Origin of the sequence: Campylobacter sp. IFREMER_LSEM_CL2194 (assembly GCF_025771685.1) — a bacterium.
Classification (GTDB): domain Bacteria; phylum Campylobacterota; class Campylobacteria; order Campylobacterales; family Campylobacteraceae; genus Campylobacter_D.
This window is the reverse complement of the sequence record NZ_JAKMQS010000004.1, coordinates 57,672-111,827: the sequence shown is the minus strand read 5'-3', so window position 1 is coordinate 111,827 and position 54,156 is coordinate 57,672. Positions and strand designations below refer to the sequence as shown.

Here is a 54,156-nt window from a genome sequence, read left to right as displayed (position 1 = left end):
TTTGATATGATAATAACTTGGATTTTCTACTCCATAAGTAAAAGCACCTTTGACATTAAAATTTATAGCTTTTGCATCTTTATTGATAAATTTCATACACTCATCGGTAAAAAAACTTTCTTTTGCCGCTTGATAGTTTTGAAAGCTTCCATGAAAATCTAAATGATCTTGAGTGATATTCGTAAAAATTTTAGCCTTAAACTCAAGCCCTTCAATGCGGTTTTGTACCAAAGCATGTGAGCTTACTTCCATAATTAAAAATTCACATTTTTCCTTACTTGCTAAAGATAAAAGCTCTAAAGTTTGCAAAATAGGAGCAGTGGTTAAGCCTTTTGGAGAGATATTTTTATCATTTATAAAACTACCCCTAGTTCCCATCAAGGCACATTTATAACCTAAATCAAGCAAGATAGAGTAAATAGCCCCTGCAGTAGTTGTCTTGCCATTTGTGCCTGTTATGCCTATGATTTTTATATTTTCATCTATATTTAAAAGTTTCTTGCACTCAGCTATATTTATAACTTTTGCTTGTTTTTCTAAAGCTTGATGAAGAAATTTTTCATTTTGAGCAGTTTTTAAGAAAAAACAATCTTTTTCGCATTCATTAGAATTATCACAAATGAAAGTATTTTCAATCTTTACTATCATAATTTAATTCCTTGATTTTCTCACTAAGCTTGATAAATCTATAATTAGAATAAAAATGCACCGAAACATCTTCCATATAGGCTACAAGCATATCTTTATAACCATGCTCTAAAAGTTTTTCTAAAAAATCCACAAAATCTTCTTTATCATTAATGATAAGTTTATTCGATATTATAACATTTTCCAAAGCTTGTTTAAACCCAACTTTTGCTTCACTAAGTAAAAAATCTTGATAACTCAACCCCTCAAAGTCTTCACTTTCTTCTTCATACTGCACACTTTGACTAAGACTAATGAGTTTTTCAATATCTTTATCTACTTTAGTATTTTTATAATTTTGCATAAAAAACTCAAAAAACACAAAAGCTTCTTCAGGGCTTTTTAAAGCTAAATCGCAAATATTAATAAAAGTTAAAAGTCTTTTATTTTTACGCTTTTCATAAGCGAGAGAAAAATACATCTTAGCGTTTTTAAAATCTTTTTTATAAAAGCATTCTATGGCTATTTTTTTATAATTTTGCAAATTCGCTTTCCCCGCCTGCTAAATTTACTATAGTTATATCTGGGTGTATGTCGATTTTAAGCTGTTTTTCTAAGCCATATTTCAAAGTCGTTCCACTTGAAGGACAACCATGACAAGCTCCGGTTAGCTTCACATAAACCACACCATTTTTAACCCCTAAAAAATCAAGTCCACCACCATCATTTTCTAAAATATGCATAGTTTTAGCTAGACTTGCTTTTACAGGTTCGATTAATTCCTCATCACTAAAAGGCATATTCATAACTTTTCCTTGATTATTTTTTAGTTTAATTTTATCTTATTTGCCTTTAAAAAATGTAAATTATTGTTTATTTTAGACTTTTTGCTATACAATGGTAAAAATATTTTAGGATTTTGTATGCAAAAACGCACTCAAATAAAAGGTTTTGAAAAACTCAAACTCATTTTCATACTAGGCTTTTTATCTGCCATAGCACCACTTTCAACTGATATGTATTTACCTGCTTTAAATGAAGTAGAAAAAAGCTTCCAAACAAATTCTTTTTACACTCAACTTTCTCTTGCAAGTTTTTTCATCGCCTTTTCTTTAGGTCAGCTTTTATATGGACCATTAAGTGATGTATATGGCAGAAAAAAACCTTTATACATAGGACTTTTTATTTTTATTTCTTCAAGTATTGCTTGTGTTTTAGTTGATTCCATTCATGCTTTTATAGCTTTGCGTTTTTTTGAAGCTTTAGGAGGTTGCGTGGGTGTAGTCGTAGCAAGAGCTATAGTAAATGATGTTTTTGAGCTTAAAGAAGCAGCAGGAGTTTATGCTTTAATGATGGTTTTTACTTCTTTAGCCCCTATGCTTTCTCCTACTTTTGGTGGAATTTTACTTGAATTTTTTTCTTGGCGTAGTATATTTTTAACATTGTTTATCTTAGGCTTTATTTTATTTTTGCTTGTTATTTTTGTTCTAAAAGAAAGCAATCACAACACCAAAGGAAAAAAATTCAATCACAAAGAGGTTACAAAAAGTTACAAAAAAGTTTTAAAAGATCGCCGTTTTGTAGTATATTTGCTTTGTGGAAATTTAATATTTGCAGGTTTTTTTGCTTATTTAACCGGCTCATCTTTTGTTTTTACACGCGTTTTTGGATTAAGCGAGCAACAATACGCAGCCCTTTTTGGAGCTCATGCTCTAAGCTTTGTTATATGTGCAAATATCAATGCAAGATTAGTCCTTAGGTTTTCTCCTTATTATATACTCCCTAGAGCGCTTATGGTAATTACTTTTTTAACTTTTTTACTCATCTTGGGTGCAACTTTTGAGCTAGGTTTTTGGGCTTTTGAAATTCCTTTGTGTTTTATCATAGCAAGTTTGGGTTTTATCCTGCCAAATACCACAACCTTAGCTATGGCAAGATCAAAACAAAATGCAGGCAGTGCTTCAGCACTCTTAGGTGCAGCGCAATTTGCTATGGCGGGAGTAATGGCATTTTTAGTAAGTCTTTTAAATGCTAATACACCTATATTTTTATCACTTATTTTAGGAACTTGTACATTTTTATCTTTGGTTTCTTATCTAAGTTTAATCAATAAAAGAAAGTTAAATAAAATCAAAAAGAAGTTAAGCGTGATTTCTCACGCTTAATTAAGCAATATTTTTGAAAAGATTCACTGACTATATCGAACCTTTTTCAAAAAACTTTATATCAATAAACAATATTTATATTTTTCTTGATAATTTTAGTGTTTTTGATCATGATAGCAAAACAAAATATTTTAAATTTACAATGATTAAAACTATTAATAGATGATTAGCTTTATAAATTTTTATTTTAACTTGTCGATATGCAAATCATGCTACTCACTCCTTAAGGCAAGAAAGAAGTGAGTTAGCAATAGATTGAAGGCTTCAAGGCTATCAAGTATTACAAGGCTACCTCGATAACCTTGTAAAGCTTGATCCCAAGGTTTTAAAAACCTTGGGTTAAGATTATTGTTTTAATTGAAGCAAAGTATTTAAAAGCTGATCGCTTGTGGTAATCGTTTTTGAGTTTGCTTGATAACCTCTTTGGATTACGATAAGCTCAGTTAATGCACGACTTAAATCCACGTTTGACATTTCTATGGCTGAGCCTTTTAAGCCCCCTCTACCACCTTCGCCAGCATGGCCTATAGTAGCTGTTCCTGAGTTTGCTGTTGCTTTATAAAGGTTATTACCCATTTCTTCAAGACCCATATTATTTGGGAAAGTAGCTAGAGCAACCTTAGCTAAAGCTAGAGTTTTACCATTTGTAAATTCTCCATAGATATAACCATTCTCATCAGTTCTTAATGCATCTGGCTTTAAGTTACCCCCTGTGTAACCATCAGTTTCTTGTTTAGTTGTAGCTGAGTCTTTATCATAGCTTGTTAAACCATCAAAACCACCTGTTGTTCCAAAGTCAAGTTTGATCACTTGATCAGGTTTTGAGCCGTTATTTCCGGTGAAATTTAATACATTTGGCGTATAGCTTTGTAAAGAGCCATCATTGCCAAATCTTAAATTTCCTACTACTATGTTTCCTGGAGCACCATCGCCACTAAAATTTATCTCTGCAGGCTCAGGCACTGAGATGATGATAGACCATTCAGCTCCACCATCTGCTGTTTTACTTTGCTTAGTAAATTGCACAGTTAGCTCATGTCTAGTTCCTAATGAGTCAAAAATTTCTATACTAGCAGTATGCGCTGATAAATACATGTCTTGAGAGTATTTTTCATTATTACCTGCATTGAAATTTCCATCTAAAGCACTAAACATCGCTGTAAATTTATCATTTGTAGCGATTTTATTTGCCTCATTAGAATAACCTGTAACCTTAAAAGTCATGTCTTTAGATTGATCATTTAATTTAGGATTTGTAATTTTATATCTTCCATCACTTTCAACTACTACTTCAACACCAACATTCGCATCATTAGCATCTCTTGTGCCACTACCATCATAATCAACGGCAAATCTAGCATCTCTTTGCATAAGCTCTCTTAAGTCTTCAGTAGTATGGAATGTTCTTCTGCTTGTCATGTCTGGCCAAGTTCCAATTTCATCTGCTTTTGGATTTGCACCTATATCCACATTATTTGAACTATAAATATACTCATGAGCTGTTATAACCTGCGCATTAGTTTTAGCATTCCCAGTTGTTGTTCCATTATCTGTACCTAACCATATTCTTGTGCTTGCATCATTATCGTGAGCAGCTAAAACATCTGCAATATTACCTGTTGTAGGTGTTCCATTTGTAGTAACTTGCGCCCCAGCCGTATTTCCAGCATTTACAGTAATATTTAAATTTTTAGATTTTGCAGTAGTTCCTGTGCTATTATCATTAGTAAATGTCATTTTGCCATCTACTATAGAAGCTACCACCCCAGTTTCAGCTGTCTTAGCATTGATAGCATTTAAAAAAGTTTCCTGTCCTACACCTTCTGCTGTAATATTTACACCATTAATAGTAATATCTAATTTTGCAGGGTGTTGTGTATCACCATCTTTTGCACCCCAAAATGTATAATTAGTATTTGGCTTCCATTCTGCCCTATCTAAAGGTAAAGTATCGTTCATTTTGATATTACTTTGATGTTTAGCCTCTTTATAACTTATCCATATGCCTTGTCCATCTCTTAAATTTAAACCCTCACCTTGAGCATTAAACACCACACCCATATCTATACCTTTTTCCGTTACTTGGGCTCCACTTTTTGAAGTAGTGTAAAACTCAGTATGGCCAGTATCATTTTCATCTATAACTGTTCCTGTATCTTTTCTTTTACCATGTTCAGAATCTAGTGCATAAATAGGTCTTTTAGCAGAAGCATTCATACCCAAAGTATTACCACTATCTAAATTTGCTGTAAGTTTTACTGAAGTACTTGGTCTAGCAGGCATACTCATGCCAGGTGGGATTACGATATCGCCTACTGAGGTTGAAGAGTCAATTTGTCCTGTTTCTTGATTATAATTCCAACCTTGAACAGTATAGCCGTTGTTATCTACGAAATTTCCTACCGCGTCTGTTTTAAAGTCCCCTGCACGAGTAAAAAACTGTGTTGTGCCACCATCATTTGAAACGATGAAAAACCCATCTCCATTGATAGCCATATCAGTGTTTTTATCTGTAGTTTGGATATTACCTTGAGAGTGAATTCTAGTCGTAGAATTTACACCCGCACCAAGTCCAACTTGCATAGGGTTTTTACCACCTAGGTTGCCATCTGGAGCTGTAGCTATCTTAGAAGTTTGGCTCATAAGCGTTGAGAAATCCGCACGAGAATACTTAAAACCAAATGTATTAACATTTGCTATGTTGTTACCTTCTACATCCATTGCGTATTGGTGTGCTTGGAGTCCTGAAACCCCAGCCCAAAGAGATCTCATCATAATTAAATCCTTTAAAAAATATTGCTTTGTGAATATCTCACAATCTTCTATTGCTTAGCCAAGATAAAGCAATAAGTGTTCCAAAAATACAAATAAAATGTTATTAAATTGAATACATATATTGCAAAAGTATTTTAGTAAAATAATGGAGAAATCAAGCTTTTAGTCAAAAATTAATGTCTAAATTTTCATAACAAATTGTTATAAAAATGCATATTATGTCTTTAATGTGTAAAGTTTTTTTAAAATTACTCGATATAGTCAGTGAATCTTTTCAAAAATATTGCTTAATTAAGCGTGAGAAATCACGCTTAACTTTTATTTCTTTCTTTTAATTTAGCAATCACATCATTTAAACTCAAATCCGCATCAGCTAATAACACTTCTAAATGATAAAGTAAATCAGCTGCTTCATTTATAAGCTCATCTTTGTCTTTAATAGTAGCAGCTAAAGCCGTTTCAACGCCTTCTTCGCCTACTTTTTGCGCTATGCGTTTAGTGCCTTTTGAAAAAAGCTCAGCCGTGTAAGAAGAACTTGCGCAAGTGTTTTTACGTGAATTAATCAGTCTTTCAAGACGCGATAAAAATACAAAGTCAGCTTTTTTAGAAAGCGTTTCAAAACAAGAAGTGTCACCCGTGTGACAAGTAGCCCCGCTAGGTTTAACTAAAATCAAAATACAATCTCTATCACAATCAAGCCCCATATCTATGATATGTAAAAAATTCCCACTTTGCTCGCCTTTCATCCACAAACGCTCTTTAGTGCGTGAGTAAAACACAACCTTTTGGTGCTTAAAACTCTCTCTTAATGCCTCTTCATTCATAAAACCTTGCATTAAAACTTCACAAGAATGATAATCTTGAATGATCACAGGAACAAGGTTATTAACCTTTTGCCAGTTAATGCTTTTTATGAATTCTTCTTCATTTATCTTCATAGCTTTTCCTTTTAAATACGAATTTGTATGCCTTGATCTTTTAAAAATAGTTTTAATTCTTTAATATCTATAAGTTTTTTATGAAAAATAGAAGCTGCCAAAGCTCCATCAACACCAAGTTTAAAAGCGTCTAAAAAATGCTCTTTAGCTCCTGCACCACCACTTGCTACTAAAGGCACAGGGCAAATTTGTCTAACTTTAGCAAGTTGATCAAGATCATAACCCTTTCTCATACCATCTTGATTCATCATATTTAGCACGATTTCACCGGCTCCTAGCTCACATACTTGCTTTACCCACTCTAGTGTTTTTTTACCACTATGATGAGATTTGCTCTCATCTCCGGTGTATTTATAGACTAAAAGCTCGTTGTTTTCATCTTTAAAAGTATCTATGCCTACGACTACACATTGCACTCCAAAGCTTTTTGCAAGGCGTGAGATTAAATCAGGATCATTTAAAGCAGGGGAATTAATAGAAATTTTATCAGCACCATTTGCTAAAAGTTCTTTTGCGTCATCTTCGCTTTTTATACCTCCTGCAACGCAAAATGGTATAGAGATATTTTGTGCTACTTTGCTTACCCAAGTTCTATCAATGCGCTCATTTTTAGCTGAAGCTGTAATATCATAAAATACAAGCTCATCAATGCCATTTTGTGAGTAAAATTTAGCAAGCTCGATGATATCGCCCATATCTTCATGGTTTTTAAACTGCACCCCTTTAACTACTCTACCATCTTTTACATCTAAACATGCGATTATGCGTTTTGCAAGCATTCTTGAGCCTCCTTTATGCTAAATTCTTTATCAAGCAAGGCTTTGCCTACGATGATACCACTTACTATGCCATTTAGCTTTTTAAAATCTTCCAAGCTTGCCACGCCTCCACTTGCTTGGGTTTGTAAATGTGGGAATTTCTCATGCAAAGTTTTATATAAAGTGATATTTGCTCCACTCATCGTGCCATCTTTAGAAATATCTGTGCATAAAATATGCTTTACATTTTTGTAAAAATTTAAAAGCTCAAATAATTTTTCATCGCTTGTTTTACTCCACGCATCAACAGCCACAAAAAACTCATCTTTAACACAAATACTATCAAGCGCTAAGACTATATTTTCTACACCAAATTCATTTAAAAGCTCTTGTGTAAAGGCTTTGTTTTTAACCGCTAAAGAACCTATAACTACGCGTTTAACACCACTATCAAACAAAGCTTTAATCTCATCTTTAGTGCGAATTCCCCCACCTACTTGAAGATTTACTCTAATTTTAGAAGCTAGGTTTTCTATGAGTTTTAGTTGTCTTTTACTAGGATCTTTTGCACCGCTTAAATCCACCAAATGAAGCCAAGCAATGCCTTGAGCCTCATACTCTTGAAATTTAGCCAAAGGATCAAAGCTATATTCTTGCTTTTTAGTATAATCGCCTTTATAAAGCCTTACCACTTTGCCATCTATTAAGTCTAATGCTGGAATGATTTGAGTTTGCATTTTTACCTACATATTTATGAAATTTTTTAATAATACTTCGCCCGCTTCGCCACTTCTTTCAGGGTGAAACTGCACGCCATAAAAATTGTCTTTATTTAAACTTGCACTAAATTTGGTAGAATACTCACACTCTGCGATGGTGTATTCATTTAGCCCCACACAATAACTATGCACAAAATAAAAATAAGCTCCATCTAAGCCTTTAAAAAGCTCATGAGAGCTAAAGACTTGATTCCACCCCATATGTGGGAAAGTAAAATTTGCTTTTTCTTGGAATTTTTGTGTTTCAAAAGGCATAATACCAAGTGTTTTTTGGTGTAATTCTTCTGAAAATTTACCCAAAATTTGCATACCAAGACAAATGCCTAAAAGTGGTTTTGTGGTAGTTTGGATAAAATTTTCTAAATTAAGTGCTTGTAGATTAGCCATTGCTTTAGCTGCTGTGCCAACCCCAGGAAGTAAAAGCTTATCTGCTTGTGAGAGTTCTTTTAAATCATGCGTGATAATACTTTTTTGCCCTAAACGCTCGAGTGCAAAAGCAAGTGAAGCTAAGTTCGCACAACCTGTATCTATAATAGCTAGTTTCATATCACTCCTTTTGAGCTTGCTAGATTTTCATTTTCTATTTTTATAGCCATTTTTAAAGCTCTTGCAAAGGCTTTAAAAAGCCCTTCGGCTTTGTGATGATCGTTTTTGCCTTTAACTTTTAAATGCAAACTCGCACCCATAGCATAGCTTAGTGAGTAGAAAAAATGCTCTATCATTTCTGTGCTTAATTCTCCAAGCTTTTCTTTTTTAAATTTAGCCTTATAAACTAAATGCGGTCTATTACAAAAGTCAATCGCGCAACTTGCCAAGCACTCATCCATAGGTAAAACAAAGCCATATCTTGCAATACCTATTTTTTGATCAAGTGCATTTTTAATAGCCTCGCCCAAAGCAAGCGCGACATCTTCTACGCTGTGATGTTCATCAACCTCTAAATCCCCTTTGCATTTTATCTCTAAAGATATATTTGCATGCGTAGCAATTTGCTCTAACATATGATCAAAAAATGCGATATTTGTTTTTATATTAGCTTTTGCTTTTTCATTAAAAGCTATTTTAACTTGAATTTGAGTTTCTTTGGTATTACGCTCTATGCAGGCACTGCGGTAATTTTGCAAGATAAAATCAGCAATTTGCTCCCAGTTAAAATCGTTTTTATCATATTTTAAACCTTGAATTTCAAGATTTTGCGCCAAAAGCATATCGCTGTCTCTATCGCCTATGACAAAACTTTTATTTTTGTCATAAAGTTTATTTTTGATATAGTTTTCAAGCATGGCAGTTTTTGGCTTCCTACAGGCGCAATTTTCATGCTCAAAATGTGGACATATAAAAATATCTTCAAATTCTATACCACAACTTTGAAAAACACTTAGCATTTTTTCATGAGCCTTGTCAAAATTTTCCTTAGGAAAAGAATTTGTGCCTAGGCCATCTTGATTACTCACCATAACAAATTTAAAACCAAAATTTTTTAACTTTAAAAGTGCATTGATAGCACCTTTTTCAAACTCAAGTTTTTCCAAAGAATCGATTTGAAAATCATCTTTTGGCTCATCAATGAGCGTGCCATCTCTATCGATAAATAAAATTTTTGCACTCATTTTAGACTTTCTAATCTTAAACTCACGGCATTTTTATGCCCATCAAGCCCTTCAGCTGCTGCTAAAATTTCCACCACAGGCCCAAGCTTTTTAAAGCCTTCTTTACTAAGTTCTTGTACAGTCATTCTTTTCATAAAATCAGCAAGCCCTAATGAAGAATAAGACTTAGTAAAACCATAAGTTGGCAATACATGATTTGTTCCACTTGCATAATCTCCCATAGATTCTGGAGAATACTCACCTAAAAATACTGAACCTGCATGCATAATATCATCAAGCAAGCTAGATGGATTTTGTGTATGAATAATCAAATGTTCGGGTGCATAGTCATTTGAAATGCTTATGGCATGTTTTATATCTTTTGCAAGAATGATTTTAGAGTGTGCTAAAGATTTGGAAGCAATTTCTTTACGCGCGAGTTTTTCAAGCTGTAAAGCAACTTCACTATCTACTTCTTTGGCTAATTTTTCACTTGTGCAAACTAAAATCGCTTGAGAATCTGCTCCATGCTCAGCTTGTGAGAGTAAATCTGAAGCTATAAATTTAGCATTAGCAAACTCATCTGCTAAAACTAACACTTCAGAAGGGCCTGCTTGCATATCAATAGCCACTCCATGATTATTAACTTGTTTTTTGGCTTCAGTTACAAAGGCATTTCCTGGGCCAAAAATTTTATCTACTTTTTGCACACTTTGCGTTCCATAAGCAAGCGCTGCTATGGCTCCTGCTCCACCTATTTGATACACCGCATCAACTTCGCAAAGTTTTGCTACAAAAGCAATGGCAGGGTGTAGTGGTGCTGGGGAAGCTAAGGCTATAAATTTACAATTTGCAATTTTAGCTGGAATAGCTAACATGAGTGCAGTTGAAAAAAGTGGTGCTAAGCCTCCTGGTATATAAAGTCCTACTTTTTCAATAGCTCTTGTTAGCACCTTACAAGTTACCCCTTCAAAGGTTTGAACTTCTATGGTTTGGCCTTCTTGAGCTTTGTGGAATTTATAGATATTTTCATAAGCTATTTTAATAGCTTGTTTTAACTCATCATCAATTTGCTCTGCTAAATTACTAAGCTCTTCATCGCTTAGTTTAATGGAATTTAACTCTACTTTATCAAATTTTACAGCCATTTGTTTTAAAGCTTCATCGCCATTTATTTTGACATCTTCAATGATTTGTTCTACTATGGTTTTAACCTGTGCATTAGCGCTTATAGCAGGACGCTTAAGTGCTAATTCTTGTTCGCTTTGGTTTAATTTTTCAAAATCAAGTATTTGCATTTTTATCCTTTAAGAGAGCATTTTTTCAATAGGTAAAACTAAAATCGCACTTGCGCCTTCTTTTTTCAAAGCTTCCATAGTTTCCCAAAATAAATTTTCTTGACTTACCATATGTAGCGCCACTCTAGCTTTATCATTTTCTAAAGGTAAAATCGTAGGTTTTTCAACACCTGGTAACAAGGCTGTGATTTTTTCCAGCTTTTCAATAGGAGCATGCAACATGATGTATTTTGACTCTCTTGCTTGCATAACTCCATTAATCCTAATGAGTAGTTTATCGATTAATTCTTGTTTATGTGAAGCTAAACTTTCTTTTCTTTGGATAATGCAAGCTTTTGATTTATAAATCACCATAACTTCTTTAAGCCCATTTGCTTTCAAAGTAGCACCACTTGAAACTAAATCACAAATTCCATCAGCTAAATTTGCACTTGGCGCTACTTCAACTGAGCCTGTTAGCATACAAGTTTTATAAGGAATGTTATTTTCTTCCATAAAACGCTTTAAAAGCTGTGGATAAGAAGTTGCTATGCGTAAATTTTTAAAACTTTCTATACCTTTATACTCACTATTTTCTGGCAATGCTAAAGACAAACGGCACCCACCAAAATCAAGCTTTTTAAGCATTATAAAATCTGCATTTTCGTTTTTTGATTTTCTTTCTAGTTCATTTTCTTCTAAAACATTTTCTCCAACTATACCAAGATCTACCACTCCATCAAAAATTAACCCTGGTATATCATCATCTCTTACTCTAAGTAAATCAATAGGTAAATTTGTAGAAAAAGCAATCAAGCTTTGATCGTGTATGCGAAGTTTTACGCCTATAGATTCAAGTAAGGCGATAGAGTCTTTACTTAAACGACCTGATTTTTGTATAGCTATGCGTAATCTTGAATTTTCTTGCATTTTTTTCCTTTTTTGTAGTTAAAAAGATTAATAGTAGCAAAAAATGGATAAAAATACAAAAAATAGTAAGTAAATAAATAAAAATTAAGAAGTTTTTAGCCTTTAAAAAGGCTAAAAATTAAGCTACAAATTCGATGAAAGCCATTTCTGCAGCATCGCCACGGCGGATTCTTGTTTTGATAATTCTTGTATAACCACCGTTTCTATCTGCAAATTTAGGTGCAATTTCTGTTACAAGTTTATTTGTAGCTTCTTTATCTTGCAAGCTAGCAAAAACTGCTCTGTGAGCATTGAAATCACCTTTTCTTGCACGAGTGATCAATCTTTCAACATAACCTCTTAATTCTTTTGCTTTAGGTAATGTTGTTTCTATTTTACCTGCTTTAATAATAGCAATGGTAAGGTTTTTTAATAAGGCTGCACGATGAGTAGAAGTGCGACCTAACTTTCTATATCCATGTCTATGTCTCATTGATTATCCTTCATTTTGTGCTTTTAATTCTGTAATTTTTTTCTTTAGCGTTTCTTTTGCACTATCACTGAGTTTTGAATTTCCTATAGGGAAACCTATAGATTCCATTACACTTTTAATCTCATCTAAAGATTTTTTACCAAGATTTTTTAAATCTGCAAGTTCGCTAACACTCATTAAAGCAAGTTCACCAATATAAACTACATTTGCTTTTTCTAAGCAGTTAAAACTTCTTGCACTTAAATTTAACTCAGTTATATTTTGAAGTAATTTTACATGTTCTACTTCATTATTTGGTGTTTGACTTCTTACAACGCTTTGTGCATTAGTGATTTTATCAAACACTGATAATTGTTTATACATTGCTTCTAAAGCATTTTTAAAAGCGTCACTTGGTGAAATTTGACCATCAGTTGTGATTGTAAAAACAACTTTTTCATAATCTGGATTATCTTCAAAAAGCACTTTTTCTATATCATAAACCGCATGTTTTACCGGAGTAAAGAACGCATCAAGTGCTATAAATTCAGGATCTAAGAAATTTTGAATTTCTTCAGAAGGCACATAACCTATACCTTTTTCAATGATTAAAGTAAATTCTAAATCTGCATCTTCATTAATCGTTGCAAGATAGCTATCTGCATTCACAACTTCAACAACTTCATTGTCTAAGTCTTTTCCGCAAATTTCTTTTGGTCCTTTAAAACTAAAAGTTACGATTTCTTTTTCAGAATCTGTTTTTAGTTTAAATCTTAATTTTTTTAGATTGATAATAAACAATGCTACATCTTCAAGCATACCACGCATACTATCAAATTCATGTGCTACGCCTTTGATTTTAACTCCTGTTGGAGCAAAACCTACTGTGCTTGAATAAAGCAAACGACGCAAAGGATGCGCCAAAGTAATAGCATAACCAATTTCAAAAGGCCATGCACTTACTTTTGCTACTGTATCACTGATATTTTCAATACTAAACTCTGTTGGTGTATAAGCAGAAGTTGTAATATGTCTCATATCAAAAACCTTTATTATTTAGAGTACAACTCAACGATATATCTTTCCTCAACTGGAATGATAACTTCTTCTCTTTCAGGCTTTCTTGTAAAAATTCCAAATCTTTTATCTTTTTCTACATCAACCCAAGCAACTATACCAGTTTGAGCAGTAAGTTCGATCGCTCTTGAAATTTGAGGATTGTTTTTGCTTTTTTCAATCACTTCAACTTTTTGGCCTGCTTCTACTCTATAACTAGGAATATCTACTCTTTTACCATTTACTAAAATGTGTCCATGAGTTACAAGTTGTCTAGCAAAACGGCGTGTTGTAGCAAAACCCATTCTATAAACAACATTATCAAGTCTTTGTTCTAAAAGCTGGATCAAAAGCGCACCGGTATTGCCATCTTTTCTAGCAGCTTCACTAAATAATCTTCTAAATTGTTTTTCACTAACACCATACATAAATTTAGCTTTTTGTTTTTCTCTTAATTGAAGTCCGTATTCGCTGATTTTAGCTTTTCTTTGTCCATGCTGACCTGGTGCGTAAGGGCGTTTATCTAAAGCACTTTTACCTGCTAATCTTCTTTCGCCTTTCATTGCCAAGCTTACGCCAAGTCGTCTTTCTAATTTTTCTACTGGTCCTCTATATCTTGCCATTATAATTCTCCTAAATCTTATATCTTATTCTTAGACACGACGACGTTTTGGTGGTCTACAACCATTATGAGCTAATGGGGTAATATCTTTTAAGAAAGTTACTTTGATACCTTCCATAGCACCTACACTTTTAACTGCTGTTTCACGACCACTTCCTGGCCCTTGTACTTTAATGCCTACTTCTTTAATACCATGTTCTTTTGCTTTATTTAAAGCATCTTCTACTGCTTGTTGTGCCGCATAAGGAGTTGATTTTTTAGAACCTTTAAATCCTAAACCACCTGCACTACTCCATGCAATAGCATTTCCCATTTCATCAGTTACAGTAACCATAGTATTATTAAATGTTGCACTGATATAAACTATACCTTTAGCTATATTTTTTTTAACTATTTTTTTCTTAACAACTTTTCTTTTTGCCATTTTCTATCCTTATGATTTTGCACCAACGGTTTTTCTCTTACCTTTTCTAGTTCTGGCATTTGTTTTTGTTTTTTGACCACGAACCGGTAAGCCTTTTCTATGTCTTAAGCCTCTAAAGCTTCCTAGATCCATTAATGCTTTGATATCCATAGCAACTTGTTTTCTAAGATCACCCTCAACCATATAGTTTTCTTGAATTTCTTTACGGATAGCCGCTGCTTCGTCCTCACTTAACTCATGAACTCTTTTATCATAAGAAATTCCGGTTTTATCTAAGATTTTTCTTGAAGTATGCAAACCTATACCATAAATATAAGTCAAACCATATTCAATTCTTTTTTTCTTTGGTAAATCTACACCTGCAATACGAGCCATAAATTATCCTTGTCTTTGTTTGTGTTTTGGATTTTCGCAAATAATGCGAACTACGCCTTTACGACGAACTACTTTGCATTTGTCACACATCTTTTTAACAGATGGTCTAACTTTCATGCTTTACTCCTGTTATTGTAAATTCCACTTTTTTACAACTGCACCAGGTTTTTAGAGTAACCAACTATTTTCAAAATAAGTGGTGATTTTGAAAATACTTCTTCATACAGTTTTATTGCAATTTCTGCAAAAGTGCTAATTATACTTTACTTTTGCTTTTAAACAACTTAGACTTATTTGTATCTAAATGTAATACGACCCTTATCAAGACTATAAGGCGTTAGCTCTACTTTAACTCTATCGCCAGGCATAATTCTAATATAATGCATACGCATTTTACCTGCAATATGACAAAGTATCATATGTTTATTATCTAATTCGACTTTAAAAGTCGCATTAGGTAAAGCTTCGATTACATTACCATCGATTTCGATAATATCATCTTTTGCCAATATTTCTCTCCTTTCTATAAAATACAAAGCTATTATTTTATCACAATTTTTCTTTTTAAATTTTTAATATTTTTTTACAAACTATAATATTTTTACTATAATTACAAAATTACTACAAAAAGAAAGTATTTATAGATGTCAAAAACTTTAAAAAGAGGTGATTTTAAAACTCTTTCCTTATCTTCTTTGGGTGGAGCTTTAGAATTTTATGATTTTGTTATTTTTGTATTTTTTGCTAATTATATTTCAAGAAATTTTTTTCCTAGTGATTTAAGTGATTTTTGGAAACTTTTAAACACTTATGGGGCTTTCGCAGCAGGATATTTAGCTAGACCAATCGGTGGTATAATTATGGCACATTTTGGAGATAAAATGGGTCGCAAAAAGATGTTTATGCTTAGTATATTACTCATGGTGCTTCCAACTTTCTCTCTAGCTTTTATACCTACTTTTGAAACTATAGGATATTTTGCTCCTATTTTTTTACTACTTGTTAGAATAGCTCAAGGTATAGCTATAGGCGGAGAACTCCCTGGTGCTTGGGTATTTGTAAAAGAACATGCACCCGATGGAAGAGATAGTTTTTATATTAGCGCTATTAATGCTTCTATGGCTTTTGGAATTCTTTTAGGCTGTATTGTTGCCTTAGCGATTAATCATTACTTTGATCAAGAAGCAATTTATGAATATGCTTGGCGTATTCCATTTGCCATAGGTGGATTTTTTGGTATCATTTCTATATATCTTAGAAAATTTTTAGAAGAAACACCTGTTTTTCAAAAAATGCGACAAGAAAATGATTTAGAAAAATTTCCTTTAAAAACACTTTTTAAAGAAAAAAATATTTATTTAGACATCATTGCTTCTATGCTTTTAACTTGGATGCTCACAGCCTGCGTGATAATACTTATTTTACTTATGCCCAATTTTATATCAGAAGTTTTGATTCTTGATAAAACAGATGCGATTTTAATCCAAATGTTTGCAATAGTGATTTTATCTTGTGGAACTTTACTTGCTGGAATTTGGGTTGATAAATTTGGTTTTTTAGCTACCGCTTTAATTTTTACCATAGGATTTAGTTTATCGTGCTTTTTTTATTTTTATTTTTTCTATGCTCAAATTTTGCATTTGAGTATATATTTTTATTTTATAGCGTGTTTTTTTGGTGGTATTAATGCTTTAGCACCTATTTTAATGTGTAAAATTTTTAAGCCAAGTATTCGTTTTAGTGGAATTTCTTTTTCTTATAATATAGCTTATGCAATAGCGGGTGGTTTCACTCCTCAACTTGTATTTGCATTACATTCTTTGGCTATAAAACCTGAAAATCCTTTCGTGTATGGAATTTTTATTTATATTTTGTTTTTATCCCTGATAACACTGATAACTACCATATTTACTTATAAGAGGTTAAGATTTTAATGTTATAATTAAAAAAAATTATTAATTAAAAATTTATAAAATTAAAGGAAAATGATTATGAAAATTTTTATTGTTTTAATACTTTCTTTGTTGCCACTTTTAGCATTTGAAATGATTACACCTATACCAGAAAGCATTCCTTATAATAAAGAAAAAGCTATTTTAGGAAAAAAACTCTATATGGATACAAGTTTATCAAAAGATAAAAAAGTATCTTGCAATAGTTGTCATGATATTGCAAATTTTGGAGTAGATAATAAAACTTTTTCAACAGGTATTAATGGCATAATAGATGAGCCATTCCATACTCCTACAAATTTTAATGCCGTTTTTAGCCTAGCACAATTTTGGAGAGGCAATGCAAAAGATTTACAAGAACAAGCCAAACATCCTTTGTTAAACCCTAAAGAAATGGGGTTAAAAGATGCAGATGAAGTGGTGCAAATAGTAAAAACTAACGCAATTTATGAAAAAGAATTTAAAAGACTTTACGGAGAAGTTACCTTTGATAATATAGCAGATGCTTTAGCTGAATTTCAAAAAACCTTACTTACGCCAAATTCCCCATTTGACCGCTACTTAAAGGGAGATAAAAATGCTATAAGCGAACAAGCAAAAAGAGGCTATAATGCCTTTTTATCAAATGGTTGTATAGCGTGCCATCAAGGACAAAATATAGGTGGAAATATGTATCAAAAAATGGGAGTATTTGTTCCTTATGATAATGGAACAAATTGGAAAGGACGCTATGAGATCACTCAAGATCCTCACGATCAATTTGTAGTAAAAGTGCCAAGTCTTAGAAACATAGCCAAAACTGCTCCTTATTTTCATGATGGTTCTATGCCAACACTTGATGCTTGCGTACAATTTATGGCGTATTATCAGCTTGGTAAATTTTTAGAGCAAGATGTAGTTGATGATATAGTTGCATTTTTAAATTCTTTAACAGGAGAATACCATGATCCACTCAAATAAAAAAACTTTCTCTTTTTTAAAACAATTCATCACTTTATCCATAGTGGTTTTGGTATTGCTTTTAACTTTGACTTTATTTATTTTTAATACTTACAATACCACCAAAAGAAATTCACTTATTATGGATTCTTTTCAAAAATTAGAAATTCTAGATACTAAAATAGATGAAATTTTTAAAAATAAACTCAATTTACAAAATTATGACACTAGCGTTGCTTTAATACAAGATTTTGAAAATACTTTAGCAATTTTAAAAGCCAATAAAATAGACACTAAAAAAATACAAACGATTTTTGAGAAAAAAAATGCTCAATTACAGCATTTTAAATCAGCTAATTCTATTGCTATAAATTCAAAACTTTATCTTTATGAAATTCAACAAGAAATCATCAAACAAACAAATCAATTAGCACTCACTACTCAAGAGGCTAAACAAATAGAATATATAGGAAATATTTTAAGCATTATAGGAACTATGGATATATTAGAACCTTTAGCGCAAAATAGATTACAAAATCTTGTCACAAATTTAAACGCAAAAGATTCTCAATTACCACAAGAGTTATTTGAGCTTTTTAATACACATTGTAAGATGATATTAAGTCAAATTAAAATATTAAAAGATAATTCTCAAAGTTTTCTTGATCAAGAACTGCAAAAACAAATTCTAGCACACCAAAATTTAATTGCTAAAAATATCAATCTACAAAATAAATATAATCTTTATACAGCTATAGGAATTTTCCTATTTACCTTAGTTGTATTGATTTTTTTCATACTTTTAACATTAAAAAAAGTAATCATACCTATATCTTTACTTGAAAAACTAAGTGCAAATCTAGCGGGAGAACATGCGAATTTAAGTGCAAGATTAGACATTGATAAAAAAAGTGAATTAGCTACAAGTGCTGGCTATATAAACTCTTTTATACAAATAGTGCAAAATTCGGTTTTAGAAGCTATACAAACTGCAAATTCAAGCCACAAAAGCTCACAAAAACTTTCCCAAAATGCTGAAATTTTACAGCAAAGTTCACTTTTACAGCATGAGCAAATTTCTAATGTCCATGAAATAAGTTCTGTTTTAGAAAGTCATATAGACTTAACTCAAAATCTAGCTAAAAATACTATAAAAGATATGCATGATATGCAAGAAGTTATGGGAGAAGTTGAAAAAACACTTAAAGAGTTAGTAGAGCTTATATTACTAAGTGGAGAAAAAGAACAAAGTGTTTTAAGTGCTATGGATATACTAGTACAAAGTGCTGATAGTATTGTAGAAGTTACAGCAGCTATTAAAGATATAGCCGATCAAACTAACTTACTAGCTTTAAATGCAGCTATTGAAGCAGCTCGTGCAGGAGAACATGGTAGAGGCTTTGCTGTTGTTGCTGATGAAGTTAGAAACTTAGCTGATAAAACTACAAAATCTTTAGTCGCTATAGAAACTACTGTAAGAACTATAGTACAACAAATCAATGACAACAAAAGCTTGATGGATGGAATTCATCAATCCATGAGTGATACTTCCAACAAAGCTAATATCTTACAAGGTGAGGTTGGAACTTCTATAGAAAAATTAAAAACAAGTATCCATTCTACTAAAATTATGGAAGAAAAAAGTGATGAGTCAAAAGCTAAAATGAATGAGTTAGAACAAAATGTAGAAAAAGTGACTGAGCTTGCAAATTGTGTTAAAAACTATTCACTCGAGCTAACACAAATTTCACAAGATGTTTTAGAAAATGCTTCTAAACTTTCAGAAAAACTAAAAACATTTGAGTAAGAAAGTTTAAACTTTCTTACTTAGATAAAATATCTGCTTTGCCATTTATAATTGCAACACAATGCTCATAATGAGCAGCATTTAATCCATCTTTGCTTCCTGCTTCCCAATTACCTTTTAAATGTATTGGTGTGCCATCTTTTTGACATACCATAGGCTCTATGCAAAATACCATGCCATTTTTGATTTTAGGTCCACTTTTTGCACTAGCACCTGGTTCTAAATAATTTGGAATTTCAGGCTCACCGTGTGGCTTTTTACCTATACCATGACCACAATAACCTTTCAAAGGTACAAATCCTCTTTTAGCGATAAACTCGCCAAGCTCATATGAAAGCTCTTTAAAACGCATACCTTCTTTGATAATATCTATAGCATAATACAAAGCATCTTTAGCACAAGCAATCAAAGCCTCATCAGTGGCTGAAATTTGACCTATAGGTATAGTCCTTGCTGCATCTCCATAATATCCATCTATGCAAGTACCCACATCAAGCCCTAAAATATCGCCTTCTTTTAAAATACGCTCATCCCCTACACCATGAATGCAAGCTTGATTAAGCGAGATACAAATACTGCCTGGAAAACCATATAAGCCTTTAAAAGATGGTTTTGCACCATGATCAAGTATAAATTCTTCTGCTTTAATGTCAATTTCTTTTAAACTCATACCCGGAACTATAATGCCTTCTAGATAGTCAAGCGTTCTAGCTACAAGTTCATTTGCCTTGCGTAGTTTTTCTATTTCTGCTGGTTTTTTGATTTCTATCATTTATATTTTCCTTAAAATTTTTAAAAATTTAGCATTTATGCGCTTTTAAAAGCTTTAAGGGAAAACCTTAAGTTCTAAAACTTAAGGTTTTAACATACACTTGTAAGATTGGTAGCTAAACCACCTAAAGAAGTTTCTTTGTATTTTGAGTTCATATCCTTGCCAGTTTCATACATAGTTTTTATGACCTCATCAAGACTTACTTTTGGAGTTGATTTTCTACTCATTGCCATTCTAGCAGCTGAAATAGCTTTGATCGCTCCAAAGGCATTTCTTTCTATACAAGGAATTTGCACCAAACCACTTACTGGATCACAAGTTAATCCTAAATGATGCTCCATCGCAATTTCAGCAGCATTACAAGCTATCTTTGCATCAAAACCCATCACAGTAGCCATAGCTCCTGCTGCCATAGAACTTGCACTACCAATTTCAGCTTGACAGCCAGCTTCAGCACCACTTATGCTTGCATTTTTCTTATAAAAAGAACCTATTAACATAGCAGTTAGCAAAAAATTAATAGCCTTTTCATCATTAAAACCAACTGTATGGTTTTTAAGATAAAGCATTACAGCAGGCACAACAGCACAAGCTCCATTGGTTGGAGCAGTTACTACTCTAGCTCCACTTGCATTTTCCTCTGCAATAGCAATAGCATATAAAGAAATAAAATCAATAATCCCCAAAGGATCGCTTGTCATAGCCAAACGCTCATTAAGCCCTTTAGCACGGCGCTTTAAGTGCAAATTTCCTGGAAGAAAATCTGAACTTGGATGAATACCATTATAATAAACTTCTTGCATTACTTCCCAAATTTCTAAACAATAAGCTCTAATTTCTTCTTTGGTATGAAATTGAAGCTCATATTCATAAGAAAGTTTTGCTAGATCCCATGATTTTTCTTCACAAATTTTTAAAGCATCACTTGCATTGTTAACATCAAGTTCTAATTTAGTATGTTTTTGCTCACAAGCCCCATCTTTGTGTTTTTGAAGCTCAGCTTCACTCATAACAAAACCACCACCCACTGAATAATAAATTTCTTCAGCAATGATTTCTCCATTTTCATCATAAGCACTTACTTTTAACCCATTTTCATGTAAAGGTAAAAAGTCTTTTTCAAAAATCAAATCTTTATCATAATCAAAATTTAATTCTTTTTGAGCATTTAAAACCAAAATTTTATCTTGTAAAATTTTATTAAACACACGATCTTGCAAAGCAGCGTTGAGTTCTTTTGCTCTTAAGCCACTCAAACCCCATATAATAGCCTTATCACTTAAATGGCCTTTACCAGTAAGCGATAAAGAGCCATAAAGTTTGATTTGAATTTTTGTAATTTGCGTGATTTTATCTTTAATCTTTTCACAAAACATATTACCCGCTAGCATTGGTCCTAAGGTATGAGAAGATGAAGGACCAACACCAACTTTAAATATACTTAAATTACTACTCATTCACTAACACCTTAAAAAGTATAAATTACAGTGATAATTGTCAAAATACCTGTGATAAATACAAATGCATCTAAAGCTTTATTTTGGAATTTTTTCATTTTAGAAACAGTGTAAATTGCAATCATAGGCATTAAGAATAAGATTGCAGCAATAATTGGACCACCTAAGCTTTCAATAAAACCTAAAATGCTTGGATTTACATAAGCAGTAATTAACATAACAATATACATTACTAAAGTAGAATAAACTGCGATTTTTTTCAAATCAGGGTTTTCATTGCCTGCTAATTTGCAGCATTTTCTAACTATACCATAAGCACCTTCTCTAGCACCAAAATAATGACCAAAGAATGAACTAGAAATTGCTAAAAATGCGATTAATGGACCACCATAAGAAATAAATGGATTATCAAGCTTATTAGCAAAATAAGAAAGCACAGGTATGTTTTGCGCTCTTGCTTCAGCAAGTTCAGCTGGAGTTAAAGAAAGCACACAAGATACTACAAAAAACATAACAAAAGCAAGTAACATTACAGAGGTTCTAAGTAAAATTTGATTTGCTTTTTGTACCGAATTTTCAGGATATTCTCTTTTTACACTTAGAGAAAAAGTAGAAATAGCCGGTGAGTGATTAAACGAAAACACTAAAACTGGTAAAGTTAGCCACACTATAGTGATAAATTCTTTCGTACCAGGAATAGCACTAAAACTTTCAAATGACCATTGTGGAATAAGATATAAAGAAAATAAAAATAAAATAGCACATAAAGGATACACAAGCCATTCACATACTTTAGTGATTAATTCTTCACTAAAAAGCATAATAAGCATAAAAATACTTACCAAAACAAAAGCAAAAAGCGCTCTATAAAAAGGAAGTAAATTAGCTATAGTTTTTCCTTGTTCATTAACACTTGTTTGATACATAGCACTAATTGCACTTGCAAAAGAACCATTTGGATCTAAAAGTGGTAAGAATTGATTATAAATAAAACTCTCAAAAGTATTAGTTATACCTACACAATACGCTAAACAAATTGGGAAAATTGCAAAGAAATAAAGCACAGAAATAAAAATACTTACTTTTCTACCAAAATACTCTTCAGCCGCATGAGTAATGTCTTTATCATTACCATTTGCTTGGCATACAAAACGACTTAAGGCTCTATGGCTTAAATACACCATTGGAAAAATAATCAAAGCCATCACAACAACTGGCCAAAAACCACCAACACCTGCCTTAATAGGTAAAAATAAAATCCCCGCACCAACTGCAGTCCCAAAAAGAGAAAGCATCCAACGCGTATCAAAAGAATTCCACTTAAGATTATCCACATTTTCTCCTTGTAAAAAATAATAAAAATTTTCATATTACTATATATATAAAAAAATTAAAATTTCTTAAAATAGCTCAAACTTTAAAAAATTATATTAATTATTAATGAAAAATTATCAAAAATACACATATTAATGATTTTTTTTCATAAATTTACTTGGGTTTTTATGCTTTAAATTTGATATAATCAGCGATTTTGATTAAATTTTTAAGGGAAAACAATATGACAAATTACAAAAAAGCTGTTTTTGCTCTAGCACTTAGTTCTTTTTGTATGGGAGTAACTGAATTTGTCATGGCTGGAGTTTTAATAGATATACAAAATCATTTTAATATCGATGCAAAAAGCGCAGGGTGGCTTACGACTTTATATGCTATAGGGGTTGTGGTTGGTGCTTTATCATTCACTGTCTTTCTTAGTCCTTATAAAAGACATGTGCAATTACTTGTTAATATATTAATTTTTGCATGTGCAAATTTAGTAATATTTTTTAGTGATAGTTTTTATCTTAGCGCTTTTGCGAGATTTATAGCAGGAACACAGCATGGTGTGTTTTATATTATCGCTACTTTGGCTATTGTATCTATTGCACCCAAAGATAAAAAAAGCCAAGCAATCGCGATAATGGTTACAGGACTTACAGTTGCTTTAATAAGCGGGGTTCCTATAGGAACGTTTATTGGACATTATTTTGGATTTAAATACATCTTTTTGTTGATTTTCATTTTAAGCATGCTCGCACTTTGTGGAATTTATTTTTTAATGCCGAAAAATATAAACTCAAATTCTATTCAATTTAAAGATTTTATTCCTGCTTTTTCTAACGTCAATCTTTTAAAAACTTATACTATTTCTATATGTGGTTGTGGAGCACATTTTATACTCTATACTTATTTGCAAAAGTTATTGGTTGAAAAAAGTGGATTTGATGTTAGCATGAGTGGATATATTTTGCTTTTTTATGGAATTTGTGCGATTTTTGGAAATTTGTGGGGCGGAAAAATGGTGGATAAATATGGTGCTGTTTATTCTTTAAGAATTATACTTAGCATGCAAGTTTTGATTTATCTTAGCTTTTTATTTACTATGCACTCTCAAATTTTAGTCATTATCTCTTTGTCTTTAATAGGCTTTTTCTCTTTTTCAACCATATCAGCTTTTAAAGTCTTAAGTATAGCAAAAGCTAAAAGATATACATATAAAGCTCAAGAAAGCACCGTAAGTGTTAATGAAGCATCATTTAACATAGGTATTGCCCTTGCTTCATTTATTGGTGGTTTAGTTCTAACTTATTTTGGAATTGAATTTAATGCTTTATTTTCTGCGATTTTTGTTTTACCTGCTTTGTTATTTGCATTTTTATTTGCAAAGGATAAATTTTCTTCTATAAAAAGAAAGGCTTAGTCAAATAAGCTTTTCTCAAAACACTTTAGCATAAAGCTTTTGCGGTGCAAGGGCGAATAACCAAATGCTTTAATTTTTTCTATATGAGCTTTTGTACCATAACCTTTGTGTTTATCAAAATCATAATGATTATATAATTTAGAAAAATAACACATTTTTTGATCACGACTTACCTTGGCTAATATACTAGCTGCTGAAACTTCTTGTACCTTCATATCAGCTTTAATCATGGTTTTTATACCTAAAACCCCATAATTTAAATTTCCATCATATAAAATCTCATCTTGATTAAAGTGTTTTTTTATGATTTTTAAAGCTAGTTGCAAACACTGACTAAGCCCCAAAGTATCAATCTGCAAAGGCGAAAAAGCAAGGATTAAAAAATTTGAGCTAGAAAGAATTTGCTCATATAATTCTTCTCTTTTTTTTGCGCTTAATTTTTTAGAATCAGCCAAACCATCAATATTTTTTAAAAGCTTGCAAGCTCCTATGTGCATATCTCCAGCCAAAGCCCCGCGTCCAGCCTCATCTACTCCAACTAAAGCCATTATCTTTCCTTTATAATGCTATATTTTTCTACTAAATTTTCTAAAGAATAATTCATATTAGCAGGAGAGCTTGAAGGGAGTTCAAAAAATTCTTGCTCAGGATAAAATTTAGCAAAATATTTACTTGCAACTTTACCTAATACACAAATTTTTTCTATATTTGCCTTATCTAAAATCATATTTATATCATTTGCTTTAGCATAAGAAATAGTTTTATCATCTGAATTTTTTATCTTACAACTTGCTATAACATCCCAAAGTGCTATATGATTTGCTTTTAAAAAAGCTTTTTGAACTTGTACTGTTTTTAACTCACACTCAAATAATATTTCAAAAATACGCCAAAAACGATTTTTGCTATGTTGATAATAAAAATTTTCTTCTCTTGATTTAATAGATGGAAAAGAACCTAGTATTAAAACTTTTGAGTTTTCATCAAAAAAAGGTTTGAAAGGATGAGTTAGAATTTGCATATTAGACCTTGATAAAAATAAAATATTTTATCATTTTTATCAAGGTTTTTAAAATTATCCTAAAAATTCGCGTTTGAAGTATTCTTTTGGAGCTTTACACAAAGGACAGGCATTTGGTGCTTTTTTACCACGGTGTATATGCCCACAAACTTCACAAACCCATAATTCTTCTACTTCTGAGTTAAAGAAATCTTCTTCTTCAAGCATTTTTTTAAGCGCTAGATATTCTCTTTCATGTTCAATTTCTACTTTACCTATAGCTGTAAATAATCTTGCTATATTTCTTTTGCCCTCATCTTCTGCGATTTTTGCAAAATTTGGATACATAGTAGTATGCTCATAATTTTCACCCTCTGCTGCACAGATTAAATTTTTAGCAGTTTCTTCTAAAGCTTTACCATCTACTAATTCATGATAAGCTTTAAATTCAGCTCTTGCGTGCCATTTTTCATTTTCTGCAGCTTCTCTAAAATGTTTTGCAATAGCATGCCAACCTTCTTCTTGAGCAATATCTGCAAATAAATCGTATTTATTTCTTGCCATAGATTCTCCAGCAAAAGCTTTCATTAAATTTACAGCTGTTAAATCTTTAGTAATACACTCCATTTCTTGACCACAGCAACTAAGCTTTCCACCACCTACATTTTGTACTTCTACTTCATTGCCACATTTTTGGCATTTATAACTTTCATATTGTTTCATTTAATATCCTTGTGATTAATTAAGTAAGATTTTTATTGAAAAATCCACCCAAATGTTATTTTAGCATTTGGGTGTTAAAGGTTTTAGTATTTTAAGAAATATTCTTGGATTTTCTTAGGATCGCTTGTTTTAGTTAGAGCAAGCATTAATAATACTCTAGCTTTTTGAGGACTCATATCACCTGTATCAATGAAACCAAGTTTTGCATCAGTATCACTTACTGCAACTCTACCAGCTACTACGCGTGAGCTTACCGCTACATTAAGACCCTTTTTAAGCAACTCTTTTAACACATCTTTTTGATAATCATGAATACTACCAGCACCTGTTCCAGCTACAACTATACCTTTAGTTCCATTTTCAAACAAAGCTTTTGCTGCAACACCACTACCATCATTTGCATAACTATAAAGAATATCTACTTTTGGTAATTCTTTTAGCTTACTAACATCAAATGGAGATTTTTTGGTGTGTAATTTTGTATTAGTATTATAGAAAAATGCTTTTCCATCTACTATATAACCCATATCACCCATATCTGGTGAGCTAAATGCATTTACATTTAAACTATGAGTTTTCATAACGCCTCTAGCACTTTGAATTCTATCATTCATAGCCACCATTACGCCTTTATTTTTTGCTTGAGGATTTGCTGCTAATGCTACAGCGTTGTAAAGATTTTTAGGACCATCTGCACTAATTGCAGTTGATGGGCGCATTGCACCAACCAAAACAACAGGCTTGTCGCTTTTTACGGTTAAATTTAGGAAATATGCAGTTTCTTCCATAGTATCAGTACCATGAGTAATTACAACTCCATCTACATCAGATTTTAAAAGTCTATTAACTTCTTTAGCAAGTTTTAGCCAAATTTCATTTGTCATATCTTTGCTATCAATATTAGCAATTTGATCTCCGCTAATTACTGCTAAATCTTGAATTTGAGGCACTGCCTTAATCAAAGCATCAACCCCCAAAACTCCAGCTGTATAACCTGTAGTAGCTACTGAACTATCAATCGAACCAGCGATGGTTCCACCTGTAGCTAAAATCGCAACTTTTGGTTTTGCTTCCAAAATTCCTGCTCCTAAACTTAGTGCCATAGCTGCACACATTAACATTTTTTTCATGTTAGTCCTTTCATTAGAAATGATAAAGATTATAATGCAACTATGTTTAAATAAAAATAAATTATAAATATAAAAAATACTTTAGTAAATAACCATTAATTTAAAGCCATAAATTTGCAATTTTTTTTAGTTTTTCTACATCACTTGAAGCATAAAATTCAATATTAGCTTCTTCTTGGATTGATGTTAAGTTAAATTCTTGCTGTAATTGCAAAGCTATAGCCTCACCCGAATGAACAAGTTTTGTGTTTTTACCAAAATATTCTGACAAAGAATGAGCGATTAAGGGAAAATGTGTGCATGCTAAGATTAAAGCATTAGGATGAAATTTGAGCTTATTAAAATAATACTCAAAAGCAGCTTTTAAAAAATCTCCTTGAAAAATCCCTTCTTCAACCATAGGTACAAAAAGTCCCGTTGCTTTTTCTTCCACTTTTAAAAAGCCTTCTTTGATTAAAGCTTGTTTATAAGCGTGAGAATCCACGGTAGCTTGTGTTGCAATGACTAATATATTAGAGTTTTTATCTTCTAAAGAGTTTTTAACCGCTAAAACTCCTGCTTCTATAACTCCAAGAACCGGAAATGGTGCATTTGCTTTTAGAATTTCTAAAGCATGCGCACTAACTGTATTACACGCAATAATAAGCATATCGACTTTTTTTTCTTTGAAAAATTCTAAAGCTTCTAGGGAAAATTTAATGATAGTTTCTTTATCTTTAACCCCATAAGGCACTCTTGCAGTATCCCCATAGTAAATATATTCTTTAAAAAGTTTTGCTTGAAGTAAAGATTTTAAAACACTAAGCCCACCTACACCGCTATCAAAAACGCCTAGTCTCATCAAAATCCTTTAAAAAGGAAGAAAGTAGAAAATCTACTTTCTTATAAGCCTACTGCACTTAAAGTTTGGTATTTATTCATATAAATTTGAGCTTCGATTTTTCTCATTGTATCAAGTGCTACTTGAACTACAATCAAAACAGAAGTTCCACCAAAATAAAAAGGCACACCAAACAACTTCACAATAAGCCATGGTAATGTAGCTACAAGCCCTAAATAAATAGAACCTGACAAGGTAAGTCTTGACGCTACTTCATTAAGATAATTCGCAGTTCCTTCACCTGGTCTAATACCTGGTATGAAACCACCTTGTCTTTTAAGATTTTCAGCTATATCTTTTGCATTAAATACAATTGATGCATAAAAATACGCAAAGAAAATAACAAGTAAGAATGTTAAAATATGAAAGAAAAATCCATTTGGATTTAAAAAGTCATAAATTTTTAACACATATTCATTTGTACTTGTTTGTAAAATAGTACTTGGAAACATCAAAATCGCACTTGCAAAAATAGGAGGAATAACACCACTTAAGTTGATCTTAATAGGTATATAGTTCATAATACGTTTGTTTTGATTTTGCATGATTACTTTTCTTGAGTAAGAAATAGGAATTCTTCTTTCTCCAAGTTCTACTACTATAATAGCCCAAATAGTAAGTAAAATTACAACTAAAATGGCAATGATAGTCAAGAAATTCATCTCGCCTGTATTTACCAAATTTACTGTTCCACTAATTGCACCTGGAATTGTAGAAACAATACCACCAAAGATAATTAAAGAAATACCATTTCCTATACCGCGTTGAGTGATTTGCTCACCTATCCACATCAAAAGCATGGTACCTGCAAGCATAGAAACAGCAGAAAGTGCGATAAAAGTATTCATATCAATCATAATGGCTGATTGACCTGCTTTTCCATGAAGACTTTGTAAGCCTATAGAAACGCCTATACTTTGTATCAAAGTGATAGCTATAGTAGCATAACGGATAATTTGCATATATTTTTGCATACCATCACGTTCTTTTTTCATTTTTCCTATATTAGGAAAAGTTGCCGCTAAAAGCTCCATAATAATCGAAGCAGTAATATAAGGCATAATGCCTAGAGAGATGATGCTAAGTCTTTCAGCAGCACCTCCACTAAACATATTAAACAAGCCTAATGCATTAGATGCATTAGAATCAAAAAATTCCTTGATAACACTGACATTAACCCCCGGAACTGGAACATAAGCTAATATTCTATAAGCGAATAAAAAAGCTAATGTTATGAGAATTTTATTTGTCAATGTTTTATTCATTATTTTTGTCCGCTAAAAGTAATCTTCTCGTCTTTAATTTTACTAGCAAGATCTTTAGCGCTTGCTCCAATAAGCTTAACTTTATTTACATTTTTTGAAAGCTTATGAATGCTATTGATTGTTTCAAATGTAATTTCGCTAAGCTCTTTGATTGCTGTGATTTTTTCAACATTAATCACATAAGGTTTTTCAAATTTAGAAGTAAAGCCTACCTTTGGTAAACGTCTTTGAAGTGGTTGTTGACCCCCTTCAAAACCTCTTTTTTCATTATAACCTTTTCTAGCAGTTTGGCCTTTTCCACCTTTAGTAGAAGTTTTACCCATACCACTACCTTGACCACGGCCTATTCTTTTGGTTTTATGTGTTGAACCTGGTGCTTTTGTTAAATTCATTGATTATCCTTTAAGCATTGTAAGTGCTTTGATAGTAGCACGCACAACATTTGCTGAATTATTTGAACCTAAAGACTTAGTTAAAATGTCTTTAATACCTGCAAGTTCCACGATAGGACGTGTTGAACCACCTGCGATAACCCCTGTACCTTCGCTTGCTGGTTTAAGTAAAATTCTACTTGCGTTGTATTTTACTTCTACATCATGAGGGATAGTTGAACCTTTTGTTTTAACTTCAACAATGTTTTTAAAAGCATCATCAACTGCTTTTCTTATAGCATCTGGAACTTCTTTAGCTTTTCCATAGCCCACACCAACTAAACCTTTTCTATTTCCAACGATAACTAAAGCAGTAAATCTAAATCTTCTACCACCTTTAACAACCTTAGTAACCCTGCCGATATCGACGATTACTTCTTCAAATTCTTCTCTATTATATTTTTCCATCGATCTTCCTTTTGGGTTATAGTTTGATTCCGTTTTCTCTTAGTGCTTCAGCTAAAGCTGCAATCACACCATGGTATAAATAACCATTTCTATCAAACACTGCTTCTTCTATGTTTTTAGCTTTTAAAACTTTTGCAAATTCAGCTGCTATTTTTTTAGCGCCTTCTTTATTTGCTTTAACACCAATTTTTCTTCCATCTACTGCTGCTAAAGTTACTGCTTTAACATCATCGATAGCTTGGATATATAAAGTTCTGTTTGATTTGAAAACAGAAACTCTTGGAAGAGCTTGTGTTCCTGAAATTTTTGCTCTAATTCTTTTTTTTCTTTTAATTCTTAAAGATATTTTTCTTTTTAATACATTTGCTCTCATATTCTATCCTTACTTCTTAGATGTCTTACCAGCTTTGCGGATAATACGCTCATCTGAATATTTAACACCTTTTCCTTTGTAAGGCTCAGGTGGTCTAAATTCACGAATTTGAGCAGCAACTTGTCCTACCACTTGTTTATCACTACCTTTGATAATAACATTGTTTTTATCAACAGTAATTTCTATGCCTTCTGGAATAGCATAGTTGATAGGATGAGAAAAACCTAAAGCAAGTTCAAGAACTTTACCTTTTAACGCAGCTTTATAACCAACACCGTTGATTTCTAAAGTTTTGCTAAAACCATCAGTTAAACCGATGATGATGTTTTGAGCTAAAGCTCTATAAGTTCCCCAATAAGCTCTACTTTGTCTATCTTCACCTTTAGGAGAGAAAAGAATTTGTCCTTCTTTAATCTCAACATTAACATTTGCTTTTGTATCAAGCTCTTTTGCTAAATTTCCTTTTTTGAATTTTAGCAAGTTACCTTCTAATTTTACTTCTACTCCACTTGGAATAGCAACTGGTTGTTTACCTATACGAGACATTCATTTTTCCTTTTTACTTGTCTACGATATGACTACTTTATAAGAATGGATACCGAATACCATAAAAAGTAGAAACTCTTACCAAATAGTACATAAAACTTCGCCGCCAACGCCTGCTTTGTAAGCTTCGTCGTTAGCTAAAACACCTTTTGAAGTGCTTACTACGATAGTACCATAACCGTTTTTAAATCTTTTGATCTCATCTTTGCCTTTATAAACACGACGACCAGGTTTAGAAATACGCTTAACTTCGTTAATTACGCTTTTACCTTTTTCATCGTATTTTAAAACTACATTGATGAATTTCTTTTTATCCTCTTCAATAACATTAAAGCTTTCAATATAACCTTTAGCTTGGAAAATTCCAAGTAAAGCTTCGATAACTTTAGAATGCAAAAGTTGAGTAGTTTCTAATCTTCTCATCCCTGCATTTCTAATTCTTGTTAGTGAATCTGAAATTAAATCATTTATCATGGTTCTTTCCTCTTACCAACTTGCTTTTTTAAGACCAGGAATTAAACCTTCATTTGCCATTTTTCTTAAGCAAACTCTACAAATTCCAAAATCTCTATAAACTGAATGTGGTCTTCCACAAATTTGGCATCTAGTATACCCTCTAACGCTAAATTTAGGTTTGCGGGCAGCTTTTGCAATCATTGATTTTTTAGCCATATTACTTTCCTTTTGCAAATGGCACGCCAAATAATTCTAATAATTTTTGTGCCTCTTTATCTGATTTTGCTGTTGTAACGATAGAAATGTTCATACCATGAGTTCTTAAGATTTTATCATATTCAACTTCTGGGAACATTAACTGCTCATCTAAACCAAAGTTATAGTTTCCTCTTCCATCAAAACCATCTCTTGGAAGACCTCTAAAGTCTTTAACACGAGGAAGAGCTATAGTAATAAGCTTATCTAAGAAAGCATACATATTGTCTTTTCTTAATGTTACCATTACACCTACTGGGAAGCCTTCTCTCACTTTAAAACCAGCAACTGATTTTTTAGCTTTTGTGATAACTGCTTTTTGTCCAGCGATCAATGAAATAGTATCTGCAACATTTTGTAATACTTTTTGATCTTTTGCTAATTCCCCAGCACCTACGCTGATTACAACTTTTTCAATAAAAGGAATAAGCATAGGATTTTTGATATCAAATTCTTTTACTAAAGCAGGTTTGATATTTTGAGTATATTTTTCTTTTAATCTCATCATCTTATTCTCCTGCCTTTGCTACATTTGAAATATCCATTGGCATTTCTTTATTGATAAAACCGCCATTTGGATTTTTATCACTTGGCTTAACAGCTTTTTTAGCGATTTTGCAACCCTCAACAATTACTTTATTTGTTTTAGGAAATACTGCTAAAACTTTACCTGTTTTGCCTTTGTCATCGCCTGCGATAACTTTTACCATATCATTCTTTTTAATTTTTAATTTCATTACAACACCTCCGGTGCTAGTGAAACAATTTTCATAAAGCCACCATATCTTACTTCACGACCTACTGGTCCAAAAATACGCGTTCCGATAGGCTCTCTTTTAGCATCAAGAATAACTGCTGCATTTTCATCAAAACGAATTAAAGAACCATTATCTCTATGAATTTCTTTTTTAGTTCTAACGATAACTGCTTTTACTACTTGACCTTTTTTAACTTTACCATTTGGTAGAGCTTTTTTTACAGATGCAACGATTACATCACCAACAGTAGCGTATCTTCTTTTACTACCACCTAAAACCTTAATACACATTAATTCTTTTGCACCGCTATTATCAGCAACTGCAAGCCTAGTAAAACTTTGAATCATTACTCAACTCCTGCTGATACTATAGTTTTTAAGCGAAATGATTTTCTCTTAGAAAGTGGTCTACATTCAATAGCAACTACAGTATTTCCCACTTTAAGTTCATTTCTTTCATCATGAATTAAATATTTTTTAAAGCGTTTTACGATTTTTCTGTATTTTGGGTGAACCACTTTTCTTTCAACCAAAATTGTTGCTGTTTTATCTCCAGCAATTTGAACAACAACGCCTTGAATTTCTCTTTTAAATGCCATTTTCTATCCTTATTTTAAAGCGCTAATTGCAGTATTGATTCTAGCGATGTCTTTTTTAACTTCGCTAATCTCTTTAGGATTAGTTAGCTGCATTGTTTTTAGCTTTTGTCTTAAAGTAAATAAAAGCACCTTTTTTTCTTTTAGCATTGTTGCAAGCTCACCTGCTGTTTTATCTTTAATCTCAGTATATTTCATTTTGGCTCTCTCTTGTAACAAACTTAGTTTTAAATGGCAATTTGTGCATCGCTAAAGTTAAAGCTTGTCTTGCCATTTCTTCATTAACCCCTGCCATTTCATAAATGATACGACCTGGTTTAATGTTCATTACCCATTCCTCAACTGCACCTTTACCTTTACCCATACGAGTTTCTAAAGGTTTTTTAGTTAGAGGTTTATCTGGGAAAACTCTAATCCAAGTTTTACCTTGTCTTTTTACAAAACGAGTTAAAGCAATACGAGCTGCTTCGATTTGACGTGAATTGATACGGCCAGCTTCAGTTGCTTTTAGGGCAAAATCACCAAAAGTAAATTCAGTCCCTCTGTTGGCATAACCTCTGTTACGCCCTTTCATCATTTTACGATATTTTGTTCTTTTTGGCATTAACATGATTATTTACCTCTTCTTGCTCTTCTAGTTTTTTTAGCTGGAGCGTTTTCTTCGGTTTTTTCAGGTTGAACACCCTTTTGTAAAACTTCACCTTTGAAGATCCATACCTTAATACCTATGTTTCCATAAGTAGTATGTGCTTCTGCAAAACCATAATCAATTTTTGCTCTTAAAGTGTGAAGTGGAACACGACCTTCTAAGTACCATTCAGTTCTTGCCATTTCAGCACCACCTAAACGGCCTGAAACTGAAACTTTAATCCCTTTAGCACCTGCTTTTTGCGCTCCTTGAATTACTTTTTTCATTGCTCTTCTAAAAGCAATTCTTTTTTCAAGTTGAGTAGCAACACTTTCAGCTGCAAGCTGAGCTGAAGCACCTGCTTTTCTTTCTTCTTTGATATTGATATTAACTTCTTTTTTGATTAAATCTTGAAGTTCTTTTCTTAAAATATCAACATCACTACCTTTTTTACCAATAATAATCCCTGGTCTTGCAGCTACAACAGTTACTCTTAATTTTTTCGCTGTTCTTTCTACAAGAATTTGGCTAATTCCTGCATAATAAAGTTTTCTTTTTAAGAAAGTTCTGATTTTATAATCTTCACCAATATTTTCTGCTAAATTAGCTTTTGTAGGAAACCATCTTGATTCCCAATTTCTATTAATTCCTAGTCTTAAACCAATCGGATTTACTTTTTGTCCCATATTAGCTTTCCTTTTTCACTGATGCTTTTTTAGCTTTTGTAGTTTTTTCAGCACTTGCTTCTACTTTACTAACTTCTACCAAAATGTGTGAAGTTGGCTTTCTAATACGACTAGCACTTCCTCTAGCTCTTGGTCTAAATCTTTTTAAAACCGCACCAGCATCAACACGACAACTTGAAACAACAACTTCATTTGCTTCAAATCCGCCATTTGCTACAGCACTTGAAATAGCATTTGCTATAAATTTAGCACCTTTATTTGGCATAAATTTCAAACTAGCTAATGCAAGCTCTGCATTCATACCTTGAACTTCTCTAGCAATCAATCTCGCTTTAGTTGGAGATAATCTTATGAATTTAATTAACGCTCTACTCATAAATCTCCCTTACTTACCTATTTTTTTCTGAACAGAGCCTTTGTGACCCTTGAATGTTCTAGTAGGTGCAAATTCACCTAATTTGTAACCGATATGATTTTCAGTAACATATACTGGGATAAAGCTTTTTCCATTATGAACATTAAAAGTTAAACCTATCATATCAGGTATAATAGTGCTGCGTCTTGACCAAGTTTTAATTGGCTTACCATCGTTAGCTTTTTTAGCAGCGATGACTTTTTTCATTACATGGTCATCAACAAAAGGACCTTTTTTTAGTGACCTAGCCATCTTACTTTCCTTTTCTTCTTGAAATTATTAGCTTATCGCTAGCTTTTTTACGGCGAGTTTTAGCACCTTTAGTTGGTTTACCCCATGGAGTAACTGGATGACGGCCTGAATTTTTCTTACCTTCACCCCCACCGTGCGGGTGATCAACTGGGTTCATCGCAGAACCTCTTGTTTGAGGACGAATACCTCTATGGCGATTTCTACCAGCTTTACCAATAGTCACGTTTGACCATTCTTCATTACCAACTTCACCGATACTTGCCATACATTCAGCTAAAACTTGTCTCATTTCACCACTTGCAAGTCTTAAGATAACGTATTTTTCTTCTTTACCCATTAATTGAGCATAAGCACCTGCTGAACGGATCATTTGACCGCCTTTGCCTGGTTTTAACTCGATATTGTGTACGATAGTACCCACTGGGATATTTCTTAATTTCATTGCATTACCTGGTTTAATGTCAAGTCCGCTTTCAGCAGCACAAACAACATCGCCAACACTTAAACCTTTTGGTTGTAAGATGTATCTTTTTTCACCATCTCTATAAGAGATTAATGCAATACGACAATTTCTGTATGGATCGTACTCGATTGCTTCAACTTTACCTTCAATACCAAATTTTCTTCTTTTAAAATCTATAATTCTGTAAAGTTTTTTAGCACCTGCTTCTTTATGACGGCTTGTGATTCTACCATTATTGTTACGACCTGCATGAGCTGGAAGTTTTACAAGTAATGAACGCACACTAGCTTTTGCTGTGATATCATCAGAGCTTACACCTGTGATATATCTTCTACTTGGAGTATATGGTTTATAAGTTTTAATTGCCATCTTATGCCTCCGAACTTTCTAAGCTCACACCTTCTGGTAGCTTAACATAGAATTTTTTAAAGCTATTTCTTTGACCTTCACGACCTCTAAAACGCTTTACTTTTCCATCCATTTTTAAAGAATTAATTCTTACTGGAGTTACACCAAAATATTCTCTTAAAACTTCTTTTAGACCATTTTTAGTCATTTTTGGAGAAGTTTGAATAACTACAACACCTTGCTCTTGAAGGTTTAAGCTTTTTTCAGTGTAAAGTATTGTTTTTATATCAGTAATATCTGCCATTTTAACCCTCTTTTACGATAGATTCAAGCGCTGCTTTTTCAATGATAACAGCATTAAATACAGATACTAAATAAGCATTTACTTCGCTAATATCAACTACATAGCAATTTGCTAAGTTTCTAAAAGCAAGAAGTGTTTTTTCATCTAGTAAATCTTTTACAATTAAAGCATCTTTTAAACCAAGCTTTTTAATAACTGCATTTGCATCTTTTGTTTTACCGCTTTCAATGCTTAAACTATCTACTGAGAATAATGCATTGTTTTGTGCTTTATCAGCCAATGCTCTTTCAAGCGCTAAGCGTTTTTGTTTTTTATTAACTTTTTGGAAATAGTTACGATTGTTTGTAGGACCAAATGCCACAGCACCACCAACCCAAACATTCGTTCTTGTTGAACCTGCTCTTGCACCACCACGACCTTTTTGTCTCCATGGTTTTTTACCACCACCGCTTACATCGCTTCTACCTTTAGTATGAGCTGTGTTTGCTCTAAGGCTAGCAAGATAAGATTTTACATATAAATAAAGGTTGTGAGGATTAACTTCTGCATATTTTGCTGGAAGATCGAGTTCACTAGCTTTTTCAAATTTATCATTTAAAACAGTTACTTTACTCATTTTGCAATCCTTATTTTACCCATAGCACCATTAAATCCTGGTACTGCACCTTTTACTACTAAGATGCCATTTTCTTCATCAAATGAAACTACTTCATTTTTAACAGTAACTTTTACATTACCATAATGACCTGCCATTTTCATACCTGGTTGAACACGACCTGGCCATTCGCGGTTACCGATTGATCCGTGACGTCTGTGGAATCTTGAACCGTGACTTGCAGGACCTCCGGCAAATCCGTGTCTTTTAACAACCCCACTATAACCTCTACCTTTAGAATTAAAGCTTACTTTTAAGATAGAAGCTTCTTTTAAAGGATTAAGATCAATATCACCTGCTTCTGTGTTTGCTACTTCTAAAGAAGCAAATCTATTATATTCAGCTGAAAGATTGTATTTTTTTTGCTGACCCGCAATGCATTTATTATTTGCTTTGCCTTTTACATAAGCAACCAAAGCTTTTCCATTTTCTACTTCACATACTTTAGTTTGAACAAGTTTAAGTAAGGTTACAGGAATGCTTGGTGTGCTGATTGTTCTACTCATACCAATTTTTTCTACAATGTATTCCATATTCTATCCTTATTTACCCATAGCTCTTACTTCAACATTGACCTCTGGAGCCAAGTCAAGCTTAGTGAGTGAATCTACTGTATCTGGAGTAGCTGCTACAATATCAAGCATACGAGCATGAATTCTCATCTCAAATTGTTCGCGTGAATCTTTATTGATGTGTGGAGATTTCAAAACTGTGTATCTTTTGATTTTTGTAGGCATTGGCACTGGACCTCTGATGTCAGCACCTGTTCTTTTAACAGCTTCTACAATTGCTGCAACTGTGCGATCTAGAACTCTGTGGTCATAAGCTTTTAGCTTAAGCCTGATTCTTTCCATATTTTTTCCTTTGTAAAGAACTCGTTAGACCCATAAGAATCTAACCACCATATAAAATGATGTTGAGATTATATAAAAACATACTTTGCTATGTCAAGAAATTTATGCATTTTTTTTAATTATTTTCCTTTTAAAAAGGATAAAAATTAAATTTTATAAATTTTACAAGATTTTTTATGCATTAAGAAAATCTAAGAAAAAATATAGTATGATTTCAAAATCTAAAGGGGCATTAGCTCAGCTGGGAGAGCACAACGCTGGCAGCGTTGGGGTCAGCGGTTCGAACCCGCTATGCTCCACCATTTAGTATAAAGAAATCTATGAAATCACTACAATTTTTTTACGATAATTACCCAAAATTTCAAAAATTTGATGAAAGAAAAATTCAAATCCAAACCCATAAAAACATCATCATAAAAGGTGGTTTTGCAAGTGGTAAGAAAAATTTGATTTTAAATTTTTTATCTTTGTATAAAAGTGAAAATATACTCTTTATTGATTGTGATGATTTAAAATTTCAAGCAAGTGCTTTAATAAATTTAAATTCGTTTTTAACTTATAATCCGCAAATTAAATTTTTAGCACTTTGTAACTTTACTCATGATTTTGACTTTGCTAGTTTAAAACATCTTAATTTGCAAATCATAATAAGCGTTTGTGATAGTAATTTTTGCTTAGATCAGTTTGAAGAACTTCATTTAGATTATTTAGATTTTGAAGAATTTTTAAGCCTAAACAAAAAATATGTTGACACTAAAACCATGGTAAGTTATTTTTTACACACAGGGCGCAATGTGATTTTAAATCACAACTTTAACACAAACTCATCGTACTTAAAAAGCTTTTATACCCCATTAGAGCTTACTATACTCAAACAAATCGCCTTAGAACTTGGAAGTGAATTTAGCGTTAATGAGTTATTAAAAACTCTAAAAAACAGTATAAAAATTTCCAAAGATACCTTATATAAAAGTATAGAAAAACTAGAATCAAACTACACTTTGTATTTTGTAAAAAATCTTGAAAAGAATTTAAAAAAAGTATATTTTTGGGACTTTTCACTAAAAAATTCTCTAAGCATACAAAAAGACTTTAGTACTTTGTTTGAAAATTTAATTTTAAGTGAGTTGTTTAAATTTAAACAAGAAATTTTTTATACTAAGCATTTTGATTTTTACTTACCAAGTCTTAAAAATGCATTTTTATGCTCACCCTTTAAAGATAAAGATTTACTTAGCTTAAAAGTCAAAAAAATCCTTAGTAAAAATCAACTTGCACTTTCGACTATTTATATCATCACGCTTTCACAAAGAGATGAGTTTTTCATTGAGGGGGTGCGCGTGATGATTTTACCTTTTGATGAGTGGGCCTTGGGTAATTAATCTAACTCATCAAGCTTATATTGCTCGATGATAGATAAAATAAGCTTAGTGTAATTACTTTTAATCTCTGAATATTTTTCTAAATGACTTGCCGCTTCTTTACCATCAAGTTTTTCATTTTGATTTATAGCATCCCACCGCCAAGCTCTAAATTCCTTATAAGCATCGTGGCGATTTAAATTAAGCAAGTATGAATCCACACTTTCTTGCAAGCTATCAAATATACGAATTTTGTGAGTTTTACCCTCGCCTCTTTCCTTTGGCACTAAACCTTTTTCACCCCAAGTCCATTCTCCAAATAAATTATTTGCCTCTTTAGCAAAGCGACTTGTACCAGTTGCACTTTCAATAATAGCTTGAGCTATAGCTAAAGACTTTGGAACCTTTTGGACACGCATTTGATATTCTTTGTGATCATATAAATTTTTAACACGGTATTTTTCTTTCAAAGACCATAGTTTTTGCACAGCATTAGTATTTAGCTTTCTAAAATTATTCTTTATAGCTTCTTTAAAGAAAAATTCTATAAATTCTTTTTCCTTTTCTATCTCTTTAAAAGAAATATCCAATAAAGCATTGATTTTTTTGATAAAAACCTCACGCTTTTCTTTTATACTTAAAGCATAATATTGCTCATCAAAACCTGCTATAAATTCAGCTTTTAAAAATAAAACACTACTAAGTAAAATTATAATCAGCTTCAAAACAGCACTTTACCTTTCCTCTAAAAAATATTTGATCCTCTTCTAATCTAAAATACAAACTTTCATTACTTTTTGGCTTTACCAAAATATCATCTTTTACCTCTTGATTTAAATACGCTAGATAAAAACAAGCCCCCATACCCGTACCACAAGCTAAAGTCTCATCTTCTACTCCACGTTCATAAGTTCTAACTCTTATAAATTCATCATCTTCTACTTTGGCAAAGTTAACATTTGCATTGTATCTTTTACGCACTTCTTTGCATAAATTTACATCAAATTCGTTTAAATCATCAACAAAGGTTACTATATGCGGAACACCAGTATTACAGCCTTGCCAAATTCTACCTTTATACTCAAAAGCTTCTTTAATATCCTTTACCCCGCTAAGTTTAATTTCAACTATATCATCATCAACAAAAGATTTTATAAGTCCTGCGCCGGTTAAGAAATTTAAATATTGAGATTTTTTCAAATAATGATGAGCAAAATGAGCTGCTGCGCGTGAGCCATTACCGCACATACTTGCCTTGCTCCCATCACAATTATAAAATTCCCATTCAAAATCATATCTATCATGAGGCACAACTACTATAAGCCCATCAGCACCTATGCCTTCATAACGATTACAAAGAATTTTAGCTAATTCGCTACGATCTTTTTTTTCACTATCTGCAAACACCACAAAATCATTCCCGCTAGCACAGTACTTGTAAAATTTCATTTTTCAACCTTTAAAGTGTGTTTTAAAAAATTTAGCACATTTTTCTCAAAATTTTCATAACCTGAGGTATTTTTTATCACAAAATCTGCTTTTTTTAGTTTTTCTTCTATATCAAGTTGTAAATTAATTCTTTTTAAGGCTTCGTTTTTATCTAAATTATCTCTTTGCATTAATCTTTGAAGTAAAAGTTCTTTTGGAACATAAATTAATATACTTTTTCCTAAATTTTGATAGTGATTATTTTCAAAAAATAAAGGCAGTTCTATAAAAAAAGCCTTGTTTTTTTTATCTAAAATTTGAGCTTTTTGTAAAATAACTTCTTTGATTTTAGGATGTAAAAAATCTTCTAGCTTTTTTTTAGCATTTAAGTCATTAAATACAATAGTTCCAAGTTTTTTTCTATCTATTTTTCCTGCTATGATTAAATCATCGTTATCAAAAAGCTTAGCTATGGAATTTGCATTTTCATTTAAAAGCTCATGAGCTATCACATCTGCGCTTAAAGTATCAAAACCCAAATTTTGAACTATTTTTATAAAGCTTGACTTTCCACCCGCTATACTTGAAGTTACAAAATAAGCATTTTGCATAATTTAGCCTTAAAACATTTTTAGTTAAAATACCTTTTAAATTCTTAAAGGAAGATAAATGAATATAAGCTATGAAGATGCGGGCGTAAGTATAGACAATGGCAATGCTTTTGTAGAAGCAATCAAGCCTTTAGTAAAAGAAACTTTTAATGAAAATGTTTTAGGTGGCATAGGCTCTTTTTCGGGTGCTTTTGCTATGCCAAGTGGTTTTAAAAATCCTGTTATGCTAGCAGCAACTGATGGAGTGGGAACGAAGTTGCGTCTTGCTATTGATAGTCAAAAATTTGACACCATAGGCGAGGACTTAGTAGCAATGTGTGTGAATGATTTAATTTGCAATTTTGCTACGCCTTTGTTTTTTTTAGACTATTATGCAACTGCAAAATTAGATGTAGAAGTAGCTAAAAAAGTCGTAGCAGGAATTGCTAATGGTTGTAAAAAAGCAAATTGTGCCTTAATAGGCGGAGAAACTGCTGAAATGCCTGGAATGTATCATAGCAATGATTTTGACTTAGCAGGTTTTTCAGTGGGTATGGCCGAAAAAGATGAAATCGATAGAAGAAATTTTGTAAAAAATGGAGATATTTTACTAGCCCTACCTAGTAGCGGGCTTCATTCTAATGGATATTCTTTAGCTAGAAAAGTATTATTTGAAGCACAAAAGCTTAAGTTTGATGATAAAATAGAGGGTAAAAATTTAATCGATATTTTACTTGAACCTACAAGAATTTATGTAAAAGACTTTTTAAAATTAAAACCTTTCATCAATGCACTAGCTCATATAACAGGTGGTGGTTTAGTAGAAAATTTACCTAGAGTTTTCCCAAGAGGAATAGGCGCAATCATCAGAAAACATCATCTAAAAACTCCTGAAATTTTTTACCAAATAGGCCAAAGTGTAGAAGAGGCTGAAATGTATAGAAGCTTTAATATGGGTGTGGGTTTAGTTATGGTGGTAGATCCATCTAATGTAGGAAAAGTTTTAGAAAGCTCAGATGCTTATGTAATAGGCGAAGTTGTATTAAATGAAGGGGTTGTTTTAGAGTGATAGCTTAAAAGCCATCACTCTAAATTTATGCAAAATACCAAGCTATTAGGATATTTAAAGCCATTCCTACAAGCAACATAGGAGTAGATCTTTTAACAATGGCTATAGGATCTAATTTTGCAAAGCCTGCTAAGGCTAAAATTCCACCCGATATCGGCGAGGCAGCACGCCCCAAACAAGAAGCAATCTCAAGTGGCAAAGCTAGTGAGATAGGATTAATCCCTAGTTTTTGAGCAATATCTGGAGCAAGTCTTCCAAAAGCATTAAAAGCAGCAATCCCACTACCCATAATCACACTTGCAAAATACACAATAAAGCTTAAAACTATAATAGTAAGCAACACAGCAGAAGTTCCCATAGAAGAAACTGCTAAGGCTAAATGTTCTATACCTTTTAATGCTTTAATACCTTCTGCAAAAATAGAAGCTGCAATGATAATACAAACAACACTTACAAAAATTTCTGCCATAGCTTTTAGTATCACCATCAAATCATCTGCAAGTTTTTTTGCATCTTTATGTCTAACATACTCTAAAATAAAAACCAAACTTATACTTAAAAAATTGGCGCTCACCACATCTAGCTTCACTTTATATCCATATAAATTTGCAAAATAAGCACCAAATAAAAACACTATAGGAAGCCAAGGTAAGAAAATATAAAATAAAGGACAATTTGGGTTTTTTATTTCCATGTGTTCGATATTATCCACAACGCCTTTTGCTAAGTCTTTTTTATCCATATAACTATAATAAAACGGAATAAGCAAAGCTATCACAACAACATAAGCTATAACAGGATAAATTTGGTATTCAAAAAACATAGCAACAACATTTTCAATGCCTACCATATCTGCTAAATTTATAGAATTTCCATCTTTAGGACCATAATCAAGCGCAATTAATGATAAAACCGATACAGCAGTGATAGGACGAATTCCTATGGCGATTAAAACAGGATAAATCGAAGCAAGCAATAAAAGTAACAATCCTGTGTAACTTGAAATAACTATTTTTAAAGCCATACCCACTACAAAAGTTCCACTTAAAACTAGGTATTTATTTTTAATCTTGCCTAGTGGTTTATTTGCTACAAAAGCTAACTTTGCCGAAGCATTAATGTGCTTCATATAAGCTGCAAAACCTGCAACAGACATTATAATAAGCCCCACACCAGCTAAATTTGTTTTAAAAGTTTGAGTTACAAAACCAAAGACATCAAAAACAGGATTTCCTAAGCTTTGTTTTAGCACAGACTCACCAGTTGCTAAAGAAATGATGATTAAGATAATAATACCTGAGAGAAAAAAAGTAAAGATAGGATTGTATTTTTTAAGAATAAAATAGGCTACTAAAAATACACAAAATAAAGTAGCCACGACAGAAAGAAAAACCTCCATAAAACCTCCTAATTTTTGTATTTAGTCTATTTTACGGGGTTTTTCTTAAAAAAACTTGATTATTTTACAGGGTGAAGTTCGTTTGCATAGAAGCTTACTGAGTTCATACCTTCTTTAATAGCCCATTCATAAGCTTTTGCTACAAATTCCCAGTTAATGTGCGCGTAGAATTTTTCTAAATACGCAGGGCGTGCATTGCGGTGATCTACATAGTAAGCATGCTCCCATACATCAACTACTAAAAGCGGAACTTTACCTTCAGTGATAGGTGTAGCAGCATTGCTTGTAGCTACTAGTTCTAATTTTTGATTTTGAGTGTTATAAACTAACCAAAACCAACCAGAACCAAATACCCCTGTAGCTCCTTTGATAAATTCTTCTTTTAAATTTTCCATAGAGCCAAAGTCTTTTTCAACTGCTGCTTTAAACTCATCACTCAAAGAACAGCCACAGCCACAGCATGTTTTTGGCTTAATGCAATCAAAATAAAAGTCATGATTATACACTTGAGCAGCGTTGTTAAAAACTCCACCATTTGAGTTTTGTATGATATAAACTAAATCTTTTCCTGCAAATTCAGTATCTTTGATAAGATTGTTTAGGTTATTTACATAAGTTTGGTGGTGTTTGCCATGATGAAATGCAAAAGTTTCTGCACTTAAAAAGTCTCCAAAAGCGTCTGCTTCATAAGGTAGTTTTCTTAATTCAAACATATTGTTCTCCTTTTTTAAATTTTATAACATTCTAACATAGTTAAATTAAAAAAGACTAAATGAGTCTTTATTTTTCAAAAAGTATTACTTTGCCTTGCTCTAAGCTTTTTGCTACATCGATAATGCGTTGATTTTTACTACCTTTAAATTTTAAAGATAAGTCTTTTTGCTCTAAAATAAACTTCCCATCTACCAAAATATCAGCTAAGATAAGTAATTCTTTTTTTGATTTTTCTTGCAACAACTCTTCATAAGTAAAGCCTGTATATATAATAAGATCAAGCCCTAAAGCCTTAATGTGTTTTGCTAGAATGCTTAAATTTTTTGCTTGCATAAAAGGCTCTCCACCACTAAAAGTAACACCTTGAAGCAAAGGATTTTTACAAATCTCATTATACAAACTCGCTAAATCTTGCAAATATCCTTTGCTAAAATCGTGCGTTTGTGGGTTATGACAACCTTTGCAATGATGAGGGCAACCTTGAGTAAAAATCACATAACGCAAACCATAGCCATCGACTATGGATTCTTTTATAACACCAGCTAATCTAAGAAAAATCGTGTTTAATTCTTGCATGAACTTCAGCTTTTTTAGCGTCATTAAAACGATCAAGCGTTCCTACTAAATAACCCGTGATTCTTCTTATGCGTTCAAATTTAACATCATCTTCTTTTCTATGGCACTTTGGACAAAACTCATCTATCACACCACTATAACCACACACTGGATCCCTATCTAGTGGGAAATTGATCGAGCCATAGCCTATATTGCTTTCTTTCATACATTTTATAATGCGTTCAAAACTTTCTAAATTCTTACTCACATCGCCGTTTAATTCCACATAAGTAATATGCCCACCATTATTTAGCTCATGATATGGGGCTTCTATTTGAATTTTTTCATATATGCTAATAGGAAAATCTACAGGAACATGAAAAGAATTGGTATAAAAATCTTTATCAGTTATGCCTTTTAAAATGCCGTATTTTTTTTGATCTAGCTTTAAAAATCTTCCACTTAAACCCTCAGCCGGGGTAGCTATGAGTGAAAAATTAAGCTTATCTTTGAGTGCTTTTTCATCGACAAATTCACGCATAAAACGCACTATTTGTAAGCCAAGTTCTCTTGCTTCTTGGCTTTGTCCATGATGAGAACCTATCAAAGCTATTAAACTCTCACAAAGTCCTATATAACCTATAGCCAAAGTCCCATGTGCGATAACTTTTTCTACGCTATCATTTTCTTTTAAAGTATCTGAATCTATCCAAATTCCCTCGCCCATTAAAAATGGGAAATTTTTAACCTTTTTTAGATTTTGAATTTTATATCTATGAAGTAATTGCTCATACACAAGCTCTAATTTTTCTTTTAAAAGTGAATAAAAAAGCTCTAAATTTCCTTTGGCTTCTATGGCTAAACGCACAAGATTTATACTGGTAAAGCTTAAATTTCCCCTGCCACTTGTGATTTCTTTGCTCTCATCATAAACATTTGCCATAACCCTAGTTCTACAACCCATATAAGCTACTTCACTATTATAATCGCCCTTTTTATAGTATTTTGCGTTAAAACTTGCATCTAAAAAGCTAAAATTTGGAAAAAGTCTTTTAGAAGCACATTCTATAGCAAGCTTAAAAAGCTTATAGTTTGGGTCTGTTTCATTGTAGTTAATACCTTCTTTTACTTTAAAAATTTGCACAGGGAAAATTGGCGTTTCGCCATTTCCTAAACCTCTCATCGTGGCTTTTAGTAAATTTTCTATCACCATTTGCCCTTCAAAAGATATATCGGTGCCATAATTTAGCGTGCAAAAAGGCACTTGGGCTCCTGCTCTTGAATTCATAGTATTAAGATTATGCACCAAAGCTTCCATAGCTTGAAAAGTCGCATCTTGGGTTTGCTTTAATGCTCTTTTATAAGCATAAGCATTTGCTTGCTTTAAAAAGTTCTCATCACTATTTAAATCAAGCCTTAAAAGCTCTTTGAAGCATTCTTTTTCGCTTGAAGCTTGAAAATTAGCATTTTTAAAGCATTGCTCATCTAAACTTTGTTCTAATTTTATTTCAAAAAAAGCATTTATAGCCTTTTTATACTCTTTTTGAAAAGTCTTTGCCACGCCTTTTGCCATAGCAAAATCAAAATTGGGTATAGACTGGCCTCCATGCATTTCATTTTGATTAGCCTGCAAGGCAATGCAAGCTAAAGAAGCATAAGATCTGATATCATTTGGCTCACGCAAGCTTCCATGTCCTGTGCTAAAACCATTTTCAAAAAGCTTTAATAAGTCTATTTGACAGCAAGTTTGTGTTAGCATATAAAAGTCTTTATCATGTATGTGTATATCGCCGTTTTTGTGTGCATTTGCGATATGTTTTGGTAAAATACACTCATCTACATAGTATTTTGCGCCTTCTGAGCCATATTTTAACATCATACCCATAGCGCTATCTGAATTAATATTTGCATTTTCTCTTTTTAAGTCAGCTTCTTTAGAATCTTTAAAAGTTAAATCATCATACAAACTTAGCAAATCATAGCTACCATTGCGAATTTGTGTTCTTTTTTGGCGATATAAAATATAAGATTTTGCAGTATTGACTAAGGCATTTTTGATTAAAACTTCTTCAACTTTATCTTGAATTTGTTCTACTTGTATGTGTTTTTCATCCAGTAAAGCTACAACCTCATCGCAAAGCTTATCTAAAAAATCATTATTTAATTTTTCATCTGTGGAATTTATATTGGCTTTGAAAATAGCATTTTTGATTTTAAAAATATCAAATGCAACTTGGCTTTTATCTCTTTTTATAATAAATTTTATTCTCATGGAAATTTTCCTAAAAAATAATCTCTAAGCACTATAAAATAGCACTTTTAAAAGATAAGTTTAGTACAAAAACTTGATGAAAAACTTAAAGAAATAAAAGAAAAATTCACACAAAAAATGTGTGAATTTGATTATTTTAACTCCACACCTTTTACAGCATAAAGTTTATCAATACCACGATTTCCAAACATTTTATCAGTATTACAATCTCTTTGGATATTCCACTCATCTAGCTCGTGGTGAAAATTTTTACAATTATGGAAAAGATAGGCCATAGTAATTACATTTTGCACATCCCAGCTTGCCACATTATGCTCATACGCATGGCAGTTTTCAAAACAATGTGCCATTCTGATTACATTAGAGGTTTTCCAGTGCAATAAAGAATGATTAAATTTAACACAATTAAAAAACATGTAAGACATATCTTTTAAATTTTGTGTATTCCATCTTGATAAGTCTTTGTTGAAATTTTTGCAGTTAAAAAACATACTTGCCATATTTTCGACATTTGAAACATCCCAGCGTGATAAGTCTGCATTAAAACTTTCACAACAATAAAACATATAAGACATATCTTTAGCCTTAGATACATCCCAACGCTCAATACCCAAAAAATCTTTTCTAGTAGAACAATAAAAAACGAATGAAAAATCTTCTATCAAAGAAACATCAATATCTCTTAGAGAAATTCTTTCATTGTGCACCAAATTCATCAACTCATTTTTGTTTTTAACTTTATACATTTTGTCCCTCCTTTTTGTATATTTTAAAAAACAAGTGTGAAGTCAATATAAATTTAATGAAATTAAACAAAAGATTTTTAATATTAATAATTATTAATTTAAAATTAACTTAATATAAATATATATTTACAAAATAATAAATAATTATAAATAAATAGATGAATTTTGATAAAAAATGAAAAAAATAATATTGTGGAGAAAAATATAGAGTGGTGACCCATACGAGACTCGAACTCGTGTTACCGCCGTGAAAGGGCGATGTCCTAACCGCTAGACGAATGGGCCAATTTGCAGTTTGAAGACAAAATTATAGCAATTTTTACTTAATAATTATTTAAGACATCAAAAAATGCCTTAAATATCTATTTCTATCCCTACAGGAGCATGGTCTGAACCAAAAATATCATCTCTTATAAAGGCATTTTTGAGCTTATCTTTTAAGCCATTAGAAATGAAAAAATAATCAATCCTCCAGCCTACATTTCTTTCTCTTGCCTTCATTCTATAACTCCACCACGAATACTTTTCTTTAATATCGCCATTTATATGTCTAAAAGTATCTATAAAGCCTAATTTTAGTAAATCATCTATCCAAGCACGCTCAATCGGCAAAAAGCCTGAAGTCTTTTCATTAGCTTTTGGATGAGTTAAATCTATCTCACGGTGAGCAGTATTTACATCTCCACATATTATGATTTCTTTACCTTCTTTTAAAAGCTTATCTAAATACACTAAAAAATCATTATAAAATTTCATTTTAAAGTTTAAACGCTCTTCATCTTTTTGACCATTTGGAAAGTAGATATTAAACAAAACTACATTTTTGAAACTATGTTCTAAAACCCTACCCTCATCATCATCAAAAAATTCACATTTTTTGACTTCACTATCAAAATTACACAAACTCATTACACCAGAATACCCTGCTCTTTTAGCACTATTTGAATACATATGTTTAAAAGGATATTCATAAATTCTTTTTGGAAATTTATCCTCGTGTGCTTTGATTTCTTGAAAACCTATAAAATCGATTTCTTCTTTTTCAATCCAATCAAGTGCGTTTTTATCACAAATTGCCCTTAGGCCATTTACATTCCATGATAATAATTTCATAAAATACCTTTACCAATCTTCTTTTGTTGCTATTTTATATGCGATTTATTAATTTTATTCAAATAGACTAAGTTTTTATTTTATTCCAAAGGAAAAAAATGCACCTAAAACTTTCATGGACAAAATTTACCCTGCTTAATACGATTTTTATCATGGCGTTTAATTTCCCGTTGTTTGAGTTTGTATATGAAAAGATAGATCAAAACACTATGCTTTTTAGTGTGTTTTTTGGAATTTATTTTTTCTTGGTTTTGAGTGTTTTATCTTTGGTATATTTTCCCTACATTAGCAAAATTTTAAGCATATTTTTACTTAGCACTTGTGCTATTTGTAGTTATTTTGTTAGCAATTATGGGGTTTTAATCGATGACCATATGATACAAAATGTCGTTGAAACAGACAATAGAGAGTTTTTTTCTTATTTTAATTTTTCCTTTGCTTTGTATATTTTAGCCTTTGTGATTTTTCCTAGTTTGCTTGTGATTTTTACTAAGATTGATTATCAAAGATATTTTTTCAAAAAAAGTGTATTATTTTTGACTTCTTTGGTATTTTGCTTTGCCTTAGTAGCTCTTAGTTCAAAAACACTTTTGCCTTTTTTAAGATCACACAATATCGTTAGAATGTATAATTTGCCATTTTATCCAATATACTCAAGCATAGAATTTACAAAGAAAAAACTAGCAGGTAAAAAAGAACTAACTATCATTTCAGATGATGCAAGCTTAAAAGATACCAATACAACTAAGCTTATGATTTTAGTCATAGGTGAAACTGCTAGAGCAAGTAATTATTCTTTAGGTGGATACAGCACAAATGATACTAATTTTTATACTAAAAATGAGCCAAATTTAGTGTATTTTAGCGATATAAGCTCGTGTGGGACTGCTACTGCAAGAAGTTTGCCTTGTATGTTTTCAAGACACAAAAGAGTAAATTTTGAAGATGGATTATACGAAGAAAATGTTTTAGATATCTTGCAAAAGGTTGGAGTACAAAGTGTTTGGTTTGGTAATAACTCAGGGGGCTGCAAAGGAAATTGCGATCGTATAAAACACAAACTCATTGCAAAAGACTACGATGAGAGCTTACTTGAACTTGTAAAGCAAGAACTTGAAAATACAAATTCAAATAAAATCATCGTTGTACATTTACAAGGCTCACATGGGCCAACTTACTACAAACGTTATCCAAATGCATTTAAAAAATTTATGCCAACATGTGACACAAACGAGCTAAATACCTGCTCACACGAACAAATCATCAACACCTATGATAATACTTTACTTTATACAGACTTTATTATAAAAAGCCTTATAGATATGCTTAAGCAAAATCCTACCAAAGAAGCTTCTTTGCTTTATTTATCAGATCATGGGGAGAGTTTAGGTGAAAATGGAATTTATCTTCATGGTATGCCTTATTTAATAGCACCAAAAGATCAAAAGCATATACCGATGATATTTTGGAGTAAAGATAGTAAATTAAGCCAAGATTTACAAAGCAAAAAAGACTATAAACTTTCTCAAGATAATCTTTTTTCAAGCTTACTGGGGTATTTTGGTGTAAATAGCAAAGAATATGAAGCAAATTATGATATATTTAGCAAAAATTTAAAGGAAAATCCTTAATGAAGCCAAAATATTCTTTATTTAAAAATGCAAGCTATGCCTTTAGCGGAATTAAATTTTTACTCCAAGATGAAATGGCTTTTAGGATAGAATTTGCCATTATTTTACCTTTGATTTTTGCAAGCTTATTTTTGCCTGTGAGTTTTTTAGAGCATTTTGTGCTTGTATTTGTTTTGGTGCTAATTTTAATCGTAGAAGCGCTAAATTCTGCCATAGAAGCTTGTGTGGATCTTTGTACGAGCGAATTTCACATCTTAGCTAAAAAGGCAAAAGATTGTGCGAGCGCTGGGGTGTTTTTTAGCGTGGTTTTAGCTATAATTACTTGGAGTTTTATTCTTTTTGATTTGGTTAGAGAATGGATGATAAAGTAAAAATACTATGTGCAAAAATATTTGGTAAAAAACGCTTTGAAATTTTAGAATTTTTAGCCCTTCATGCTGATGATGATGGTTTTGTCTTTGCAAACATAGAAGAACTTTCTAAACAACTAAACATTAGCAAACCAACCATCATTTCTACTTTTAAATTTTTAGAAGAAAAAACTTTGCTTGAAAAACTCAAAAACGGCTTATATAAACTCAAATAGGAGATAAAATGACACTTAAAAACCCTTTGGATATGCATTTACATTTACGCGATGAAAGCATGCTTGAACTTGTAGCTCCATTTAGCGCAAAAGACTTTAAAGCAGGGGTTATCATGCCAAATTTAATCACCCCGCTTACCGAAACAAACGCATTAAAAGCTTACAAAGAACGCATTTTAAAAGCGTGTAAAAATGAAGATTTTACGCCTTTAATGACTTTATTTTTTAAAGATTATGATGAGCAATTTTTAGAAAAAGCTAAAGATGAGCTTTTTGCTATCAAGCTTTATCCTGCAGGTATCACTACCAACTCAGATAATGGAATTTCAAGCTTTGATATAGAAAAGTTAAAACCTACACTAAATGCTATGAGTGAGCTTGGACTGCCTTTGCTAGTGCATGGCGAAACAAATGATTTTGTAATGGATAGAGAAGCAAATTTTGCTAAAATCTATGAAAAATTAGCTAAAAACTTTCCAAAATTAAAAATCGTAATGGAGCATATTACCACTAAAGTTTTGTGTGATTTATTAAAAGATTATGAAAATTTATACGCAACTATCACTTTACACCACTTGATGATAACGCTTGATGATGTAGTGGGTGGAAAAATGGATCCACATTTATTTTGCAAACCTATTGCAAAACGCTATGAAGACAAAGACGCTTTATGTGAGCTTGCTTTTAGTGGTTATGAAAAGGCTATGTTTGGAAGCGATAGCGCACCTCATCCATTACACACTAAAGAATGCTGTGGGTGTGCAGCTGGAGTATTTAGCGCACCGGTGATTTTACCTGTGTTGGCTGAACTTTTTGAAAAACATTCAAATGAAGCAAATTTACAAAAATTTATTTCAGATAATGCTTGCAAAATCCATAATCTTGAATTTGAAAAAGATAAAATCATCACTTTAGAAAAACAAGAATGGCAAGTAGCGCAAAAATACGGCGATGTAGTGCCATTTATGGCAGGAAAAACTTTAAATTTCAAGGTTATTTAGCCTTGAAATTTAATTAATAATTAAAAGTTTTATCTTAGCTTCTATAAGCTCTTCTACCTCATCTTTTACAAAGCTTTCTAACTCTTGTTTGTTTGCATTAACACCATTCATACTCAAATGCCACAAAGCATTTTCTATCGCACTTTCTTTATCTCTTTTTATCACTCTAGTTTCGTTAAAAACTTCACTTTTATAAGGGATATTTTGCGCATTTAAAAAACTTTGTAAGTCACTTTCATAAAAACCTTTAAAATGCGTGTTAAAATGCTCAAATATAGGATCTAAAAAGCTACTTTTACGCCTACTTGCCCAACCTAAATACACTTTTTTAGAAGCTAAGCTTAAAAAAGCTTTATAGTCTTTTTCATTTTGCAAAGCAGGCGACATACTTAAAAAGGCTAAGTCAAATTTTGTGTTATTGTTTTTATAAAAGTTTTCAAAGTCTAAATTTAGGGTTTTTACATTTGATATAGCATGAGTTTTTACATCTTCTTGTAAAATTTCAAGCATAGCACTAGAGCTGTCTACACCCAAAACACTTTTTGCTTTTTGTGCTAAATGCAAAGTCCAAACACCGCTCCCACAGCCTATATCTACCACGCTTTTATCTTGTAAAGATCCAAGTTTTGCAAAAGTAGCTTTTTGAATTTCGTTTAAACTAGGATTATACCTTGCGTAGCTTTTTGCTTTTTTATTCCATAAATTCATCTTCACTCCTTATTTTTTCTAATATAGTATAATATTTTTTTGTTTTTAGAAAGGAAAATTATGCGAGTAGTGTTTTTGTGTTTGATTTCATTTTTAAGTATATATGCTAAAGATTTGGTAAGTGTTAGTATAGCTCCACAAGCTTACTTTGTAAAGCAAATTGCTAAAGATACTTTAGATATTAATATAGTCATACCACCTAATGCAAATGAGCATACTTTCGAATTTAAACCAAGTGGTATTTTAAAACTTGAAAAAAGCGATATTTACTTTACAGCCAATTTAGAATTTGAAAAAATTTGGATTTTAAAACTTAAAGATAATCTCAAAAATACCAAAATCATCTCTACTCAAAATGGTATTGATTTTATACCTTTGCAAGAGCATGCACATGAAGGACACCATCATCATGGAGATGACCCTCACACATGGCTTGATCCACTTTTAGCAAAAACTCATGCTAAAAATATCACCTTAGCACTTATAGAACAATACCCACAAAATAAAGCATTTTATGAGCAAAATTTAGAAAATTTCTTAAAAGAAATGGATACATTAAATTTACAAATACAAGCTTTATTTAAAAATGCAAAAAACAAGCACTTTTTAGTCTATCATCCATCTTGGGGGTATTTTGCAAAAAGATATCATCTAAGTCAAATTCCTGTAGAAATAGAAGGCAAAGAACCTAAGCCAAAAGACTTAGCCAAGCTTGCAAAACTCATACAAAAAGAGCAAATCAAAGCTATTTTCGTGCCAAAAGGTGCTAATAACAACACCATTAAAGCTATGGCGAGTAATTATAATCTTAAAATCATAGAACTTGATCATTTGCCAAATGATTATAAAAATGAGCTTTTAAAAGATGCAAAAAACATAGCAAGTGTTTTACAATGATAAAAATCAATATTAAAAATTTAAACTTTTCATATAATCAAGATGAGGTTTTAAAAAATATCAACCTAAACTATGAAAGCAAAGACTTTTTAGCCATAGTAGGGCCAAATGGCGGGGGTAAATCTACACTTTTAAAACTCATACTAGGCTTACTAAATAGCCATAAAAACATAAACTTTGAAAACTTAAGTTTAAAAGATATAGGTTATGTCCCACAAAATACTTTAG

Annotated in this window: 70 protein-coding genes, 2 tRNA genes and 1 pseudogene (2 of these 73 running past the window's edge); 15 read left to right on the top strand and 58 right to left on the bottom strand. The window is 32.0% G+C overall.

From position 1 onward, the window contains the following. The 3 genes in view from L8V79_RS03130 to L8V79_RS03120 are tightly spaced (each overlapping or abutting the next) and all read right to left on the bottom strand, a layout consistent with a single transcriptional unit that may run on beyond the window. On the bottom strand, positions 1 to 648 hold the 5' portion of the coding sequence (locus L8V79_RS03130; protein ID WP_263702432.1) for a UDP-N-acetylmuramoyl-L-alanyl-D-glutamate--2,6-diaminopimelate ligase. 636 nt of this gene lie to the left of the window's left edge; 648 of the gene's 1,284 nt are visible here — the first part of the coding sequence; its start codon is at positions 646 to 648; its stop codon lies beyond the left edge, outside the window. After that, positions 632 to 1,171, bottom strand: coding sequence for a histidine kinase (locus tag L8V79_RS03125; protein WP_263663742.1), 540 nt, complete (start codon positions 1,169 to 1,171; stop codon positions 632 to 634). The genes L8V79_RS03130 and L8V79_RS03125 overlap by 17 nt, the downstream gene beginning before the upstream one ends. After that, a complete protein-coding gene (locus L8V79_RS03120; protein ID WP_041570315.1) occupies positions 1,158 to 1,427 on the bottom strand; it encodes a NifU family protein in 270 nt (89 codons plus the stop codon). The genes L8V79_RS03125 and L8V79_RS03120 overlap by 14 nt, the downstream gene beginning before the upstream one ends. A gap of 123 nt (positions 1,428 to 1,550) precedes the next feature. On the opposite strand from L8V79_RS03120, the gene L8V79_RS03115 reads away from it, so the two are divergent. Next, entirely contained in the window at positions 1,551 to 2,792 is a 1,242-nt protein-coding gene (locus L8V79_RS03115) for a multidrug effflux MFS transporter (RefSeq protein ID WP_263702431.1), read from the top strand. A gap of 345 nt (positions 2,793 to 3,137) precedes the next feature. Here L8V79_RS03115 and flgE read toward each other — a convergent pair whose 3' ends face one another. From flgE to infA, 15 genes are all read right to left on the bottom strand, one after another. Then, positions 3,138 to 5,567, bottom strand: coding sequence for a flagellar hook protein FlgE (flgE, locus tag L8V79_RS03110; protein ID WP_263702430.1), 2,430 nt, complete (start codon positions 5,565 to 5,567; stop codon positions 3,138 to 3,140). Positions 5,568 to 5,878: 311 nt separating this feature from the next. Continuing rightward, positions 5,879 to 6,505 (bottom strand): bifunctional phosphoribosyl-AMP cyclohydrolase/phosphoribosyl-ATP diphosphatase HisIE, encoded by a 627-nt coding sequence (gene hisIE, locus L8V79_RS03105; protein ID WP_087700818.1) that lies wholly within the window; start codon positions 6,503 to 6,505, stop codon positions 5,879 to 5,881. An 11-nt stretch (positions 6,506 to 6,516) separates the two neighbouring features. Next, positions 6,517 to 7,284 carry an imidazole glycerol phosphate synthase subunit HisF gene (hisF, locus tag L8V79_RS03100; protein ID WP_263702428.1) on the bottom strand — a complete coding sequence of 256 codons (768 nt, stop codon included), beginning with the start codon at positions 7,282 to 7,284 and terminating at the stop codon, positions 6,517 to 6,519. Then, positions 7,266 to 8,000, bottom strand: a complete 735-nt coding sequence (gene hisA, locus L8V79_RS03095; RefSeq protein WP_263702427.1) for a 1-(5-phosphoribosyl)-5-[(5-phosphoribosylamino)methylideneamino]imidazole-4-carboxamide isomerase — start codon at positions 7,998 to 8,000, stop codon at positions 7,266 to 7,268. Before hisA ends, hisF begins: the two co-directional genes overlap by 19 nt. 6 nt (positions 8,001 to 8,006) lie before the next feature. Then, positions 8,007 to 8,588 (bottom strand): imidazole glycerol phosphate synthase subunit HisH, encoded by a 582-nt coding sequence (gene hisH, locus L8V79_RS03090; protein WP_263666448.1) that lies wholly within the window; start codon positions 8,586 to 8,588, stop codon positions 8,007 to 8,009. Continuing rightward, positions 8,585 to 9,652 carry a bifunctional histidinol-phosphatase/imidazoleglycerol-phosphate dehydratase HisB gene (gene hisB / locus L8V79_RS03085; protein ID WP_263702426.1) on the bottom strand — a complete coding sequence of 356 codons (1,068 nt, stop codon included), beginning with the start codon at positions 9,650 to 9,652 and terminating at the stop codon, positions 8,585 to 8,587. The genes hisH and hisB overlap by 4 nt, the downstream gene beginning before the upstream one ends. Continuing rightward, on the bottom strand, positions 9,649 to 10,929 hold the full coding sequence (gene hisD / locus L8V79_RS03080) for a histidinol dehydrogenase (RefSeq protein WP_263702425.1): 1,281 nt from the start codon (positions 10,927 to 10,929) through the stop codon (positions 9,649 to 9,651). The genes hisB and hisD overlap by 4 nt, the downstream gene beginning before the upstream one ends. Positions 10,930 to 10,938: 9 nt before the next feature. Then, positions 10,939 to 11,838 (bottom strand): ATP phosphoribosyltransferase, encoded by a 900-nt coding sequence (gene hisG / locus L8V79_RS03075; protein WP_039667846.1) that lies wholly within the window; start codon positions 11,836 to 11,838, stop codon positions 10,939 to 10,941. Positions 11,839 to 11,956: 118 nt separating this feature from the next. Further along, positions 11,957 to 12,310, bottom strand: coding sequence for a 50S ribosomal protein L17 (rplQ, locus tag L8V79_RS03070; protein ID WP_012660847.1), 354 nt, complete (start codon positions 12,308 to 12,310; stop codon positions 11,957 to 11,959). A 3-nt stretch (positions 12,311 to 12,313) separates the two neighbouring features. After that, a complete protein-coding gene (locus L8V79_RS03065; RefSeq protein WP_039627711.1) occupies positions 12,314 to 13,327 on the bottom strand; it encodes a DNA-directed RNA polymerase subunit alpha in 1,014 nt (337 codons plus the stop codon). A 14-nt stretch (positions 13,328 to 13,341) separates the two neighbouring features. Beyond that, entirely contained in the window at positions 13,342 to 13,968 is a 627-nt protein-coding gene (rpsD, locus tag L8V79_RS03060) for a 30S ribosomal protein S4 (RefSeq protein WP_263659172.1), read from the bottom strand. Positions 13,969 to 13,998: 30 nt separating this feature from the next. Then, positions 13,999 to 14,391, bottom strand: a complete 393-nt coding sequence (gene rpsK / locus L8V79_RS03055; protein ID WP_133319145.1) for a 30S ribosomal protein S11 — start codon at positions 14,389 to 14,391, stop codon at positions 13,999 to 14,001. Between the two features lie 9 nt (positions 14,392 to 14,400). Next, positions 14,401 to 14,766 (bottom strand): 30S ribosomal protein S13, encoded by a 366-nt coding sequence (gene rpsM, locus L8V79_RS03050; RefSeq protein ID WP_012660843.1) that lies wholly within the window; start codon positions 14,764 to 14,766, stop codon positions 14,401 to 14,403. Positions 14,767 to 14,769: 3 nt separating this feature from the next. Then, entirely contained in the window at positions 14,770 to 14,883 is a 114-nt protein-coding gene (gene rpmJ, locus L8V79_RS03045; protein ID WP_002781429.1) for a 50S ribosomal protein L36, read from the bottom strand. Positions 14,884 to 15,056: 173 nt separating this feature from the next. Then, positions 15,057 to 15,275, bottom strand: coding sequence for a translation initiation factor IF-1 (gene infA / locus L8V79_RS03040; RefSeq protein ID WP_263702424.1), 219 nt, complete (start codon positions 15,273 to 15,275; stop codon positions 15,057 to 15,059). Positions 15,276 to 15,410: 135 nt separating this feature from the next. Here infA and L8V79_RS03035 point away from each other — a divergent pair, with 135 nt between their 5' ends. From L8V79_RS03035 to L8V79_RS08210, 4 genes and pseudogenes are all read left to right on the top strand, one after another. Next, complete coding sequence (locus L8V79_RS03035) at positions 15,411 to 16,700, top strand: MFS transporter (RefSeq protein WP_133319144.1); 1,290 nt, start codon at positions 15,411 to 15,413, stop codon at positions 16,698 to 16,700. Positions 16,701 to 16,754: 54 nt separating this feature from the next. After that, positions 16,755 to 17,678: a cytochrome-c peroxidase gene (locus tag L8V79_RS03030; protein ID WP_243705637.1), complete on the top strand. Its 924-nt coding sequence runs from the start codon at positions 16,755 to 16,757 to the stop codon at positions 17,676 to 17,678. Then, positions 17,662 to 18,336, top strand: a pseudogene (locus L8V79_RS08215) (DAHL domain-containing protein); the annotation flags it as partial. The gene L8V79_RS03030 and the pseudogene L8V79_RS08215, both read left to right, overlap by 17 nt. Before the next feature lie 480 nt (positions 18,337 to 18,816). Then, entirely contained in the window at positions 18,817 to 19,464 is a 648-nt protein-coding gene (locus L8V79_RS08210; protein WP_375154868.1) for a methyl-accepting chemotaxis protein, read from the top strand. A 16-nt stretch (positions 19,465 to 19,480) separates the two neighbouring features. Here L8V79_RS08210 and map read toward each other — a convergent pair whose 3' ends face one another. From map to L8V79_RS03010, 3 genes are all read right to left on the bottom strand, one after another. Further along, the gene (gene map / locus L8V79_RS03020) at positions 19,481 to 20,236 is read right to left on the bottom strand and encodes a type I methionyl aminopeptidase (RefSeq protein ID WP_263664496.1); all 756 of its coding nucleotides are present in this window, start codon (positions 20,234 to 20,236) and stop codon (positions 19,481 to 19,483) included. 89 nt (positions 20,237 to 20,325) lie between these two features. Next, positions 20,326 to 21,693: an L-serine ammonia-lyase gene (locus L8V79_RS03015; protein ID WP_263682900.1), complete on the bottom strand. Its 1,368-nt coding sequence runs from the start codon at positions 21,691 to 21,693 to the stop codon at positions 20,326 to 20,328. A gap of 11 nt (positions 21,694 to 21,704) precedes the next feature. After that, positions 21,705 to 22,988 (bottom strand): aromatic amino acid transport family protein, encoded by a 1,284-nt coding sequence (locus tag L8V79_RS03010; RefSeq protein ID WP_412175027.1) that lies wholly within the window; start codon positions 22,986 to 22,988, stop codon positions 21,705 to 21,707. A 263-nt stretch (positions 22,989 to 23,251) separates the two neighbouring features. Between L8V79_RS03010 and L8V79_RS03005 the strand changes: the two genes are divergently transcribed. Continuing rightward, a complete protein-coding gene (locus L8V79_RS03005) occupies positions 23,252 to 24,433 on the top strand; it encodes an MFS transporter (protein WP_263689610.1) in 1,182 nt (393 codons plus the stop codon). Here L8V79_RS03005 and L8V79_RS03000 read toward each other — a convergent pair. The 26 genes from L8V79_RS03000 to rpsJ form a co-directional block, all read right to left on the bottom strand. After that, positions 24,430 to 24,981 (bottom strand): ribonuclease HII, encoded by a 552-nt coding sequence (locus L8V79_RS03000; protein ID WP_263679245.1) that lies wholly within the window; start codon positions 24,979 to 24,981, stop codon positions 24,430 to 24,432. The two genes, L8V79_RS03005 and L8V79_RS03000, sit on opposite strands and share 4 nt — an antisense overlap. Beyond that, positions 24,981 to 25,454, bottom strand: coding sequence for a DNA-deoxyinosine glycosylase (locus tag L8V79_RS02995; RefSeq protein ID WP_263679246.1), 474 nt, complete (start codon positions 25,452 to 25,454; stop codon positions 24,981 to 24,983). The genes L8V79_RS03000 and L8V79_RS02995 overlap by 1 nt, the downstream gene beginning before the upstream one ends. A 54-nt stretch (positions 25,455 to 25,508) precedes the next feature. Then, a complete protein-coding gene (locus L8V79_RS02990) occupies positions 25,509 to 26,156 on the bottom strand; it encodes a ferritin family protein (RefSeq protein ID WP_012660833.1) in 648 nt (215 codons plus the stop codon). 83 nt (positions 26,157 to 26,239) lie between these two features. Then, positions 26,240 to 27,271: a type II asparaginase gene (locus L8V79_RS02985; RefSeq protein WP_263702458.1), complete on the bottom strand. Its 1,032-nt coding sequence runs from the start codon at positions 27,269 to 27,271 to the stop codon at positions 26,240 to 26,242. A 115-nt stretch (positions 27,272 to 27,386) separates the two neighbouring features. Further along, positions 27,387 to 28,127 (bottom strand): glutamate racemase, encoded by a 741-nt coding sequence (murI, locus tag L8V79_RS02980; RefSeq protein ID WP_263702422.1) that lies wholly within the window; start codon positions 28,125 to 28,127, stop codon positions 27,387 to 27,389. 41 nt (positions 28,128 to 28,168) lie between these two features. Continuing rightward, positions 28,169 to 29,431: a preprotein translocase subunit SecY gene (secY, locus tag L8V79_RS02975; RefSeq protein WP_039667833.1), complete on the bottom strand. Its 1,263-nt coding sequence runs from the start codon at positions 29,429 to 29,431 to the stop codon at positions 28,169 to 28,171. Then, positions 29,431 to 29,823 carry a 50S ribosomal protein L15 gene (rplO, locus tag L8V79_RS02970; RefSeq protein ID WP_039617163.1) on the bottom strand — a complete coding sequence of 131 codons (393 nt, stop codon included), beginning with the start codon at positions 29,821 to 29,823 and terminating at the stop codon, positions 29,431 to 29,433. Before rplO ends, secY begins: the two co-directional genes overlap by 1 nt. Positions 29,824 to 29,826: 3 nt before the next feature. Beyond that, on the bottom strand, positions 29,827 to 30,270 hold the full coding sequence (gene rpsE / locus L8V79_RS02965) for a 30S ribosomal protein S5 (RefSeq protein ID WP_039617161.1): 444 nt from the start codon (positions 30,268 to 30,270) through the stop codon (positions 29,827 to 29,829). A gap of 16 nt (positions 30,271 to 30,286) precedes the next feature. Then, a complete protein-coding gene (rplR, locus tag L8V79_RS02960; RefSeq protein WP_039617157.1) occupies positions 30,287 to 30,643 on the bottom strand; it encodes a 50S ribosomal protein L18 in 357 nt (118 codons plus the stop codon). Between the two features lie 9 nt (positions 30,644 to 30,652). Continuing rightward, complete coding sequence (rplF, locus tag L8V79_RS02955; protein ID WP_039617154.1) at positions 30,653 to 31,189, bottom strand: 50S ribosomal protein L6; 537 nt, start codon at positions 31,187 to 31,189, stop codon at positions 30,653 to 30,655. A gap of 78 nt (positions 31,190 to 31,267) precedes the next feature. Further along, entirely contained in the window at positions 31,268 to 31,663 is a 396-nt protein-coding gene (rpsH, locus tag L8V79_RS02950) for a 30S ribosomal protein S8 (RefSeq protein ID WP_039617152.1), read from the bottom strand. Between the two features lie 12 nt (positions 31,664 to 31,675). After that, positions 31,676 to 31,861: a type Z 30S ribosomal protein S14 gene (locus L8V79_RS02945; protein WP_012660824.1), complete on the bottom strand. Its 186-nt coding sequence runs from the start codon at positions 31,859 to 31,861 to the stop codon at positions 31,676 to 31,678. A 1-nt stretch (position 31,862) separates the two neighbouring features. Next, the gene (gene rplE / locus L8V79_RS02940; RefSeq protein ID WP_012660823.1) at positions 31,863 to 32,408 is read right to left on the bottom strand and encodes a 50S ribosomal protein L5; all 546 of its coding nucleotides are present in this window, start codon (positions 32,406 to 32,408) and stop codon (positions 31,863 to 31,865) included. Between the two features lies 1 nt (position 32,409). Beyond that, a complete protein-coding gene (rplX, locus tag L8V79_RS02935) occupies positions 32,410 to 32,637 on the bottom strand; it encodes a 50S ribosomal protein L24 (protein ID WP_012660822.1) in 228 nt (75 codons plus the stop codon). Beyond that, positions 32,637 to 33,005, bottom strand: coding sequence for a 50S ribosomal protein L14 (rplN, locus tag L8V79_RS02930; protein ID WP_012660821.1), 369 nt, complete (start codon positions 33,003 to 33,005; stop codon positions 32,637 to 32,639). Before rplN ends, rplX begins: the two co-directional genes overlap by 1 nt. Then, the gene (gene rpsQ / locus L8V79_RS02925) at positions 33,005 to 33,256 is read right to left on the bottom strand and encodes a 30S ribosomal protein S17 (protein ID WP_039617148.1); all 252 of its coding nucleotides are present in this window, start codon (positions 33,254 to 33,256) and stop codon (positions 33,005 to 33,007) included. The genes rplN and rpsQ overlap by 1 nt, the downstream gene beginning before the upstream one ends. A gap of 9 nt (positions 33,257 to 33,265) precedes the next feature. Then, positions 33,266 to 33,451, bottom strand: a complete 186-nt coding sequence (rpmC, locus tag L8V79_RS02920; RefSeq protein ID WP_012660819.1) for a 50S ribosomal protein L29 — start codon at positions 33,449 to 33,451, stop codon at positions 33,266 to 33,268. Then, positions 33,438 to 33,863: a 50S ribosomal protein L16 gene (gene rplP, locus L8V79_RS02915; protein ID WP_012660818.1), complete on the bottom strand. Its 426-nt coding sequence runs from the start codon at positions 33,861 to 33,863 to the stop codon at positions 33,438 to 33,440. Before rplP ends, rpmC begins: the two co-directional genes overlap by 14 nt. Before the next feature lie 2 nt (positions 33,864 to 33,865). Further along, positions 33,866 to 34,567, bottom strand: a complete 702-nt coding sequence (gene rpsC / locus L8V79_RS02910; RefSeq protein ID WP_039617145.1) for a 30S ribosomal protein S3 — start codon at positions 34,565 to 34,567, stop codon at positions 33,866 to 33,868. A 1-nt stretch (position 34,568) separates the two neighbouring features. Beyond that, positions 34,569 to 34,943, bottom strand: coding sequence for a 50S ribosomal protein L22 (rplV, locus tag L8V79_RS02905; protein WP_039617143.1), 375 nt, complete (start codon positions 34,941 to 34,943; stop codon positions 34,569 to 34,571). 9 nt (positions 34,944 to 34,952) lie between these two features. Next, positions 34,953 to 35,234 carry a 30S ribosomal protein S19 gene (gene rpsS / locus L8V79_RS02900; RefSeq protein ID WP_039617142.1) on the bottom strand — a complete coding sequence of 94 codons (282 nt, stop codon included), beginning with the start codon at positions 35,232 to 35,234 and terminating at the stop codon, positions 34,953 to 34,955. A gap of 1 nt (position 35,235) precedes the next feature. Further along, positions 35,236 to 36,066, bottom strand: coding sequence for a 50S ribosomal protein L2 (rplB, locus tag L8V79_RS02895; protein ID WP_039617141.1), 831 nt, complete (start codon positions 36,064 to 36,066; stop codon positions 35,236 to 35,238). Between the two features lies 1 nt (position 36,067). Continuing rightward, positions 36,068 to 36,349: a 50S ribosomal protein L23 gene (locus L8V79_RS02890; RefSeq protein WP_039617139.1), complete on the bottom strand. Its 282-nt coding sequence runs from the start codon at positions 36,347 to 36,349 to the stop codon at positions 36,068 to 36,070. Position 36,350: 1 nt separating this feature from the next. After that, the gene (gene rplD / locus L8V79_RS02885; RefSeq protein ID WP_039617137.1) at positions 36,351 to 36,965 is read right to left on the bottom strand and encodes a 50S ribosomal protein L4; all 615 of its coding nucleotides are present in this window, start codon (positions 36,963 to 36,965) and stop codon (positions 36,351 to 36,353) included. Next, positions 36,962 to 37,537: a 50S ribosomal protein L3 gene (gene rplC, locus L8V79_RS02880; RefSeq protein ID WP_012660811.1), complete on the bottom strand. Its 576-nt coding sequence runs from the start codon at positions 37,535 to 37,537 to the stop codon at positions 36,962 to 36,964. Before rplC ends, rplD begins: the two co-directional genes overlap by 4 nt. Before the next feature lie 9 nt (positions 37,538 to 37,546). Next, entirely contained in the window at positions 37,547 to 37,858 is a 312-nt protein-coding gene (gene rpsJ / locus L8V79_RS02875) for a 30S ribosomal protein S10 (RefSeq protein ID WP_012660810.1), read from the bottom strand. A 226-nt stretch (positions 37,859 to 38,084) separates the two neighbouring features. Here rpsJ and L8V79_RS02870 point away from each other — a divergent pair. Beyond that, positions 38,085 to 38,160: transfer RNA gene (locus tag L8V79_RS02870), tRNA-Ala, on the top strand. An 18-nt stretch (positions 38,161 to 38,178) separates the two neighbouring features. Continuing rightward, a complete protein-coding gene (locus tag L8V79_RS02865) occupies positions 38,179 to 39,240 on the top strand; it encodes an ATP-binding protein (protein ID WP_263702421.1) in 1,062 nt (353 codons plus the stop codon). Here L8V79_RS02865 and L8V79_RS02860 read toward each other — a convergent pair. Genes L8V79_RS02860 through coaE form a run of 3 tightly spaced genes read right to left on the bottom strand, consistent with a single transcriptional unit; the run spans position 39,237 to position 41,258 of the window. Continuing rightward, entirely contained in the window at positions 39,237 to 39,944 is a 708-nt protein-coding gene (locus L8V79_RS02860) for a glucosaminidase domain-containing protein (RefSeq protein WP_263702420.1), read from the bottom strand. The genes L8V79_RS02865 and L8V79_RS02860 overlap by 4 nt on opposite strands. After that, a complete protein-coding gene (dapF, locus tag L8V79_RS02855) occupies positions 39,919 to 40,668 on the bottom strand; it encodes a diaminopimelate epimerase (RefSeq protein WP_263679251.1) in 750 nt (249 codons plus the stop codon). Before dapF ends, L8V79_RS02860 begins: the two co-directional genes overlap by 26 nt. Continuing rightward, entirely contained in the window at positions 40,665 to 41,258 is a 594-nt protein-coding gene (gene coaE, locus L8V79_RS02850; protein ID WP_263702419.1) for a dephospho-CoA kinase, read from the bottom strand. The genes dapF and coaE overlap by 4 nt, the downstream gene beginning before the upstream one ends. 58 nt (positions 41,259 to 41,316) lie before the next feature. On the opposite strand from coaE, the gene purM reads away from it, so the two are divergent. Beyond that, positions 41,317 to 42,306, top strand: coding sequence for a phosphoribosylformylglycinamidine cyclo-ligase (gene purM, locus L8V79_RS02845; protein WP_070255708.1), 990 nt, complete (start codon positions 41,317 to 41,319; stop codon positions 42,304 to 42,306). A 25-nt stretch (positions 42,307 to 42,331) separates the two neighbouring features. On the opposite strand, the gene dcuC is transcribed toward purM, so the two are convergent. The 7 genes from dcuC to L8V79_RS02810 form a co-directional block, all read right to left on the bottom strand. Continuing rightward, on the bottom strand, positions 42,332 to 43,705 hold the full coding sequence (dcuC, locus tag L8V79_RS02840; protein ID WP_263702418.1) for a C4-dicarboxylate transporter DcuC: 1,374 nt from the start codon (positions 43,703 to 43,705) through the stop codon (positions 42,332 to 42,334). Positions 43,706 to 43,764: 59 nt separating this feature from the next. Further along, the gene (sodB, locus tag L8V79_RS02835) at positions 43,765 to 44,418 is read right to left on the bottom strand and encodes a superoxide dismutase [Fe] (RefSeq protein WP_263663712.1); all 654 of its coding nucleotides are present in this window, start codon (positions 44,416 to 44,418) and stop codon (positions 43,765 to 43,767) included. Positions 44,419 to 44,485: 67 nt separating this feature from the next. Next, a complete protein-coding gene (nrdG, locus tag L8V79_RS02830) occupies positions 44,486 to 44,995 on the bottom strand; it encodes an anaerobic ribonucleoside-triphosphate reductase activating protein (protein ID WP_263702417.1) in 510 nt (169 codons plus the stop codon). After that, positions 44,967 to 47,246, bottom strand: a complete 2,280-nt coding sequence (locus L8V79_RS02825; protein WP_263702416.1) for an anaerobic ribonucleoside triphosphate reductase — start codon at positions 47,244 to 47,246, stop codon at positions 44,967 to 44,969. The genes nrdG and L8V79_RS02825 overlap by 29 nt, the downstream gene beginning before the upstream one ends. A gap of 131 nt (positions 47,247 to 47,377) precedes the next feature. Further along, positions 47,378 to 47,992 (bottom strand): BspA family leucine-rich repeat surface protein, encoded by a 615-nt coding sequence (locus L8V79_RS02820; RefSeq protein ID WP_263702415.1) that lies wholly within the window; start codon positions 47,990 to 47,992, stop codon positions 47,378 to 47,380. A 210-nt stretch (positions 47,993 to 48,202) separates the two neighbouring features. Continuing rightward, positions 48,203 to 48,277: transfer RNA gene (locus L8V79_RS02815), tRNA-Glu, on the bottom strand. Between the two features lie 69 nt (positions 48,278 to 48,346). Continuing rightward, entirely contained in the window at positions 48,347 to 49,105 is a 759-nt protein-coding gene (locus L8V79_RS02810; protein ID WP_039640473.1) for an exodeoxyribonuclease III, read from the bottom strand. A gap of 98 nt (positions 49,106 to 49,203) precedes the next feature. Here L8V79_RS02810 and L8V79_RS02805 point away from each other — a divergent pair, with 98 nt between their 5' ends. The 4 genes from L8V79_RS02805 to pyrC are packed head-to-tail and all read left to right on the top strand — an operon-like array spanning position 49,204 to position 52,323. After that, positions 49,204 to 50,736, top strand: coding sequence for a phosphoethanolamine transferase (locus L8V79_RS02805; RefSeq protein WP_263702414.1), 1,533 nt, complete (start codon positions 49,204 to 49,206; stop codon positions 50,734 to 50,736). Beyond that, the gene (locus L8V79_RS02800) at positions 50,736 to 51,107 is read left to right on the top strand and encodes a diacylglycerol kinase (protein ID WP_087699066.1); all 372 of its coding nucleotides are present in this window, start codon (positions 50,736 to 50,738) and stop codon (positions 51,105 to 51,107) included. Before L8V79_RS02805 ends, L8V79_RS02800 begins: the two co-directional genes overlap by 1 nt. Next, on the top strand, positions 51,092 to 51,322 hold the full coding sequence (locus L8V79_RS02795) for a helix-turn-helix domain-containing protein (protein ID WP_263702413.1): 231 nt from the start codon (positions 51,092 to 51,094) through the stop codon (positions 51,320 to 51,322). The genes L8V79_RS02800 and L8V79_RS02795 overlap by 16 nt, the downstream gene beginning before the upstream one ends. 8 nt (positions 51,323 to 51,330) lie before the next feature. After that, positions 51,331 to 52,323 carry a dihydroorotase gene (pyrC, locus tag L8V79_RS02790; protein ID WP_263702411.1) on the top strand — a complete coding sequence of 331 codons (993 nt, stop codon included), beginning with the start codon at positions 51,331 to 51,333 and terminating at the stop codon, positions 52,321 to 52,323. Positions 52,324 to 52,332: 9 nt separating this feature from the next. Here pyrC and L8V79_RS02785 read toward each other — a convergent pair whose 3' ends face one another. Next, positions 52,333 to 53,031 carry a class I SAM-dependent methyltransferase gene (locus tag L8V79_RS02785; RefSeq protein WP_263702410.1) on the bottom strand — a complete coding sequence of 233 codons (699 nt, stop codon included), beginning with the start codon at positions 53,029 to 53,031 and terminating at the stop codon, positions 52,333 to 52,335. 60 nt (positions 53,032 to 53,091) lie between these two features. Between L8V79_RS02785 and L8V79_RS02780 the strand changes: the two genes are divergently transcribed. Beyond that, positions 53,092 to 53,928, top strand: a complete 837-nt coding sequence (locus L8V79_RS02780; RefSeq protein ID WP_263702409.1) for a metal ABC transporter solute-binding protein, Zn/Mn family — start codon at positions 53,092 to 53,094, stop codon at positions 53,926 to 53,928. Then, on the top strand, positions 53,925 to 54,156 hold the 5' end (the start) of the coding sequence (locus L8V79_RS02775; protein WP_039627659.1) for a metal ABC transporter ATP-binding protein. 518 nt of this gene lie beyond the right edge of the window; 232 of the gene's 750 nt are visible here — the first part of the coding sequence; it begins with the start codon at positions 53,925 to 53,927; the stop codon falls past the right edge of the window. The genes L8V79_RS02780 and L8V79_RS02775 overlap by 4 nt, the downstream gene beginning before the upstream one ends.

What these genes read in the sequence shown, in the direction of transcription:
- L8V79_RS03120 (WP_041570315.1), bottom strand. Translation starts at nt 1,427, where the DNA reads ATGCCTTTTAGTGATGAGGAATTAATCGAACCTGTAAAAGCAAGTCTA.
- L8V79_RS03115 (WP_263702431.1), top strand. Translation starts at nt 1,551, where the DNA reads ATGCAAAAACGCACTCAAATAAAAGGTTTTGAAAAACTCAAACTCATT.
- flgE (WP_263702430.1), bottom strand. Translation starts at nt 5,567, where the DNA reads ATGATGAGATCTCTTTGGGCTGGGGTTTCAGGACTCCAAGCACACCAA.
- hisIE (WP_087700818.1), bottom strand. Translation starts at nt 6,505, where the DNA reads ATGAAGATAAATGAAGAAGAATTCATAAAAAGCATTAACTGGCAAAAG.
- hisF (WP_263702428.1), bottom strand. Translation starts at nt 7,284, where the DNA reads ATGCTTGCAAAACGCATAATCGCATGTTTAGATGTAAAAGATGGTAGA.
- hisA (WP_263702427.1), bottom strand. Translation starts at nt 8,000, where the DNA reads ATGCAAACTCAAATCATTCCAGCATTAGACTTAATAGATGGCAAAGTG.
- hisH (WP_263666448.1), bottom strand. Translation starts at nt 8,588, where the DNA reads ATGAAACTAGCTATTATAGATACAGGTTGTGCGAACTTAGCTTCACTT.
- hisB (WP_263702426.1), bottom strand. Translation starts at nt 9,652, where the DNA reads ATGAGTGCAAAAATTTTATTTATCGATAGAGATGGCACGCTCATTGAT.
- hisD (WP_263702425.1), bottom strand. Translation starts at nt 10,929, where the DNA reads ATGCAAATACTTGATTTTGAAAAATTAAACCAAAGCGAACAAGAATTA.
- hisG (WP_039667846.1), bottom strand. Translation starts at nt 11,838, where the DNA reads ATGCAAGAAAATTCAAGATTACGCATAGCTATACAAAAATCAGGTCGT.
- rplQ (WP_012660847.1), bottom strand. Translation starts at nt 12,310, where the DNA reads ATGAGACATAGACATGGATATAGAAAGTTAGGTCGCACTTCTACTCAT.
- L8V79_RS03065 (WP_039627711.1), bottom strand. Translation starts at nt 13,327, where the DNA reads ATGAGACATATTACAACTTCTGCTTATACACCAACAGAGTTTAGTATT.
- rpsD (WP_263659172.1), bottom strand. Translation starts at nt 13,968, where the DNA reads ATGGCAAGATATAGAGGACCAGTAGAAAAATTAGAAAGACGACTTGGC.
- rpsK (WP_133319145.1), bottom strand. Translation starts at nt 14,391, where the DNA reads ATGGCAAAAAGAAAAGTTGTTAAGAAAAAAATAGTTAAAAAAAATATA.
- rpsM (WP_012660843.1), bottom strand. Translation starts at nt 14,766, where the DNA reads ATGGCTCGTATTGCAGGTGTAGATTTACCAAAGAAAAAAAGAATTGAA.
- rpmJ (WP_002781429.1), bottom strand. Translation starts at nt 14,883, where the DNA reads ATGAAAGTTAGACCATCTGTTAAAAAGATGTGTGACAAATGCAAAGTA.
- L8V79_RS03035 (WP_133319144.1), top strand. Translation starts at nt 15,411, where the DNA reads ATGTCAAAAACTTTAAAAAGAGGTGATTTTAAAACTCTTTCCTTATCT.
- L8V79_RS08210 (WP_375154868.1), top strand. Translation starts at nt 18,817, where the DNA reads ATGCATGATATGCAAGAAGTTATGGGAGAAGTTGAAAAAACACTTAAA.
- map (WP_263664496.1), bottom strand. Translation starts at nt 20,236, where the DNA reads ATGATAGAAATCAAAAAACCAGCAGAAATAGAAAAACTACGCAAGGCA.
- L8V79_RS03015 (WP_263682900.1), bottom strand. Translation starts at nt 21,693, where the DNA reads ATGAGTAGTAATTTAAGTATATTTAAAGTTGGTGTTGGTCCTTCATCT.
- L8V79_RS03010 (WP_412175027.1), bottom strand. Translation starts at nt 22,988, where the DNA reads ATGCTTTCTCTTTTTGGGACTGCAGTTGGTGCGGGGATTTTATTTTTA.
- L8V79_RS03005 (WP_263689610.1), top strand. Translation starts at nt 23,252, where the DNA reads ATGACAAATTACAAAAAAGCTGTTTTTGCTCTAGCACTTAGTTCTTTT.
- L8V79_RS03000 (WP_263679245.1), bottom strand. Translation starts at nt 24,981, where the DNA reads ATGGCTTTAGTTGGAGTAGATGAGGCTGGACGCGGGGCTTTGGCTGGA.
- L8V79_RS02995 (WP_263679246.1), bottom strand. Translation starts at nt 25,454, where the DNA reads ATGCAAATTCTAACTCATCCTTTCAAACCTTTTTTTGATGAAAACTCA.
- L8V79_RS02990 (WP_012660833.1), bottom strand. Translation starts at nt 26,156, where the DNA reads ATGAAACAATATGAAAGTTATAAATGCCAAAAATGTGGCAATGAAGTA.
- L8V79_RS02985 (WP_263702458.1), bottom strand. Translation starts at nt 27,271, where the DNA reads ATGTGTGCAGCTATGGCACTAAGTTTAGGAGCAGGAATTTTGGAAGCA.
- murI (WP_263702422.1), bottom strand. Translation starts at nt 28,127, where the DNA reads ATGAGACTAGGCGTTTTTGATAGCGGTGTAGGTGGGCTTAGTGTTTTA.
- secY (WP_039667833.1), bottom strand. Translation starts at nt 29,431, where the DNA reads ATGAATAAAACATTGACAAATAAAATTCTCATAACATTAGCTTTTTTA.
- rplO (WP_039617163.1), bottom strand. Translation starts at nt 29,823, where the DNA reads ATGAATTTAACAAAAGCACCAGGTTCAACACATAAAACCAAAAGAATA.
- rpsE (WP_039617161.1), bottom strand. Translation starts at nt 30,270, where the DNA reads ATGGAAAAATATAATAGAGAAGAATTTGAAGAAGTAATCGTCGATATC.
- rplR (WP_039617157.1), bottom strand. Translation starts at nt 30,643, where the DNA reads ATGAGAGCAAATGTATTAAAAAGAAAAATATCTTTAAGAATTAAAAGA.
- rplF (WP_039617154.1), bottom strand. Translation starts at nt 31,189, where the DNA reads ATGTCTCGTATAGGTAAACAACCAGTTGCTATTCCAAGTGGAGTAGAA.
- rpsH (WP_039617152.1), bottom strand. Translation starts at nt 31,663, where the DNA reads ATGATAAATGATTTAATTTCAGATTCACTAACAAGAATTAGAAATGCA.
- L8V79_RS02945 (WP_012660824.1), bottom strand. Translation starts at nt 31,861, where the DNA reads ATGGCTAAAAAATCAATGATTGCAAAAGCTGCCCGCAAACCTAAATTT.
- rplE (WP_012660823.1), bottom strand. Translation starts at nt 32,408, where the DNA reads ATGATGAGATTAAAAGAAAAATATACTCAAAATATCAAACCTGCTTTA.
- rplX (WP_012660822.1), bottom strand. Translation starts at nt 32,637, where the DNA reads ATGAAATTAAAAATTAAAAAGAATGATATGGTAAAAGTTATCGCAGGC.
- rplN (WP_012660821.1), bottom strand. Translation starts at nt 33,005, where the DNA reads ATGATTCAAAGTTTTACTAGGCTTGCAGTTGCTGATAATAGCGGTGCA.
- rpsQ (WP_039617148.1), bottom strand. Translation starts at nt 33,256, where the DNA reads ATGGCATTTAAAAGAGAAATTCAAGGCGTTGTTGTTCAAATTGCTGGA.
- rpmC (WP_012660819.1), bottom strand. Translation starts at nt 33,451, where the DNA reads ATGAAATATACTGAGATTAAAGATAAAACAGCAGGTGAGCTTGCAACA.
- rplP (WP_012660818.1), bottom strand. Translation starts at nt 33,863, where the DNA reads ATGTTAATGCCAAAAAGAACAAAATATCGTAAAATGATGAAAGGGCGT.
- rpsC (WP_039617145.1), bottom strand. Translation starts at nt 34,567, where the DNA reads ATGGGACAAAAAGTAAATCCGATTGGTTTAAGACTAGGAATTAATAGA.
- rplV (WP_039617143.1), bottom strand. Translation starts at nt 34,943, where the DNA reads ATGAGTAGAGCGTTAATTAAATTCATAAGATTATCTCCAACTAAAGCG.
- rpsS (WP_039617142.1), bottom strand. Translation starts at nt 35,234, where the DNA reads ATGGCTAGGTCACTAAAAAAAGGTCCTTTTGTTGATGACCATGTAATG.
- rplB (WP_039617141.1), bottom strand. Translation starts at nt 36,066, where the DNA reads ATGGCAATTAAAACTTATAAACCATATACTCCAAGTAGAAGATATATC.
- L8V79_RS02890 (WP_039617139.1), bottom strand. Translation starts at nt 36,349, where the DNA reads ATGGCAGATATTACTGATATAAAAACAATACTTTACACTGAAAAAAGC.
- rplD (WP_039617137.1), bottom strand. Translation starts at nt 36,965, where the DNA reads ATGAGTAAAGTAACTGTTTTAAATGATAAATTTGAAAAAGCTAGTGAA.
- rplC (WP_012660811.1), bottom strand. Translation starts at nt 37,537, where the DNA reads ATGGAATACATTGTAGAAAAAATTGGTATGAGTAGAACAATCAGCACA.
- rpsJ (WP_012660810.1), bottom strand. Translation starts at nt 37,858, where the DNA reads ATGGAAAGAATCAGGCTTAAGCTAAAAGCTTATGACCACAGAGTTCTA.
- L8V79_RS02865 (WP_263702421.1), top strand. Translation starts at nt 38,179, where the DNA reads ATGAAATCACTACAATTTTTTTACGATAATTACCCAAAATTTCAAAAA.
- dapF (WP_263679251.1), bottom strand. Translation starts at nt 40,668, where the DNA reads ATGAAATTTTACAAGTACTGTGCTAGCGGGAATGATTTTGTGGTGTTT.
- coaE (WP_263702419.1), bottom strand. Translation starts at nt 41,258, where the DNA reads ATGCAAAATGCTTATTTTGTAACTTCAAGTATAGCGGGTGGAAAGTCA.
- purM (WP_070255708.1), top strand. Translation starts at nt 41,317, where the DNA reads ATGAATATAAGCTATGAAGATGCGGGCGTAAGTATAGACAATGGCAAT.
- dcuC (WP_263702418.1), bottom strand. Translation starts at nt 43,705, where the DNA reads ATGGAGGTTTTTCTTTCTGTCGTGGCTACTTTATTTTGTGTATTTTTA.
- sodB (WP_263663712.1), bottom strand. Translation starts at nt 44,418, where the DNA reads ATGTTTGAATTAAGAAAACTACCTTATGAAGCAGACGCTTTTGGAGAC.
- nrdG (WP_263702417.1), bottom strand. Translation starts at nt 44,995, where the DNA reads ATGCAAGAATTAAACACGATTTTTCTTAGATTAGCTGGTGTTATAAAA.
- L8V79_RS02825 (WP_263702416.1), bottom strand. Translation starts at nt 47,246, where the DNA reads ATGAGAATAAAATTTATTATAAAAAGAGATAAAAGCCAAGTTGCATTT.
- L8V79_RS02820 (WP_263702415.1), bottom strand. Translation starts at nt 47,992, where the DNA reads ATGTATAAAGTTAAAAACAAAAATGAGTTGATGAATTTGGTGCACAAT.
- L8V79_RS02810 (WP_039640473.1), bottom strand. Translation starts at nt 49,105, where the DNA reads ATGAAATTATTATCATGGAATGTAAATGGCCTAAGGGCAATTTGTGAT.
- L8V79_RS02805 (WP_263702414.1), top strand. Translation starts at nt 49,204, where the DNA reads ATGCACCTAAAACTTTCATGGACAAAATTTACCCTGCTTAATACGATT.
- L8V79_RS02800 (WP_087699066.1), top strand. Translation starts at nt 50,736, where the DNA reads ATGAAGCCAAAATATTCTTTATTTAAAAATGCAAGCTATGCCTTTAGC.
- L8V79_RS02795 (WP_263702413.1), top strand. Translation starts at nt 51,092, where the DNA reads ATGGATGATAAAGTAAAAATACTATGTGCAAAAATATTTGGTAAAAAA.
- pyrC (WP_263702411.1), top strand. Translation starts at nt 51,331, where the DNA reads ATGACACTTAAAAACCCTTTGGATATGCATTTACATTTACGCGATGAA.
- L8V79_RS02785 (WP_263702410.1), bottom strand. Translation starts at nt 53,031, where the DNA reads ATGAATTTATGGAATAAAAAAGCAAAAAGCTACGCAAGGTATAATCCT.
- L8V79_RS02780 (WP_263702409.1), top strand. Translation starts at nt 53,092, where the DNA reads ATGCGAGTAGTGTTTTTGTGTTTGATTTCATTTTTAAGTATATATGCT.